The sequence below is a fragment of the Pseudotamlana agarivorans genome (assembly GCF_001642835.1).
In the GTDB taxonomy this organism is placed as follows: Bacteria; Bacteroidota; Bacteroidia; order Flavobacteriales; family Flavobacteriaceae; genus Pseudotamlana; species Pseudotamlana agarivorans.
Genome location: NZ_LXEI01000006.1, coordinates 173,015 through 230,685, shown reverse-complemented (window position 1 = coordinate 230,685; position 57,671 = coordinate 173,015). Strand labels below are relative to the sequence as shown.

Here is a 57,671-nt window from a genome sequence, read left to right as displayed (position 1 = left end):
ACAATGGTTTTCGGTCTTAAAATCTCAGGAAAATGTTGGAAATACATTTTATTAACTGCGCTAGCTAAGCTACTAGGATGATTAAGCACTAGAACATCGTTACGCATGGCAATCTCACCAAAAATATAAGCTGCATTTTGAGCCCAATCGCGCTTATTAATTTCATCTGCAGGATTGTTTCTTAAAAACAGCACATCCAAATCTTCCGAACTTACTTTAGTAAAGTCTTGTTTTTGAACAGCTTTAAAATACGTTTCTTGGGTATTAAAATTTGAATCTTTAATGGTTTTACAACGAATAGACAAATGCCCTTGTGAAGCATATGACAATTCTCCTACAGCAATAAAATAGACTTCATGTCCGCGTTTATAGGCTGCATATCCCAAACCAGGGGTTGTAAAATTTTCCTTTTCCGTTTGGTGATCGTTTATTATAAATGCAATTTTCATATGTTTTAGCTTAATCGTTGATACCAATAAAGGTAAAACTCCTAAACAAGACGAGTTAACTGTAAAACTTAATTTATTAACTCGGTAATCTCTACATTTTTCCTCAACCGATTAAGTCTAACCCTAACAGCCTCTCGCTCTAAAAACCTGGGCAACACAGGTGCTTTAAGCACTTTTCTACTCAAAAGTTCTTCAATAATTTTAATATGATGCACATTAAATTTTCCGGTATACAGGGTTTCAAGCGCTCCGCCTTGTTTCAAATATTTTAATACATCAAGAACTCCCGCAAGGTATACCGCATCTTTTGTTAATCCACCACCACGATACACACGCATGGCCGTATTAAAGGCAACGTATTCCGAAAATCCATAATTACGATTTAAAAGTTGGAAGGTTTCAATAAATGTAGCACCAGAAATCATAGCATTTACAGCCATCACACGACCTGCCAACAATCGCAATCTATTTACAGTTAAACCACCTACAAGGTATTCGGTAACTACTGCAATACCTTCTTGAAATTGATCGTATCCCTCGAACCCCTCGTACATTTGTTGTAAAGGTTGCTGTTTACCATTACAATAGGTTAAAATATGCGTGCTTATTTCATGCTGAATTAAAGCATCGCATCGCCTAGTATCTAAAGTCATTTGATCATTCATTAATAACTTTGATTTTGAAACCATAATACCAGCAATATCATCTCTAATTTCAATTTTTAATTCCATGTCTGGGAACTTTTCACTGTAATAATCCAATTCTTCTTGAGCATATTGAGCAAATTGGTAGCTGTTGTAACGCTTTCCTTGCAAGGCGCTTGAAGCTTTTGGGTAGGTCGTTAATATTTTTTCAGCTGCTTCCAAAACATCGGGTTGAATAGAACCATACAAGCTTTTGCTTAAGTGCAGAAAGTTTTCTGTACCACGCTCCTCCAACATGATAAGTTGCTTTTCTATTTCCAAGCGTTTACCTCTTAAAATAAAGGCAATGGTCGGGTCTTCAATTTTATCGATAGGGATTTCGTAAAGTTTCCGTTTTTTTAATTCAGGATCTAAAGCAATCAATCGGTATTTAAAACTGGGTTCCTTTTTAAAATCGTTTTTTACAAATTTCTCCCATTCTTCATTGCTATTTACCGGTGTTGTTCGTAATAGAAAATACATATCCGAACTTATTGAAGCCAAATCTTCATCTGCTTGTCTTGTAATCGCATCGACATGGGTTTTCCCAAGCATAAGATAATTTTTGAAGTCATCGGCATTTTGAATTCGTATAAACTCATAAGCAGCTCGCTTTACAGTTTCAGAAAATACCGTGTAAAATTCCCTAAAAAACAAGGAATACAATTCGTTAGTTTTGGAGTTTTTGTAAATCACTGGCACCATAATTCCTAAAATCAAGGTTCCTGTTTTCTTGGAAGCTCGATCATTTAATAAAGGTTCCAAATGTTTCGGGTGACGCATTTTTTCAACCTCCATACGACACGAAATATTAGGATAAGCACTATTTAAGGACTCGAAACCTTTTTGAAGCGCATTAAGTGTTCCTGGATCTTTTACTTTCGGACAAAATATCTTGAATTCAGTGGCATCTGGATTGTTGTCTGGCCAAAATTCTAGGATTAAGAATGCCTCAAATTTCTTTTCCATAATGAGGCGAATCGCTTCTATTAAATGTGATAGATTAAGCGTTTCGTCGGCAATGATATATGAAGCCTGCGTTTTTATTAACCTTGAAAAATAAACATCAATTTTATCAAATCTATAAATACAAATAAAAGGTAAAAGCTTATCGATATGAAGAATGCCATTTTTAGGTAAAACCTCATTAATTGGTCTATCTGAGTCTAAATCGGCGCAAATACCTTCTAAAATATTGGAATCTATATAATTTTCTCTAATCATGAATTTGAATAGTTTTTATAGTTTTCTAGCGCATTTTTAGGCAAAGCGACTTTAAGTTGTTCTTCTACGGTATTAACAATTTCGGGAAACGTGATGTATTTTTTCTCATCTACATAAATCTTCGAAATTTCGGTTGCAAGAACTAAAGTATTCTTAAAATGTGTTGTAATGTATTTAAGGAAATAGCCATTCCCTTGAAAAGTATCATTCACTTTAGCTGTGGATTTAATTTTATAAGGAAATTTGATATTAGAAAGCATCCTACGCCAATTTTTAATAGCATTTTTAAATCGTGAAGTATCAATATTGGCGGTACCTATGTTCCAAGTGGGTACATCTCTTTCCCAACGTTTCCAGTTGTAGCTATGAATATCATACACTGTACAAAATCCGAATTTAGCCTCTAAAGCCTCGATTAATTGATGTACTACCTTATAAAAGTTCGCGTGTTTGCGTAAGCTTTTAGCTTTCATCCGTTTAGACAAAGGCTTAAACCAAAGTTTTTTTCCCCAAGCTGTTTCAAAAACAGCTTCTTCTGGTGCCCGATTTAAGTCGTATTCAAACCTAGAATCACAGCCTGCAATTACAATGGGATGGGAATGAATCATGCTTTTCGTTTCTGGGTCCTCTTCATACCAGCGCTCATACTCGGTATGCATACAATTATCCCATAGTTCCTTTCTAAACTGATGGCCATCGTGTATCGCGGCACATACATAAGGTACATATTTATCGATTTTAATGGTAAAAGCGTAATCTGAAGAAACTGCTTCAAAGGTTTTCCCTTGACCAATTTTACTAATAATGTCTTTTATTGTTAAGCGTTCCATTGTTCATCTGTATGTCCACTAAACCGTTTGAAAATTCACTTTTATTAATGAACTCAACAAGTGCTACATGAGTAACAAACAGGTTTTAGTGCGTTAAGTATGCAACTAAAATTACAATAGTGGCCAACAAAACATAAATGGTATTCGAAAAAATATGAACTGCATAAAACAGTAAAACAGCTGTTTAAAGAGTTTAAACAACCTAACTAATTAAGAAAAAATATTTTAATAATAATGAAGTAGTACGCTGCAAAAGTGACTTATATCAACGCCTTGGACCAACATGAAAAATGGTCTGAGTCAAGCATATCACCCCAGAAATAAAATTAGAATACAAAGGTTTAGCCATCAACCAAACTCCCCCATTCCGTCCAAGAGCCATCATAAACCGATATGTTTTTATAATCGGACATCGTAGCTCCCAAAGCTAAAACGCAAGCGGTAATCCCGGAACCACAAGAAAAGATAATCGGATCGTCTTTTTTTGCTAATTTTTGAAAAGCCTCTTTGATTTCGGATGTAGACTTTAATTTTCCATCGGATAATAAATCCGTAAAAGGTAAATTCACAGAATTAGGAATCGTGCCCATACGCAAACCTTCACGAGGTTCTGGTGTCTCACATTGGTACCTTGCTGCTGAACGCGCATCTATAATGGTGTGTGATTTATTTTCGGAAGCCGCTTTAACATCGTTAAAAAACTGCATAAAACCTGGCTGTAATTCTGCTGAAAAATTACCCTTTTCACCCTGATATGCTGAAGCGGGCTCTATGGTATAGTTCATTTTTTTCCATTCCGGAAAACCACCATCTAAAATTGCCACATTATTATAACCAAAAGCTTTAAACAACCACCAAACACGGGCACTGGAATAAATACCTTTATCATCGTAAACCACAATGGCACTATCGGAATTAACACCTAAAAGCCGAGCTTCTTCTTGAAATTGAGCTTCAGAAGGAAAGGCGCTAGGAAATTCATTTTGAGTATCACTAAATTTTTGTTTGATATCGAAAAAACGCGCCTTCGGGATTTGTTTTGAATCCGCCGTAAACACTTTAGCAATGGTGCCATCTAAAATTACCAAGTTTGATGCATCCAAATGACTATTAAGCCAAGATACAGAAACAACAGGATCGGTTAATGTTATTTTATCGGACATGAGCGTTGAAATTGATTATTTATTATTGCCTATTTATTATTGAAGGGGTGTTGGATTTTGGTTACTGGTTATTTGTTGTTGTTTATTAGTTGATAACATATTGCCTTCTGCATAAAGCATAGAAATATTTATAATTTATTATTGAATGAGTGTTGGGTATTAGTTTTCGGCTTATCGCTTACTCCTAACTTTCCACTTTTAACTTTTAATTTCTAACTTTTAAAATCACCTAACCGCCTCATAATTATCATCCCATTCTTCAGGTTTAGGATCATGTAGCTTTCCTAAAGATTTTGCTACTAACATGGAAACTGTAGCATCACCAGTTACGTTTACTACGGTTCTAAGCATGTCTAAAGGGCGATCTACCGCAAAAATTAAAGCGATTCCAATGGGTAATAATTCCGCAGGAAAGCCAATTGATTCTAACACAATAACCAACATCACTAGACCTGCGCTTGGTACGGCAGCACTTCCTATTGAAGCTAACAAAGCTGTAGCGATAATAACCAATTGATTTGAAAATGTTAGGCCTTCTGGCCAAATAACCTGCATGATAAAAACCGCCGCAATACCTTGATACAAGCTGGTTCCATCCATATTTACAGTAGCTCCAACAGGCAGTACAAAACCAGACACTTCTTTATCAACTCCCAAATGCTCTTCAACACGCTCCATGGTTACAGGAAGTGTTGCAGCACTACTACTGGTAGAAAAGGCTAATAATTGCGCCGGACTAATTTGTTTTAAGAACCACATGGGTGATTTTTTTACGTACACCCCTATTAAAAGTAGGTAGAAACAAATCATTAATAAAAGGCCGCCTATCACACAGAAAGCATAAAAAAGCAGTTTTATTAAAATCTCTACATCGTCGAAAGCAATAATAACATTTGCTAATAATGCGAAAACCGCATAAGGTGCAAAAAGCATGATAAGATCTACCATTTTCATGACCACATCGTTGAGGGAATCGAAAAAATCCACCAAAGGCTTGGCTTTCTTTTCGCCTATTAATAACAAACAAACACCAACAAATAGGGCGAAAAATATGATTTGAAGCATAGAAGCTTCGGCAAAGGATTGAAAAATGTTACTCGGAAATATATCGACCAAAGCTTGTAAAGGCCCGGCATCTTTTTGAGCGCTTGCTTTCATGAGTTTATCGGTAACTCCAGCATCGTTCTCGTATTTTTGTTTAATTTTTTCGATAGTATCCTGAGGCATACCTTCTCCAGGTTTCACGACATTAACTATACTTAAACCGATAACAATAGCCACTAAAGTAGTGGCTATGTAAATCCCAATGGTACGTAGTCCCATGGATTTAATTTTAGAAATATCTTTTAAATCTGAAATTCCTTTAATTAAAGAAGCTAAAATTAAAGGCACGGCAATAAGCTTTAGAAGATTAATAAATATGGTTCCGAAAGGAGCTATCCAGTCTGATACAAACCCCTTTCCACCATTTATAGAATTCATTATAAAGCCAAATATGACTCCTAAAACCATTCCGATAATAATCTTCCAATGTAATGCTAGTTTCTTCATTTGCTATGTTCTTTCTAAGTAGTGAGCAAGATAAGTATTTTTAATTTTTTTGGAATTCGAATTATTGGAAATCTAAATACCTAATCGATCATGTGTTATAAACAGTCAGAAATAAACGTGAGATTTCACATTGAAATACAACATATCATACTAAAACACAACCCATTAACAGACTTACCTAGGTAAACCCATACAGACCTTGATAATTAGGTATAATGACACAAAATAGCCTAGCCCCGATTGAAACGGCATCCTTTTTAAAAACTAAAAGCAACCGAAAATTGAAGGTATACTAAAACCTATATAGATTTATACTATGCCCCGTTAAGCTACAACTTGTTTTTAAAAAGATATAGTGTAAAGCGGGAAATAGCTACTAATGATACATTTTATTAATAAGAAAGAAATCTGTTAAAACCAAAGCAGCCATAGCTTCTACAATAGGTACGGCACGAGGTACAACACATGGATCGTGACGTCCTTTTCCTTGCATTTCTACGGTATTACCGGCTTTATCTATAGTTTCATATTTCTGAATAAGCGTAGCCACGGGCTTGAAAGCCACGTTGAAATAAATATCCATACCGTTACTTATGCCGCCTTGAATACCTCCAGAATAATTGGTTTTTGTTGAACCATCGTTGTTAAACTTATCGTTATGATCGCTACCATACATGGTGCTTCCGTGGAATCCGCTACCATATTCAAAACCTTTAACGGCGTTTATAGAAAGCATCGCTTTACCTAGCTCGGCATGTAGCTTATCGAAAACAGGTTCGCCTAAACCTACAGGCACATTTTTTATCACGCAGCTAACAATACCTCCAACGGTATCTCCTTTTCCGCGAACTTCTTTAATGTAAGTTTCCATTTTCGCTGCCATTTCTTGATCTGGACAACGTACAATGTTAGATTCTATTTTTGTTAAATCTAGTTCGTTATAAGGCTTATTAAGTTGCATGGTTCCAACGCCAGACACATAAGCGGTAATTTCAACATCTTTTAGTACTTGCTTGGCAATAGCTCCTGCTACCACACGACATGCGGTTTCACGTGCTGAACTACGTCCGCCACCACGATAATCGCGAATACCATATTTTTTATCGTAGGTATAATCGGCGTGACTCGGACGGTAACTGTCTTTAATATGTGAATAATCGTGAGATTTTTGGTTGGTATTTTCTATTACAAAACCTATCGAGGTTCCTGTTGTAACGCCTTCGAAAATCCCTGAATGAAACTTCACTGTATCTGGTTCTTTACGTTGTGTTACAATAGCCGATTGCCCTGGTTTACGTCTATCCAATTCGTTTTGTATAGCCTCTAAATCTAATTCGATTCCAGCAGGACAGCCATCAATAACACCCCCTAAAGCAGGTCCGTGTGATTCACCATAAGTCGTTAAGTTAAATAGTTTTCCAAAGGAATTACCAGCCATAATACATATTTTTTGCTAATGTAAATCTATTCTTAGAAATACGAAAACTAAAAAACATAATGCGAATTAATAATTATAAGGAAGGCTTAACAGAGAATTAACAATATTCTGATAATTAGATAATTATGAGTTAATACCCAAATAACACTAAAATATGTTATTTAGATAAACATTTTAAAGCCGTTGATTATTAAAAGAAAAATAGAAATTGCCGTTATTTCCGATGTACATCTAGGCACATACGGATGCCATGCCAAACACTTACTAACTTACCTAAATAGTATTGCCCCGAAAAAGCTCATCCTTAATGGTGATATTATTGATATTTGGCAGTTTAGTAAGCGTTACTTCCCAAAACCACACTTAAAAGTTATAAAAAAAATCATGTCTATGGCAGCGAATGGCGTAGAAGTGATTTATGTAACGGGAAACCACGACGAAATGCTACGAAAATTTAGCAATACTACCATTGGAAATATTTCTATAGTTGATAAAGCTGTTTTAGAATTAGACGGTAAAAAAGCTTGGTTTTTTCACGGTGATGTATTCGATATTTCTATCCAAAATGCTAAATGGCTTGCGAAACTTGGCGGATATGGTTACGACCTGTTGACGCTTCTTAACAAAATGGTAAACTGGTATTTGGAAAAACGAGGAAAGGAACGCTTTTCGCTCTCTAAAAAAGTAAAAAACGGTGTAAAAGGTGCTGTTAAATATATAAACGATTACGAAAAAGTCATTGCTGAAATTGCTATCGAAAACGGTTATGATTATGTCGTTTGTGGGCATATCCATCAGCCGAAAATGTCTTACATAGAAACCAAACAAGGTAGTACAACATACCTTAACTCTGGGGATTGGGTTGAAAATTTCACTGCTTTAGAGTATCAATTTAAACGCTGGAAAATCTATAATTTTAACAACGATAAATTAGCGCCATTCATTGTTCACGACGATTTCGCCGAAATGGAGGTTAAAGATTTAATTGCCGCTATAACGATTGTTGGGCAGGGATAAAAAAACCCTCAAAAAACTACAATACAGCTTCGCTTAAAATTGTTATAGGATGCTTGGCTTCGCGTTGTGCCCCATCTTTAATTTGATGTCTACAACTGGTCCCATTAGCTGCAATTATGATGTTAACCGGAGACTTACGAACTGCTGGAAGCAAGGTTTGTTCGGCAATTTGCATACTTACTTCGTAATGCTCTTTTTCAAAGCCGAAACTACCCGCCATACCACAGCAACCACTTGGAATAATGGTCGCCTTATAATTTCTAGGAAGATTAAGGAGTTTGAAAGTTGACATTTGATTACTCAGCGCCTTTTGATGACAATGGGCATGTATTTTAATCGTTCTAGATTCTGAATTAAATTGTTCTGCTGAAATATGCCCTTTTTCAAGTTCCAGCAATAAAAAATCTTCAATAATATAAGTATGTTGCGCTATTTTTTTAGCTGAAGTTTTATCAGGAGCCAGCATCAAATACTCATCTTTAAACGTATAAATAGCTGAAGGTTCAATACCTAACAAAGGGATTTCTTCTGAAATTAAATCTTTAAAAATAGCCACATTTTGAACAGCACATTCTTTTGCCTGGTCTAGAAAACCCTTCGAAATAAAAGCCCTCCCAGATTCTACGTGGTTTACAAATTCAACCTTATAATTTAAAGCCTGTAATAAGTTTATGGCATCTATACCAATAGATGATTCCAAGAAATTGGTAAACTCGTCAACAAACAAATAAACTGTTTTAATATATTTCTTTTGACTAGTGGGTTGAGCTGGTAAAGCTTTAATGTGCTTCTGTAAACTTTTAGAAGATAACAAAGGCATACTCCTTTCGGGAGCAATACCCAATATGTTTTTAATGACTTTTGAAGTAGCTTCATTTTCGAAGAAAAAATTAGTCAGCTTAGAAACTCCTGAAGTCCATTCATTCACTTTATTGTTGTAAGCAAACAGTTTTGTTCGTAAATCTGTACCATGCTCCTTTTGGTACTGATACAGAAATTCGGCTTTCATCACCGAAATATCCACAGTACTTGGACATTCATTTAAACAAGCTTTACAACTTAAACACAAGTCTAGCACCTCTTTCAATTCCTTATGATCAAAAGGATTTTCGCCAGCTTTGGTATTGGTTAAAAACTCACGTAAAGCGTTGGCACGTGCACGGGTACTGTCTTTTTCATTTCTTGTGGCTCGGTAACTTGGACACATGGTCCCTCCCATTTCTGGAGATTTTCTGCAATCGCCACTACCATTACACTTTTCCGCCTGACGTAAAATACCTTCTGAATGTGAAAAATCTAAAAGCGTTTCTATCTCAGGTTCCACACGATCGGCCTCGTAACGTAGCGATTCATCCATCGGGAAAGCATCCACTACTTTGCCTTGATTGAATATATTTTCGGGATCAAAAACCGTTTTTATTCGTTTTACAATCTCATAATTATCTTGACCTATAATTAACGGAATAAACTCGGCGCGCACAATACCATCGCCGTGCTCACCAGACATAGATCCACCGTATTTTTTTACCAAATGCGCTACATCGGTGGTTATTTGCCTAAAAAGCTTAACGTCTTTGCTAAGTTTTAAATTTAAAACTGGGCGCAAATGTAATTCTCCGGCTCCAGCATGTGCATAGTAAATAGCTTTTTGCTTGTAGCCATCCATTATGGCTGTAAATTCGTTGATATAATTGGCGAAATCTGGTAAGGTCACCGCTGTATCTTCTATACAGGCGGCCGATTTGTTATCACCAATAATATTCCCCAATAATCCTAACCCTGCTTTACGAAGCTCGATGGCTTTATCAATATCGTCATCAAAAAGCACCACGTTGGCGTAGCTCAATCCTTCAAGTGTTAGGGAATTTACCAATTGGTTGGCAGCTTCCATAACCGCTTCTCGGGAATCTGCTTTTAGCTCACACATTAAAATAGCCTCAGGATCCTCAACAATAAACTGTCTGTTTCCCAGCTGCTTCAAATTGTTTTTCGTGCAATCTAAAATCGTTTTATCCATCATTTCACACATGTATAAATGATGTTTCATACAAGTGGTTACTGCGGTTAACGAATCTTCAATCGTTCTAAAATGCGCCGCCACCATAATACGTTCACTTGGTGGTAATTCATCTAATTTTAATGTGATTTCGGTCGTAAAAGCTAAAGTGCCTTCACTCCCTGAAAGTAGTTTACAAAAGTTAAAAGGTTTACTTGAATCATTAAACACCTCCGAATCGATTAACATATCTAAAGCATAGCCTGTGTTTCTACGATGTATTTCTGGCTTTGGAAAATTATCATGAATTTGCTTTTGAACCACTTCAGGTTCTAATTCGTCGAAAATAGACTTGTAAATCTGCCCTTCTAAAGTGTTTAAACGGCATTTTTCACGAAATTGCTCTGGGGTTAAGTTTCCAAAAACCGCCTCATCGCCATTACTTAATATAGTTTTTAATTGTAAAACTTTATCTCTAGTCACTCCAAATTGTATGGATGTGGTTCCCGAGGAGTTATTACCTACCATACCACCAATCATACAACGATTAGATGTTGAGGTGTCTGGTGCGAAGAACAAACCATAAGGTTTAAGATATAAATTAAGCTCATCTCGTACAACGCCTGGTTGGACCGTTACAGTTTTGGCAACTTCATCGATTTTTAAAATACCTGTAAAGTGTTTTGAAACATCGACAACAATACCATCCCCAACACATTGTCCTGCTAATGAAGTGCCCGCTGTTCGCGGGATTAATGTACTTCCCGTTTGTTTAGCATACTGAATAAGTTTTTTAATATCATTGGTATTTTTAGGGTACGCTACGGCTTGTGGTAACTTTCTATAAACCGAGGCATCGGTGGCATAAATTGCTTTTATTAAATCGTCGTACAAAAGCTCTCCAGACAATTCCTTCTTTAAAATACTTAGCGTCATGTTATTAAAAACTTAGTTGATTCTATTAATTTTTATACCAGCTATAAAGATATTAGCAAGTAAGAAATATAGTAAAATTAATGTATATTTATATGATAACTTAAAAACTTAAGACATATGAAAAAATTTAAATTTTTATTTGCTTTTGCTCTTATATTCAGTGTTTCTAGTGTATTTGGACAAGCAAGGAAAGAGTTAAACTTCGGACTGATTGGTGTCAATTACGAAATCCCTGTACATAAAGATGTTACAATAGCTCCTGCTGTAGCAACAAATTTTGATTTAGATTGGATGACTCTTGGGGTGAAAGCCAATTATTATTTCGATCATATTTTTGGTATCACTGATGAGGATTGGGATGTTTATGGAGGTGCAAACGCTGGTTATGCGATTTATATGGGAGACAACGATCATGACACTAGTGAATTTGACATTGGTTTACAAGTAGGCGGACGTTGGTTTTGGAATGAAAAATGGGGTGTTTTTGCCGAAATTGCTGGTGGTACCGTTAATTTTATTCCCTCTGTTGGTGTTACAATGAAATTATAAAACAAAATTTAAAAAAAGACAGATTAAAAAGTTATAAGCATCAATTATATTGCATGTATTCAATGCTTTCAAAAATATAGATTACAGATTCCATTAATTAATGAAAACCTATAACTTTTTAGTCAGTTCATTTTAAATAAAACTTAATTAAATTATTATTTAGTCACTAATTATTAAAATTATGAAAACAAACAAATTTTTAATTCTACTTTTAACTGTACTTGCCTTTACAAGCTGTAAAGACAATAAAGCACAAAATCAGGCTACTGAAGAAACCCATGAAGTAGCAGAAACAGAAACTACAGCATCAACGAGCTCTGCCGATGTTTCTGGAAGCTATATTACCGAAGACTATACAAAACGTGGCGAGGGTTACGATTGGGTAGCTGTACTTGTAAACCAAACAAGTGATAATGATATTAATGTAAAAGTTAGATCTCGAGCTGATAAGAAAAAACCAACTTGTACTTTTGACACTAAAGCCTATAAAAAATCTGATGGTGTTTATTATGCCAATGTTAGTGGAAAAACGGTATTATTTACTTTTAAAGATAACAAATTAAACATTACTACTGAAAATAAGGCTGATGAAGCTGCACTTTACTTCTATTGTTCTGGAGGTGCTACGTTTGCCGGTGATTACTCTAAACTTGACGGTGATCTTGATACTTCACAAATAGATAAGACCGCATATGCTAAAATACTGATGCTACAAGATATCGGATTTAACATTTCTGCAGTTAAAAAAGGTGGTGAAACAGAATTAACCGTTAACGCTTTTGGTTTAAACGAAAACCATGGAAATCCTCAAGTCACTACATTTAAAGGAGATGTTGTTGATGCTCAAGTAGAAGATTTGGATTCTGATGGATCACCAGAACTTGTTGTTTTTACAGATCATAATGGAAAAGGCAATGTTGTGGCTTTCTCAACATTGAAAAAAAATTCTATGATCCCTGTTTATTTCCCTCCTGTTAGCGAAAATTCTAAGATAAGTGAAGGGTATAATGGTGGTGATGAATTTTCATTAATAGAAACTACTTTAGGACAAAAATTCCCAGTTGGCGGAAAAACAAGACAAGTAAGTTACAAGCTTAAAAACGGAGAAGCTGGAAAGGCTTTTGAAGTTACCAATATTTCAGAATATTAGAACTATCGCAACCCATTTGTGGTTAAACTAGTTTAAAAGCTGTTTAAAAATGAAATCTATACTTTTTTAGATTTACTGTTTTTAAACAGCTTTTTTCTTTTATCAATCAATAATTAATATTTGTAACTTTATAGAAAACTATAAATCAACACTATATGAAACTTGGAGCATTTTCTATAAGTTTAAACGTAAAAGACCTTAAAACATCACAAAGTTTCTACGAAAATCTTGGTTTTTCCGTTTTTGCGGGAAGTTTAGAAATGAATTATCTCATCATGAAAAATGGCAATGCGTTAATAGGCTTGTTTCAAGGCATGTTTGAAAACAACATTTTAACATTTAATCCAGGTTGGGATGAAAGTGCAAACGCATTGAAAGATTATGATGATGTTAGAAGCATTCAACAAACCCTTAAAGGTAAAAAGGTCACTTTAAATAGTGAAGCCGATGAGAGCACAACTGGACCCGCTAGCATCGTTTTAACAGACCCCGATGGTAATACCATTTTAATAGATCAGCATGTATAAGTATACTATTTATACATATCGGAATTTGGCTATCAATTTAACTTATTAATTGGAACGCTTCTTTTTTACACTAAAGCGCAAAGCATTTAGATAAAGTATCAGCATAGATCGCTTCGTATTTAGGCACTATGGTGTGTAAATCGAATTTCAAGGCTTCCTTTCTTGCGTTTTCTTTGAATGTTTTTAAAACTTTATCGTCACGCAAAACTTCCAAAGCATTTTTAGTCATATCGGCCACATCACCTACATCACTTAAATAACCGGATTTTCCATGAATATTAACTTCTGGAATACCTCCTGAATTACTTGAAATAACAGGAACTCCAGATGCCATAGCTTCTAAAGCTGCCAAACCAAAACTTTCGGTTTGCGATGGAAGCAAGAACAAATCACTGAAACATAAAATTTTATCAATTTCATTACTTTTTCCGAAGAAAACAACCTTATTGGCTATTCCCAAATCACGACATTGCTGCTCAATTTTTTCTTTTTCAGGCCCCTCACCTATAAACATTAATCTTGCTGGCAATTCCTTTTGAATGTTATAAAACACACTAATAACATCCTGAACCCTTTTTACTGGCCTTAAGTTACTAATGTGTGTGATTATTTTTTCGTTTTCTTTGGCCATCATACCACGCTGGCAGTCGGGCATACCATGCGTTTTATATTTCTCTAAGTCTATAAAATTAGGCACAACATGAATATCCTTTTTAATATCAAACAAGCGTAAGGTATCGTCCTTTAAGCTTTCAGACACAGCGGTTACGGCATCAGATTTATTAATACTAAAAGTTACCGCTGGTTTGTAAAACGGATGACTCCCCACTAAAGTGATGTCTGTACCGTGAAGTGTCGTAACAATAGGTACATAAATACCTTCTTCCTGAAGCATTTTCTTCGCCATATAAGCGGCATAAGCATGAGGAATGGCGTAATGCACATGTAATATTTCAATTTGATGAAGTTTCACCATATCAACCAATTTGCTTGATAAAGCGAGCTCATAAGGTTGGTAATGGAATAACGGATATTCTGGTACCGTAACCTCGTGGTAATGCACATTATGACTTAATAAATCTAAACGAACAGGTTGATTATAGGTTATAAAATGAATTTCATGACCTCTTTTAGACAATTCTAATCCTAATTCTGTAGCTACAACGCCACTTCCACCAAAAGTTGGGTAACAAACTATACCTATTTTCATGTTTTCAATTATGAGTCTTTACGCTAGCGTAAAATCTTAAATTTTAAATATTAATTTTCAATAGCCTCGTAAATCAATTTTTGAATATCTGTTCTAATATTCGCTCGGAGTAACAGGTTTGATTCTGAACTCGGATAAGTTCTATTAGCTAAAAACACATAAACAAGCTCATTTTCCGGATCTGCCCAAGCGTATGTACCGGTAAATCCTGAGTGTCCGAAGCTACTCATAGGTACACATCCGCAGGTTGGACCACTACCCGATAATTGCGGTTTATCAAAACCAATTGCTCGTCTATTTTCTTTATTTAAGTAATAACGCGTGTTAAATTTATCGAAGGTTTCTTCTTTAAAAAAACGCTTATTACCGTAATATCCTTTTTGCAAATACATTTGCATAATTTTAGCTACATCGTTAGCATTACTAAACAGTCCTGCATGACCACCAATACCATTTTGCATAGCTGCACCCATATCATGCACATAGCCATGAACGGTTTGATACCTATAATAATCATCCACTTCTGTAGGTACAATTTTTTTACTACTTATTGTATGATAAGGGTTATAAGTCGTATAATTAGCCCCTAGTGGTTCATAAAAATGAGAATTCGCTAATTGATCTAATGTTCTGTCGTAATGTTGCTCAATAAATTTCTTTAAAATATAATAAGGGAAGTCACTGTATCGGTAAGTCAGTCTGTTTAACAACTCAGAATCGCGTATAATATCTGGAATAGAATCCTGATAATCAGTGCGCATAAATAGGTTTTTAGCTACTTCAACATTAAAAGAATCACTTTTCGTTTTTCTATAATATTTTTCACTTGGATGTTTAGTTTTATCTAAAGTGTGATAATAAAACGGCTCCCAGGGTTTTAAACGTGCGTAATGTGACAACATACTTTTGAAAGTCACATCCTTTTTGTTGGAGTTTTTATAATCTTGTAAAACTTCAGATAGTTTGGTGTCTAAAGTAATAAGTCCTTTCTCTTCAAGCTCCATCACTAAAGGGAGGGTAGCTAATATCTTTGTAAGCGATGCGACATCATATATATCATCAAAACTCACTTCTTCATTTCCGGAATAAGTATGCTTTCCAAAGTTTTTACTGTAGATGACTTTACCTTTTCTAGCGACGAGAAGTTGTATTCCCGGGGTCATTTTTTTTTTTACGGCATACTCGGCTATCTCGTCAATTTTCGCAAGCTTTTTTGAATTTACACCAACACGTTCCGGGATCGTATATCCTAGTCGTTTAATATTTGGTGTTTGAAAACCAAAATCAACTGGGAAATAATTACCAATACTAACAGGTAGCTTCCCTTTAGAACCAAAAGCTCCAAAAATAAGTTGCGCCGATTTTTGCTGAGCAATAACACTATTTTGATAGCTCACTACAATACTTTCAATATTGGTGATGCTTTTTAAATCTGCTAAAGCATAAGGCTTTACAAAAGCATCTAATATCACTGTATGTCTTTTCGCAATTTCTTCAATCCAGATGCTTTCTACTTCACTGAATTCATAAGATTTCCAAGGACTATCATTCGAACGATGAAAACCAATAATAACCGTATTATACGCTTGTAATTTCCCTAGTAGATCACCTATATTATCGGCTGAAATCGCATGAACTTTCATGTATTTCTTTAGTTCATCATAAAAAGCCGTTCCTGAGTCATCTCCTAACTTCACATAGGCTACAGACTTGGTTTCTAATTCCTGTAATGGAAGTAAATTGTTATCATTTTTTACGATGGTGAAGGCATTCTCCATAAGCTCTTCATAAAGCATGTCATCCTCCAAACGGTTTAAATCTTGAGCTAGATTAGTCAATGAAATTGGTGCATAATTATTCAAACCAACCTTATACTTTGCTTGAAGAATCTTTTTCACTGAAAGCTCTAAACGCGCATCGCTAATTTCGCCACTATTATAGGCTTCCATAATTTTACCAACACCAATTCCAACATCCTCAGACATGAGCATCACATCATTACCTGCTTGAAAGGCTGCCAAATCGATATCACCGGTTTCACTAAAATCGGCTGCCCCTTTCATAGTTAATGCATCGGTAAAAATTAAGCCTTTAAAACCTAACTCTTCTTTAAGAATACCTGTAACTATATTTTTAGATAAAGACGATGGGTAATTTTCACGTGGCTCTAAACTTGGCACATTTAAGTGTGCCACCATAACACTGGAAAGATTTTCGTTAATTAATTGCTTATAAGGAAACAACTCGACAGCTTCGATACGTTCTTTATCAAAATTTATTGTAGGTAGTGTTTTATGTGAATCTTGAGAGGTATCACCATGTCCTGGAAAATGTTTGGCATTAGCTAAAACCCCAGCACCTTGCATACCTTTCATAAATGCAGAGGCCTTATCGGTAACGTTATAGCGGTCTTCACCAAAAGAGCGATTTCCTATAATAGGGTTCTTAGGGTTTGTATTGATATCGACATCTGGAGCAAAATTAAAATGAACGCCTAATCGTTTGCAATGCTCTCCTATATGCTTTCCTACCTGCTCGACAAGTTTGTTGTCTTTAATAGCTCCAAGAGTCATATTCCAAGGAAATGCATAGGTTGAATCTAATCGCATACTTAAACCCCACTCAGCATCCATGCCTATGAGCATAGGTACTTTAGAAATGGCTTGTAATTCGTTATTTAATTTAGCTTGTCGGTATGGACCTCCTTTTGAATAAATAATACCACCTATATGATGCTTTTTAATATCATCGATAACCTTTTTATGTGAGGCATCACTTTGATTAGACATCACTTGAACCATATAAAGCTGCCCCACTTTTTCGGCTAAAGTCATGGAATTATAAATACTATCTACCCATTTTTTTTGAGATTCTATGTCTTTAGATAGTAATGGATTTTTTGTGTTTTGTGCGAAACCTAAAACTGTTACTAAACAAAAAAAACTTAATTTAAATAGCTGACGCATAAAAGTGAATTTATAAGGGATTTGTAGTTGTTAAAAACCATGCCAAAATACCACTTTTAATAGGAAGATGAAAAGACTTTATGATAGATTTATAACATCTTTATAAACAACAAAGCTTGAAATCGTATATCCGTAAATTAAATAGTTTGTTCAAACAAAGATTTACTTAAACTTAATCGCCATCATTGTCTGTTGGTAAAACAGTAACAGATAAAACGCTTGCAGCATCTACTGAAAAATATTTAACCAAATCAAATAACGAATTATAAAGCAATTCTACATTAGGATTATCATTTGAAATAGCCTCGTACAAACTCGTATCTATAGCATCAATATGCGTATAAACGGCTTCAAAGGTTTTATCAATCTCGTTTGATATTTGATTAGAATCTGCAATATCATTAACAACATTGGAAAAATTAGCAGGACTTAAAGAATAGGCATATTCTACCTCCTCTATAGTGCTTCGTATAAGCGCTAACGAACTCCCACTTCTATAAGCTTCCAATGATTCTAAAGTGGCACTACTAGAGTCTTCTAAACCAGATGGTTTTCCAACTTTAGTCACTCTTGTTACATCAAGAATATTAATAAGTTGATTAAAAGCCAAACAACGTGCATTTTCTATACATGACACGCTTCGAGCATTTATAAAAGTATCTTTATAGCCTGCTTCCCAGAAATCAATTAACAAATTGGCCTGTCTTAAAACTTCTTGAGTAACCCCAATCATATAATCTATTCTAAAAGCATCATTTTGAAGTAGATTCCATGCAGAATCAGAATCTTGATTGTTGAACAAAAGATACTCAATAGCCCCCAAACCTTTAGTTACCGTACTTTTTGAAGCGACATAATCGGTATCATAAACTGCTTTTTCATTGATATTTACTTCAATTTGATCTGGGTTTGTCACTAAATTATAAATAAGAATATCAAAAAACTTAGATTTAACAGCTACCAAATTATACGCACGGGTTTTAGAAAAAGTCTTAGCTGTATTTAACCATTGCGCTTGCAAATTTTTAAAATTATCTTCGGTAGGCTCGGCTTTAAAGGTTTCTGAAAGCTTAAATTGTACTTCTATTTCAGTTTTAAAATTGTTTAATGCTGGTAGAATATTTTCAGCATAGTAATCTTCATGAAATGTATCTATGGGTTGTTGTTTTGTTGAATCATCATCCTTTTGACAAGAATTAAATACAAAAACAACTGCTATTAAACAAAAAATAAACTTTTTCATATTATAAAGAATTTAAAAAACTAAGAAGGTGTTCACGTTCAACTTTAGACAAATTCATAAAATCTGTTTTAGACTTTTCAGCTTCGCCACCATGCCATAAAATAGCTTCTTCAATATTTCGTGCACGCCCATCATGTAATAAAAATGTATGGCCGTTTACCATTTCAATCAAACCAAGCCCCCATAAAGGTTGGGTACGCCATTCGTTTCCATTGGCTAAAAAGTCACCTCTGTTATCTGCTAATGCATCGCCCATATCATGCAGTAAAAAATCTGAATAAGGACGAATTTTTACTCCACTAATCTGTGGTAATAAGTCATATGAACTGGTGGTAAAATCATTAACATGACAAGAAACACAAGCCAAATCATTAAACAGTTTTTTTCCTTTTAAAACATCGACATTTTTGAAGTCTCTACGTATAGGAACCGAAATTGCTGCTTGGTACAACATTAATCGGCTAAATTGTGTATCTGGAATCTCTACAGAATCACCTTCATTTACACCATTATAAAGGGTAGAACAATCTACTCCATCAGGACAGTTTTCATCTGGAAATATACTTGTAGTTAATCCCATATCGCCATTTAAAGCTCCTGCTACTTGCTGCTCCAGGGTTGGCTGATTGGCTTTCCAACCAAATTTGCCTATGGTATTTTTATTTGCTTTTACATTCCAAACCCAATTTGCTTTTCCTGAAATACCATCGCCATCAGCATCATTAATATCTTCATTGACTAAAATACTAGCTTCACTTAGGGCATCAATAAATCCTAAACCGATAACCTGTTGCCCTACTCTGGGTGATTGTTCGGCTGCTCCAAGACTGCCATAGTTTTCGTTTGCAATGGTATATGTTGGATTTCGCAATTCGAAAGCTGTACCATCTGGGTATTCGCCAGAAATCAATTCAAAAGCGACTTGTATTTGACCTTCGTTCTTTATGCCTAGATTGGAATTATCTTGTAATTGGCCGCCATAATTAAACAAAGCAATGGGACCTGTCATTTCATTATTACCATGACTTAAGCGGATTAAAAACCCTTCAGAATTCGCGCCACTTTCTAAAAGCGGTTTTCCTCTACCATCTCTTAAATGGCACCCACTACACGCTCGCGCGTTAAAAAGCGGCCCTAATCCATCTCTAGAGGTTGTTGTGGCTGGCGCCGACACCCAACTTTGGTCAAACATGGCATTACCTATACCAAAAAAAGAAGACTCTAAGTTTGTTAATTCTGGAATTCCTCTGCCAAAAGCTTTATCTGCCGTGAAGGCTTCAATAGATAGATGAGAGACTAAGTTTTCTTCTCCTATTTCATAATTTATATCGATATAATCTTGTTCTGTAAATGTATCGGAATCACATGAAAGTATTGAGATAAATAAAATACAACAGAAAACGTATTTCATAAGAAAAAATTTTGGCAAATGTAAAAAAGTAAAACTGAAGCCCAAATAAAGGACTTCAGTTTTGTTTACGATATCAGTTTTTATACTAACCTTAAATATTTATTTTAAGCTTATTCTATAGTAATAGAAACACCTAAAGTTGATGCTGCTTCAGCAATTTCTTTACTTTGAGCTTTTAAAGCTTCTGATAATTGTTCGGCAGGGCCATTAGAACCTAATGATTCTTCGCTAATAATTTCATCAAAATTTTTCCCTAAATTTAATAACGCATTTAATTTAGAAATGGTTTCTGAAGCTTTCGTTTCTAGTTTATCGGCAACTTCAGAGTTTTCATCAGCTACAAGATCGATTAAAGACAAACCTTCAATTTTAGCACCACTTTCGGTGGTATAGCTTCCAATAATGATGTTATTAATACCATGAACATTAGCCCACATATCTTGGTTTGTATTATCTGAAAAACAAGAATGTTCGTTTTCTTGACCTTCGTCGATAGCAGGAATGATACGCTCTGCTGCTATTTCACCATTAGAAATAAATCCGATACCATTTAATATGTTAGTTAAAGCTTCATCAACTGGTAAAGCTTCAAATGTTTTGCGGTAATCGCCTCCTGATGCCCAAGCATCATTTAAGTCTTTTAAATCATTAACTAATAAATTAGTTACAATTTGCAAGTATGTTTTTCTTCTTTCAGCAAAATCTGCTGTTGTATAATCTGTAAAAGGTCTTTCACCAGAAACAGCATAATTATCGTAAGTGTCTTTAACAGGATCGTAGTTTAAATCTTGTCCCCAAAGTAAAAACTCGATAGCGTGCCATCCTGTAGAAATGTTATCATCTTTACCAAATTCGTTTTTATTGATAATATTTTCCTCTGTAAGATCAAAACTAGTATCGCCAATTAACCCATTTTGAACTACACCTCCTGCTCCATTGGCAACATAATCAATATAACCTTCGTCTAATGGCCAAGCGTTAATTTGACCTTCAGTCCCTAATAAGTCTTCATTATCAATAGGCCCGTTAGCTTCACGATAAGCTTCTGTTTGTCCGTAAAAATCTCTGGCGTATAACCAAGCGTTTCTTGCGTCTGTTAAAGTTGATTCGCTTGGTGCTGCAATGAATGCGTCAATTTTAGACTTCATAGCAACTGCAGTATCATAAGTATCTTTATAGTTTTCCGATGCTATTTTTGCATAGGTTTCTATAAACTCTGATTTTTCAGTGTCATTTGATGGGCTTGTAGCATCATCATCACTAGAACATGATACCATAAATAATCCTAGGGTTAATAGGTAAAATAGTTTGGTTAAATTAAATTTCATTTGTTAGTTTTTATTTAGACTTCTTATAAATAGAGGTGCAAATATATTTTCTTTTATGACACAAAAAAACTTTATTAAGAATAATTCTTAATAAATAAGAAAAAACTAAAAAATGTAGAGAATATTAAAAAAAGCTTAGTAGAACTCGTAAACTATTTAACAAAACGACTGTGCCAGCTCTCGCTTGCTGGAACTTCCCAACTTTCGTTAAATTCGGCCACGGTAGTGACTAAATTATTGAAAACAATAGTATTTTTTGAAACCGCTTTATCTTTAGCCATTTTTCTAAAATCGGTAAGTGTTTTATGCGCTACATACTCCCCTTGCTTATAGGAAACATTCATTTTGTCCATTAAATCGACGTTATAGTCTTTTTCTAACTGTTGAATAAAATGCACAGAGCTATCGACTGAACAACCTGTAGCCTTCGCTTGTGATTGATCTAAACCAATAACTATAAAGCGTTTGTATTTTAGAATATATCCTGCATGTAAGTCACTACCATGAGCCGTCCAATTTTCAATAAAGGTGTTTAATTTGGCTTGAATTTCTTCTAATTCTTCTTCTGAAAAAGAACGATTGGCTTGGTAAATCCAAACTCGAGATTCTTCTGGCAAGCTATTAAAATCGACTAACATGATATATGGAAATTTACGTTTATTATTATTTTATTGGTCTCAAAAGTTGATTAAAACTTTCTTTATTGAAGCGTAATACTATCATTTAAACAACGATGGTAAGGCGTTATTTTATTCTTACAACTATTTTTAATGACAGATTAAAGGTTTAATGTATTGGCAATAAGTTCTGCAATATCTAGAACTTTAACCTCGGCTTCTTTTTCTTTAGCCTTTACCCCATCGGTCATCATGGTATTGCAATACGGACAACCCGTAGCAATAATATCTGGACGTGTTTCTAACGCATCTTCTGTTCTAAGCACATTTACATCCTTATCACCTTTTTCGGGTTCTTTAAACATTTGAGCGCCTCCTGCCCCACAACATAAAGCGGTGCGTTTATGTCGTTTCATTTCGACAAGCTGGGCATTGGTTTGTTTTAAAACATCGCGAGGTGCTTCGTATTCATTATTTGCTCTACCTAAATAACAAGGATCGTGAAACGTAATTTTCTTGCCTTTGTATAAATCGCCTTCAACTTTTAAACGACCAGAAGCTATAAGTTCATTGATATATTGTGTATGATGAATGACTTCATAAACACCACCCAAACCAGGGTATTCATTTTTTAAACAATTAAAGGAATGCGGATCGCAAGTTACAATTTTTTTAATGTCGTAAGCATTAAGCACTTCGATATTGGTAACGGCCTGCATTTGAAATAAAAACTCATTTCCAGCTCGTTTAGCGATATCTCCTGTATTGCTTTCTTCGGTTCCTAATACGGCGAAATCTACATTGGCTTTGTTTAATATCTTAACAAATGCTCGTGTAATTTTTTTAGCTCTATCGTCAAAACTACCTGCAGAACCTACCCAAAATAATATTTCTGGTTGTTTTCCTTGCGCCATAAATTCTTCCATGGTTGGCACTTTGAGTAAATCGCTCATCTTTTTGAGTTTAAAAGTTTAAAAGCCTACTATTTTTAAAACTTTGTAGGGGTTTTGTTTTATGTTGTGTGTGCGTTAGGGATTGAGCAATTGTTGGAGCTCCTCTTTTCGAGAGCGACTTGCGAAAGCCCGACCCTTGTGGTAACGCCCTAATTATATTACTATTCGTCTTTCCAGTTTAAGCGATCCATTTGGTTATAAGCCCAAGGCGCTCCGTTATTTTCGATATTGGTCATCATAGTATTAAGCTCTGTAGGGGCTGCAGACTGCTCCATAACCAAATAACGTCGCATTTCTAGGATAATAGACAATGGGTCGATGCTTACAGGGCACTCTTCTACACAAGCGTTACAAGTGGTACAAGCCCAAAGTTCTTCATGTGTAATATAATCGCCTAATAATTGTTTACCATCGTCTTTAAATTCGCCGTTATTAGCGTCTATATTTTTACCGACTTCCTCTAAACGATCACGGGTATCCATCATTATTTTTCGAGGCGATAACTTTTTACCTGTTAAGTTTGCTGGACATGCCGATGTGCATCGTCCGCATTCGGTACAAGTATAAGCGCTTAATAGTTGCACCCAGTTTAAATCTTGTACATCACTAGCTCCAAACTTAGCAGGTTCTACATCTTCGGCACCTTCTTCGGGTGCAGCAAACGGATCGACATTAGGATCCATCATTAATTTTACTTCCTTAGTCACCGCTTCTAAATTATTGAACTGCCCTTTAGGCTTTAATTTACCAAAATAAGTATTTGGAAAAGCTAATAAAATATGAAGGTGTTTAGAGAAATAGAGGTAATTTAAGAACACTAAAATGCCCAAAATGTGTAACCACCATGCACCTCTTTCGATAATATGTAATGTCGTTTCTGGTAAACCGCTAAATAAAGGTGCTATATATTGACTAATAACGTTTCCTGAATTCATAGCTTGAAAATGCACATCGGTAGCATTCATAATAAGAAACAAGGACATTAATACCATTTCGAAATACAGAATGAAATTTCCGTCGTTTTTTGGCCAGCCTTTCATCTCACTTTTCCAGAAACGCTTTAATTTGATGATGTTTCTTCGTACCCAGAAAACGGTTACTGAAATTAAAACAAGTAGCGCTAAGACTTCGAAAGTTCCGATTAGAAAACCATAAGCAGTTCCTAAAGAAGAGAATATTCGGTGCGTACCGAAAAGTCCGTCAATTATAATTTCTAATAGCTCTATATTAATAATGATAAACCCCACATAAACGATAACGTGTAAAACACCTGAAACTGGACGACGTACCATTTTACTTTGTCCTAACGCAATACGGGCCATGTTTTTGAAACGTTCGGATTTGTTATCACTAACATCTACATCCTGACCTAATTTAATATTTCGGATGAGTTTTTTTACGTTTTTAGCAAAATACCCAAAGCCCAAAATAAGTGCTACAGCGAATATTATATTTGGCAAATACTGCATATACGATTAGTTAGTTTCTTCTTCGTTTGGTTCGTAAGGAATTTCTCTTTTAGATAAAATTCGAGTGTATCTGTTAGGATGTAATTTGATATCTCTTATAAGTTCTTCTAGTTCGCTTGAAGCTTCTTCTAGATTTTTATACAATTGATCATCTTTTAAAAGTTTACCGATACTGCCTTTTCCGTTTTGAAGATTTGCCATTAAACCGTCGAAACTTTTTAGAGCTGAATTTAAGCTAGCTAAAGTTTGATCTAAATTTGCATCGGCTAGTTTTTGACTCACATCGGCAAAATTGGTTGTAATTTTATCGGCATTAGCCAAAACATGATCCAAATGTTCTTGGTTTCCTGCTACAATTTGATTTAAAGAATGTGAGGTTTTCTTCAAATCGTTCATCGTTGTACTTAAATCGGCAAGACTTTTTTTAAGATTTTCTTTACCTTCTTTATCTAGTACTTCGTTTAAACCACCAATTAAAACATTAGCATTGGTAATCATATTTTTTGCTTGTTCTTGAATAGGTGCTAATTTTTCACCTACCAAATCCACTAAGCCTTCTTTCACTCGGCTTTTTAGAACATCGCCACTTTTTGCATTTTCTCCACCATCTGGAGCTGGTATAATAGCTATCGCTTTTCCTCCTAGTAAGCCTGTATCGTAAAGTTCGGCAACACTATTTTTAGAGAATTTAAAATCATTATCAATTACCAATTCTACAACCAGATTTGCAGAGCCATCATCTTTGAAAGTGATATTGGCAACTTTACCAACACTTAAACCGCTTATGGTAACAGGTGTTGACGGCACCAGCCCTTCAACATTACTAAATTCTGTGTAATAGGATTTTGACCCGTCGAGCAAGTTGTGCCCTTTTAAAAAATTGAATCCAAAAACAAAAAGGATAATTCCTATGATTACGAGTATGGCTGTTTTTACTTCTCTAGATATTTGCAAAATGTATAGATTTAGAGGAACAAATTTAATACATATTTATGAAGAACCGCTCTAATTAGCAACTGATTTTATGGCTTCACTTAACGGTGTTTTAATTCCGTCTTTAAATGCCACAATAAAACTAGAAGGATAACCTTTAGATTTAGCTTCTTCAGCTAAGCGCTTAACTTCTTCATAACTAGTTGTATTCCCGTAGTAATATTTATATAAACTTCCTGTTTTTACACCTGAAACACCATGTAATCCATTAAAATTATATGGTTGACTTCCTAAAAGTTTGGAACTGGCAGCAATTTGAACCTTAAAAATTATATTTGAAGTATTAGTAACTATAGTCTGAGGTTTCTCTACTTGCAGAGTTTCTGTAGTTTCCTTTACAATTACAGCTTCTTCTACCGGCATGTACCCTGGAACAGTCTTATCTAAAGTTTTCTTATACTCTAAAATGGCTTCATAAATGGCTTCTGAGATTTGCTGTTGGCCTTTTGAAGAATTCAAATAAGCACCTTCCTTTTTATAACTTAAAAATCCCGTTTCTACCAAAACACTAGGCATAACCGTTTGATGTAATACGATAAACCCAGCTTGCTTCACCCCTCTATCTTTACGTTTTAAATTATTGGTGAATGCGTTTTGAATAAGACTCGCCAACATGATGCTTTGGTCGAGATATTCTTCCTGACTTAATAAGATACTCATTACTGATTCTGGTGAATTTGGATCGAAGCCCGCATAATTTTTTTGATAATCTTCCTCCATGAAAATCACCGAGTTTTCTCGTTTAGCCACTTCAAAATTGGTATTGTTTCTGTGGGTCCCTAAAACAAAAGTTTCTGTACCGTGGGCCGATGAACCGTGGGCGTTACAATGAACAGAGACAAACAAATCGGCATTGGCTTCATTGGCAATTTTACCACGTACAAATAAATCGATAAACTTATCGCTCTTTCTAGTGTAAATCACCTCTATGCCCGGATTTTTTTCGAGCATCTTACCTACTTTTAAAACTACATTTAGGGCAATTTCTTTTTCCTTATAGCCATTACCCATATTTCCAGGATCATGACCACCATGTCCGGCATCTAAAACAACCACAAATTTCTTCTTAGGTTGATCGTTAAATGCATTAACATCTAGGGCGTATGTTAATACTATTATAATTAATACGAAATGTAATATTTTATGCGTTTTCATCTGATAAATTCTATATTTACTATTAACAAGAATAAAACATGAATTAAAATTTATACGTAATAAACTTAGGCACCATGATATTCTGTCTAGCTTAAACCATTAAAAATCACTATTTATTGCACCATTAAATAATCATGCATTTATAATTTTTAATTTTTAATTGATAATTAAATCAATCCCAAAAAAATATATGTAATTTTGGCTTTTCAAAAACTGAGCCATTCGTTACAAAAATACATTTAAAAGCGTTGCGTACAAACAACTTTAAAATACTTTTTACACTAAGTTTTACAGTGTTTATCAACACGTTTAGCTTCGCTCAAGACATTCCTAGACAGGAAAGAAAAATAGACCGAAAAGTCATCGAACCTGTTAGTCGTGACACGCTTGTTGTTTCAAATGATAGTCTCAACACTAAAGAAATTTCTGAAAAAACTCAAGATTCTACTTTAACAGATTCAATTAAACCTAAAAAGGATTTTTTAGAGCATACAGTTAATTATCACGCCGAAGATTACTCTAAATTCAATCAAAAAGAGCATAAACTATATCTATACAATCAGGCTAAAATTGTTTATGGTGATATGAATATCACGGCTGGTGATATTACGATCGATTATGTAAAAAATACCGTATATGCCAAAGGAATAACAGATTCTATAGGAGGTTACACCCAAAAACCTGTGTTTACACAAGGAAGTAACGTGGTAGAACCTGATTCAATTCTCTTTAACACAAAATCGAAAAAGGCTCTTATATACAACTCAAAAACAGAGCAAGGCGAAGGGACGGTCATTTCAGAAATCACAAAAAAAGAAAACGATTCGGTGTATTTTGTAAAAGGTGCTAAATACACGACTGCCGAAGATTTAGAAGACCCAGACTATTACATTAAATTACGAAAAGCTAAAATTGTTCCTGGTAAAAAAATTGTAACCGGTTTTGCTAACATTTTCATATATGATGTTCCTACACCTGTAGGTTTGCCCTTTGGATTTTTTCCTCAAAGTGAAAAACAAACTTCTGGTGTTATTATTCCAACTTTTGGTGAGCAAGATGACCGCGGTTATTTTTTACAAAATGGTGGCTACTATTTTGCTGTAAGTGATTATATCGATTTAACTTTACTGGGAGATTACTATACCAATGGAAGTTATGCGCTTAGGTTAGAAAGCAATTATGCCAAACGGTACCGTTACAGAGGTAATTTTGGATTCCGTTACGAAAACCTCATAACTAGTGAGCGAGGTTTTCCCGATTATGCCAATAGTACCATTTACAACTTACGATGGTCTCACAGTCAAGACGCTAAAGCGAATCCGAGTTCTCGATTTTCTGCATCTGTAAACTTAGGTAGTAGTCAGTACTACCAAATTTCGAACAATCAAGTTAATGTGAGTAACCGTTTAAACAACACCTTGTCGTCTTCGGTTTCATACTCTAAAACCTTTCAAGGCGAACCACAAGTTAACTACAGCGTAACGGCTACCCACACACAAAATTCACAAACAGAAGAGATTAATATGACCTTACCTACACTTCAAGGTAGTGTAGGAAGAATGTATCCCTTTGCGTCAAAATCGGGTTCTAAAAAAGGAATCATTCAAAACATTAATTTACAATATAATTTAAGAGCTGAAAACAGGATTGTAACCACTGACTCATTATTCTTTAAAAAGGAAATGTTTGATGACGCTAAAGCAGGGTTTCAACACACCATTCCTTTAACGACAAACTTTAAGCTATTCAAATATTTTAGTGTAAGTGCAGGAACAAGTTATAACGAATACTGGACCTTTAAAACTGTAAATAAATATTATGATCCTGTTACAGAAGAAGAAGTTGATGAAACGGTAAATGGCTTCGACTCTTATAGAACATACAACTTTAACACCAGTATGGGAACAACGGTTTATGGTATGTTTAACTTTGAAAAAGAAGGTCAAGATCGAAAAATAAAGGCCATTAGGCATGTTATGAGACCTTCGGTAAGTTATAATATCAATCCTGCTTTCGACCAATATTATGACACTTATGAAGTTATTGATGCCGATGGTAATACTACTGCCGATGTGGAATACAGCCGTTTTGATAACACCATTTTTGGTGCGCCAAACAAAACGTTCTCAAGTGCTGTAGGGCTTTCGCTTTCTAATAATTTTGAAGCTAAAGTACGTGATAAGGACAGCACGGCTACTGAAGCTAAAAAAGTAGTTTTATTAAATAACTTAAACTTTTCTACCTCTTATAACGTGGCTGGCGATTCCCTTAAATGGAGTCCTGTACGTATGAGTGGTGGCACACAACTTTTTAAAGACCAGTTAAGCATTAACTTTGGAGCGACCTTAGATCCTTATGCTCTAGATAATAACAATAAACGAGTTGATAAGTTTAATATTGATAATGGCGGAAGTTTATTTAGGCTTACCTCTGGAAACTTAACTGCTAGCTGGGCGCTATCCAACAAAGGAAGAAGTGCTGCTGAAGAAGGTTTAACCGATAAAAACCTTGAAGAAAACTTACGAGGTGGTGGTCGTGACGATGATTTATTTGGTGTTTCTGAAGATTTTGCCACACATACCATGCAAGATCCTGATGACGAAAGTAAAGATGAAGAACCCGAGCAATTTTATCATCATAAAATACCATGGAGTTTAAGGCTGGCTTATGCCATAAATTATTCGAATAGCCAAAGGCAAAATGAAATTTCATCACATTCTTTAATGTTTTCTGGAGATATTCAATTAACAGATAAATGGACTATTGGAGCGTCTTCTGGTTATGACTTTAAAAATCTTGGTTTCACACCAACCCAGCTTCGCTTTGAACGTGACTTACTAAGTTGGCGTATGAACTTTAGTTGGACGCCTTTTGGCGATTACAAATCCTGGAATTTCTTTATCGGTATAAAATCTAGTATACTAAAAGATTTAAAATACGAAAAACGAAGACAACAAGATCTTAGGTTATAAACCGGTTTCTGAAACTTATTTTGTTTCTGGTGAAATTCTTCGTTATTTTTAATTTTGCAATTTAAACACAACCTTAAATAGTTCCATATGAAAACCATTATCACTACACCACACGCTCCGGCTCCTATTGGTCCTTATAACCAAGCTGTTTTAACAGGAAACACCTTATATACATCTGGTCAAATTGCGATTCATCCCACTTCTGGCGACCTTGTTTTAGGAGATATTGAATCGGAAACCAAACAGGTTATGAGTAATATCAAAGCGATTTTAACTCAAGCTAACATGGGCTTTGAAAATGTTATAAAGGCTACTATTTTTATAAGCAATATGGATGATTTTCAAAAAATAAACACCGTTTACGGCAGTTATTTTGATGATGCTACTGCTCCTGCGCGAGAAACCGTTCAAGTAGCGCGTTTACCAAAAGATGTTAATGTTGAGATTAGCGTGATTGCTGTAAAATAAAAAGCTCAATTATTAAGTAAATCAAGCATTACGATTTAGAATAACGTATTAATACTTCTTTCAGTTTAGCGACTTCTATGGGCTTTGCTAGGAAATCATCTATACCGGCTTGTTTGGCTTTCTGGATATCTTCTTCAAAAGCACTTGCAGATACAGCTATTATTGGAGTTAAATTTTTGCTATACTTATCAGTAGATTTAATCAGCCTTGTTGCTTCATATCCGTCCATATCAGGCATATAAATATCCATAAAAATTAAATCAAAATCTAGAATTTTATAAAGTTCCACAGCTTCTAAACCATTTTTAACAAAAGTACAATCGGCACCCTGGCGTTCTAAAAGCGCTTTTATAACCTTTTGATTGGTTCTATTGTCTTCTGCAATTAAAACATTCAACCTATTGATAATTTCAGGCGTTTTTTCAACTGTATCGTTTTCGATATTTAAGGTCTTAGTAAGTTGTAAACTGAAATAAAAGGTAGACCCTTCATTCTCTTTACTTTCTATTTTTAATTCGCCGCCCATTAATTCTACCAGATGATGCGATGCTGCAAGACCTATACCTCCTCCTCTATAGTCTCTTAATAAATTTGACTGCGATAAATCATTTTTATTATTAAACAGGTATTTAACTTCTTCATGACTCATACCTACGCCAGTATCTTTAATGTAAAAAGTTAAAAATAAACTATCGTCTATACCTTCAGTTTGATCTACAGTAACCGTGATGGTTCCAGAATTGGTAAACTTAATAGCGTTATTAATTAGGTTGGTTAGCACTTGCTGAATTTTAGCCGAATCTGCTAAAACAAGGAACTTACTGTCATTTTCGGCTAAAAATTTATATTTAAAACCTAAACTTTTCTCGAAAGCCTGAAATTCAAAAACTTTAAAAAGTCTTATCAAATCGGCCTTTAAGTCGACGGCCTCCATACTCAATTTAATATTACCACGCTCCGCAACGGCATTATCGGCAATCATATTAACCAATTGTAGAATGTGCAACGATGAATATTCCGCAATTTCTACTTGGGCGGTTTGATCGGACTCTAAATGCGTTTGTTTAAGCATGTTTAACATGCCTAAAACCGTATTTAAAGGGGTCCGAATTTCGTAACTCATGTTTGCCAAATAAATGGATTTTTGATCGGCAACTGTTTCTGCGGTGTCTAAATTTCGTTTTAACTCACTGACACGCAACTTTAGATTTGATTTAACTACATCATTTTTAAGCTGGTTTTTAAAGAAGTATTGAAGTCCGAATACCTGAATAACAGCAAGAACAAACAAAATACTAGCAGCACTTTCGATGTAAATCTTTTTCTCTAAGAAAAGAAAACCAATAAGTAAAATTGTAATAATGCTTAAGGAAATCAGAAAAGATAATTTATATCTCTTTTTAATCGATTTCATAAATTTGGGGGTTAACCTCATATAATAGGTTTTTTAACAAACATATCTATAAATTTACGAATTATCAAAATGATTATTCGTTATTAAGTCAACTTTTATTTTAAAAATGACTAATTTTAGATACATATAAAAACTACCATAAAACTATTAGATGAGAATAGAATACGATATCAAATTAGGCTTTAAAGATGTCATGATAAGACCTAAAAGATCTACCTTAAAGAGCCGATCTGAAGTGAGTTTGGAACGTGAATTCAAATTTTTACATAGTCCAATAACTTGGTCAGGAATTCCTATCATATCGGCCAATATGGACACCGTAGGTACTTTTGAAATGGCCAAGGCTTTATCAGAAAAAAAAGTATTTACAGCCATACATAAACACTACACTATAGAAGAGTGGAATACCTTTTTGGAAAGCGCCCCTAAATCCATCGAGGATTATATTGCTGTTAGTACAGGAACAAGTGATAAAGACACCGAGAAGCTTACGCGTATTTTCGAATTGCATCCTCATTTAAAGTTTATTTGCATTGATGTGGCGAATGGCTATTCGGAGCACTTTACAGCCTTTGTTCGCAAAACAAGAAGTCAATTTCCTGATAAAGTTATCATAGCAGGAAATGTAGTTACAGGCGAAATGGTAGAAGAACTTTTAATTTCTGGAGCCGACATTGTTAAAGTAGGTATTGGACCTGGTTCTGTGTGTACCACAAGAGTTAAAACAGGTGTTGGCTATCCTCAACTTTCTGCGATTATAGAATGTGCTGATGCGGCTCATGGTTTAGGCGGACAAATAATTAGTGATGGAGGTTGTACAACGCCAGGTGATATTGCTAAAGCTTTTGGTGCTGGTGCCGATTTTGTTATGCTTGGAGGCATGTTAGCAGGACATGATGAAAGTGGTGGTAAAATCGTTGAAAAAAACGGCAAAGTATTTAAACAATTTTACGGTATGAGTTCGGCTACTGCCATGGAAAAACATGTGGGCGGGGTTGCCGAATATAGAGCGAGCGAAGGCAAAACGGTGGAAGTACCATACAAAGGAGCGGTTGACAGTACGCTTCAAGACATTTTAGGAGGTTTACGAAGTACCTGTACTTATGTTGGAGCTTCCAGGTTAAAAGAACTCACCAAACGCACCACTTTTATTCGAGTTAATGAACAGGAAAATCGTGTTTACAACAGTTAAACCTGTAGCACTTTTCCTTGAGATCCCGATGCGCTTGGGGTTAATTCATAAATAAAATCTGGACGCAGTAGTGATGCTTCCTTTTGATGGGAAACATATAATATGGCTGTTTTACTTTCTGATGCTATTTTATTAACGAGTTCTGAGAATATTACAGCATCTGCATCATCTAATCCATTGGTTGGCTCGTCTAAAATTAATAGTGGAGGATGTTTAACCATGGCTCGTGCTATTAAAATCAAGCGCTGATGACCTACAGACAGAGACAAAAAATCTTTATTTCTAAGCTCAATTAAGCCTAACATTTTAAGCCAATCATGCACTATAAACTTTTGCCTATCTGTTGGGAATTTATAAAGCCCAATAGAATCATAAAACCCTGAGAGCATCATTTTCTCAACGGAGTCTAATCTTCGGAATCCGCGTAAGATTTCTGCAGAATAATGACCAATATTATTTTTAATATCCCAGACGCTTTCTCCACTACCCTTTTGCCTACCGAACAAAACTAGATCTTGGCCATAGGCTTTAGGATTGTCTCCTGTTATTAAAGTTATTAGAGTGCTTTTTCCTGCGCCATTAGGACCTATAAGTTGCCAAAACTCCCCAGGTTTTATTTCCCAAGTAATGTTACGAACAATAGGGCGTTCACCGTACTGGATGTTCACCTTGTTAAATTTAACAAGACTTTTAAAATCAGTACCAAATTCATGTTCTGGCTGAGGCAGTTTATCTATTAAGAACTTATAAGAAACAGGAGTTTCTAAGCGCTCAACTTTTTTAAATGTATTGTTATGAAACTGATACAGATTTGAAATAAACGGTAATAGCTGATGTCTACGCGTTAATACCTGAATGATTGTCGTGTTATCACTTAAAGTCTCTAATTGTAAGGTTATTGCTTTTTGTGAAGCGCTATCTAAACTATCAAATACATTATCTACAATAAGGCGTTCTGGATTTTGTGAAATGAGGTACTTTAGAAGCGCTTTTTTTCTTTCTCCTCCAGATGCCTGAGATAATTTATTTTTATGAATGGTTTCTACATCAAATTGATCATGTTGCAATTCCTCTTGAATAAACTTATCAAGCGTCAACTCAGAAAAAAGCACCGTTTTTAATCCTGCTAAGTTTTCAAATAACTCACCAGTCTGTATACTTTCAACAATACGCTTTTTATCTTCATTGTTAGAGATATAAAGCGCCACATGATTTTTCAACATAAAAAAAATTCCCGTTTGTAGAAACTATCGACTAAAGGTCTTTAGTATGGTACGGTATTAAGCCTTCGATAGGTCTACGTTGGAAATTCCCAACCTTAAAGCCCATTTCTTCAGCTACTTCTTTAATTTCTTTTTGTGCAAAAAAGGCTATAGATCCAGCAAAATGTACAGGAACATATTTAAGCTCTTCCTTAAACTGCATGATCATATTTTTAGCAAAGAGGCGAATACCATCTTTTATTAAATTAACAATGTATTCTGAATCTTTATTTAAAAACATAAATTCAGCAAAATTTGCTAAATAAGCATTAGCATTCGGTTGCTTGTAAACGTTGTATTTAATGTAATCGGATTCCAAATTAAATTTGGTATCAAAAGCATGCTTCACTGTAACAGGCATATGATTAAAGTAATAATCTCTAATCAATTGCTTACCGTAGTAATTTCCTGAAGCGTCATCCATTAAAATATACCCTAAAGAATTCACTCGTTGGTGCAGTTTTTCTCCGTCGTAATAACTACAATTAGAACCTGTACCCATGATACAAACTACAGCAGCTTCGGTTGGGGTATTTATTGTAGAATATACCGCAGCTAGAGTGTCTTCATTTACATCAATTTGGGCATTCACAAAAATTTCTTGTAACACACCTTCTAATAAACGTTTCGGGTTTTCAGTACCGCAACCAGCTCCATAGAAAAATATGTGCGTTACTCGTTCTCTATTCTTTTTTAGCTCTTTACTGCTTTTAATAATTTTAAACAGCTTCTTTTCGGGTAGTATGGCAGGATTGAGTCCTTTAGTACGAATTTTTTCAAACAATTGGTTTCCATTACTATCTACGGCAATCCAATCAGATTTTGTAGAACCACTATCAACAATTAAAATCATAAGTTTAGAGATAAAAAAACTCCACAGAATACTGTGCTTTATACACAATAACTCTGTGGAGTTATTATTAATATTTTAAATAAATTATTTTACAGATGCGATATGTTGAGCTAAGTCAACTAATTTAGTTGAATAACCAAACTCATTATCGTACCAAGATACTAATTTAAAGAAATTATCATTTAAAGCAATACTTGCTTCTGCATCAAAAACTGAAGTTAAAGTTTCAGAAACGAAGTCTTGAGAAACTACAGCTTCTTCAGTATAACCTAATACACCGTTTAACTCATTTTCAGAAGCTTTTTTGATTACCGCTTTAACTTCATCCCAAGTAGCACCTTTTTCAGTTCTTACTGTTAAATCTACTACAGAAACATCAGGAGTTGGTACTCTAAAAGCCATACCAGTTAATTTTCCGTTTAATTCAGGAATTACTTTACCTACAGCTTTTGCAGCTCCAGTTGAAGAAGGAATGATATTAGCAAGTGCAGATCTACCACCTCTCCAGTCTTTTCTAGAAGGACCATCAACAGTCATTTGAGTAGCAGTAGTTGCGTGAACAGTAGTCATTAAACCTTCAATAATTCCGAAGTTATCATTAATAACTTTAGCGATTGGTGCTAAACAGTTTGTAGTACATGAAGCATTAGAAACGATAGTATGCTCTGAAGTAATTTTATCGTGGTTAACACCCATTACGAACATTGGAGCATCTGCAGATGGTGCAGAAATCGCAACTTTTTTAGCACCAGCAGTAATGTGAGCTTGAGCTTTATCTAAAGTTGTGAAGATACCAGTACAATCTAATACAACCTCTGCGCCTACAGCATCCCATTTTAAATCTTCTGGGTTACGTTCTGCTGTAATTCTAATTTCATTTCCGTTTACTACTAAGTTTCCGTTGTTAATATCAACAGTCCCATTGAATCTTCCGTGTACAGAATCATATTTTAATAAGTAAGCTAAATGCTCAACATCTAATAAGTCATTAATACCTACTATTTGAATATCAGGTCTTGAAGCTGCAACTCTAAAAGCAATTCTACCTATTCTACCAAATCCGTTAATTCCAATTTTTAATTTTGACATAATCTTGTTTATAAATGTTAAGTGCTCATGATATCTGAGACACGCAATAATTCTAAATTTATTTTTGTTTTACCTTTAATAGCGCTATCTAATGGTGTTAACTCCATTTTATTGTTTTTAAGCCCTACCATAAAGTTACTTTGGCCATCTAACATAGCTTCTACCGCTTTTACACCCATTCTACTAGCTAGAACACGATCGAAACAAGAAGGTGTTCCCCCACGTTGCATATGACCAAGAACAGATACTCTTACGTCGTATCCCTCCATATTTTCATCAACGTAGTCTTTAAGTTCAAAAATATTTTTTCCTATTTTATCACCTTCAGCCACAATCACGATACTAGAAGTTTTTCCAGACTTTTTACTTTTGTTAAGCGATTCGACCAAACGTTCTAATCCTAAATCTTCTTCAGGAATTAAAATTTCTTCAGCACCACCGGCAATACCACAATTTAATGCAATATGACCAACGTCGCGTCCCATAACTTCAATAAAAAATAATCGGTTATGTGAACTGGCTGTATCTCTAATTTTATCGATGGCATCAACAACGGTATTAAGTGCTGTATCAAAGCCTAAAGTATGTGATGTTCCAAAAATATCATTATCGATAGTTCCTGGAATACCCATAACTGGGAAATTAAATTCTTGATTGAATACAAGGGCTCCTGTAAACGATCCGTCACCTCCAATGACTACGAGACCATCAACGCCTTTCTCTTTCAATTTTTCGTAGGCTTGTTGACGTCCTTCTACAGTTCTAAATCCTTTTGAGCGTGCAGATTTTAACATGGTACCGCCCTTGTTAATAATCCCCTTCACACTTCGGGCATCCAATTCTACAAAATCGCCTTCAATAAGACCTTCATATCCACGATAAACACCAAGGCATTCTACATTATGGTATGCACATGTTCTAACGACAGAACGAATAGCTGCGTTCATTCCAGGAGAATCACCTCCTGAAGTTAAAACCGCTACTTTTTTAATTGTTTTAGGCATTCATTTTCTTATTTATTACGGTAAAATTAATAAACAAAAACCATATTTCTATAACATAAGTCATATTTTACCCTACAATTAAAACTACAACGTTTTAGTTGATAAGAAATTAAAAGAAATTGAAATTATTCATAAAAAACCTACCCTAATCACTTGATTCTCCTTTAATTGAAATGTAATTTGGCAACGCTTCCTCTTTTTTATTTTCGACCTGCTCATCCTTTATTTCGATAATTTCAAGAGGAGCTGATTTTCGTACAATCGCATTAATGAGTTCTTTAAAGGTATCAAAATCTAAACTATAGGCTATCCCCACCCCTTGCGTATACCCTATTTTCTCACCAAAATTTCGAATACTATTTTCGCGATTAAAAACATTAGCGGTTAGATTGCCATCTTCGTTTAACAAAAATGCAATCTCAACATCTCCTGCTACAACCGACTGCGTGGCACCACTTCCGCCAACAGGCACCCCTACTTTACCATTAATAATCACACGATCACTAATTTGAGTTTGTAGAGTTACACCAAAACGATCATCAGATTGATAATCGGGTCGGTTTTGTCCGGATTCATAATTTAAACCAATATTGAGTTTACTATCACTTCCTGTAAACAATCCGTTGATAATGCCGTTTAGTCTTTCGGCAATAGTTCCAGAAAAATTAAGATCACTTAATCCGCTAGAGAATGACGCCGTAGACAATAGATATAAGGCTTGATTTTGTTTATCTTCATTAGACTGAAGTCTATAATTCAACTCCGATTTCACCGTAGAGCTTACATTAGGGAACTCGAAACTAAATTCGGGTTCCGGTTGTTCCAAATCACCGACAAGCGCAATATTGAGCTCTACAGGAATACTTCTATTTATAGGAGTGTCTAATAAAGGAGAAGGATTGGCACGTGTTCGATAGGTTGCTTTCATATCGATTTGAGCTTTTAAAGGATCGCCTTCCCAAGCAATGGTACCCCCAGGTTGTACTATAAATTCCTTTTGAACCAAGCCACCATAGGCAAAATTATAAACCCCTTGAAACACTGAAAAGTCCCCCCACATTTTAAATTTTCCGTTGGTATTTATTTCTACTAATAAACCACCTCGTCCACGACCTTTTAAAGAGTGCCCAGTGCTTTTATCTATTATGAGTTGTACTTCGGCATCTTCGGTGACATCCAAATCGAAATCGAGTTCTAAACCTTTAATTTCTTTAAATACAATTTCGACTCCTTGCTCTTTAGCCATTTTTTCTTCCTTCGTAATGAAGTGCATATAAGAGTTATCACCAAAAGATTCTGAATCGTTTAGAGGAATATTAAAAACGGTCCCTTTTTTTGTTTCACCTTCAACCGAGATTACCAATTGTTCTGTAGGCCCTTTTATACTTGCTCGACCTCCTAAAAAACCTGTTCCGTAGTAAAGCGACTCTTCATCTTCTTTAGTGTCTAAAACCAATAAATTATCCGTTGTAATATCTAAGCCTAGATTCCATTTTGAGAAGTTGGTATGGCTTATAGTTCCCCTTAGTTTTCCTTTAGATTGGTATTTTGTGTCTGTAATATCGATATTGTTAAACTTAAACGTTTGCTCGTTTAAACTCATTGAGGAGTTTTCCGCGAAAGCGTAATCCACATTTAAATAAGGTACACCTAAACCTGCTTCATTTAGAAGTAAATCACCGTTAATTTCGGGCTTGTTAAGGTTTCCAACGACATGAATTATACCGGTGGCTTCACCACGAATATCAGACAAAACGCCCTGTAATAACGCATTTAAAGGATGCAAACGAAATTTATCAAAATCTAAATCGACATCGATATATGTCTGTTTTTTCTCGACATTTATAGCACCTTGAGCGTGAAAAGATTTGGCTAGATCGTTTTTAATGGATGCATCTACAAGATAGCTTGTTAAGGATTGATTTCCTTTTATATTAGCTTCGAAAGATCCCAATTCAAACTCATTAATTTTTAAATTGTTCACTATAATTTCTGAGGAGGGCACATAGTTGCCATTATTTTGAATGATTTCCAGTTTACCATTAACCCGACCTTCAAACTTTAAGCTGTCCAATTCTGGCAAGACTTTATCGAGATCGATATGAGCAAAATCTAACTTGATATCTTTTTGAGTTGAATCTTGAATAAATCCAGAAAGGTTAATAATCTCGTTGTCGTGATTCACCTTAAATTGGTCCAACTGTAAATGCGCCAGTTTTTTATCGAAGATAAGTTTATGGAATTTATCGTTTACCTCATTGATATGCCATTTGTGATTTTTAATGGTAAAATCAGACTTTTTAAAACCGACAACTGACTCGTTAAGGTCGTTGATGGTATGGTAGAAATTCAGATTATAGGTGTCATCGTTACGTTTACCGCCAACAATTTCGGCACGCATAAACAACGTATCATTCAAGGTCACATTTATCAAATTAAGCTTAGATAAATTGTAATATTTGGTATTTAAGCTATCGGCTTCGATATAGGTGTCAAATAACGGATTACCATTATCAATTTGCAACTCGACATTATTAACAAAATAATCGTCGTAGTTAATTTTTGGTGACTTAAACATGAGTTTAAACTTGCTTTCATCACTCTCTACATGTCCGCGAATAAACGTGTTTTTAGCCAACTTTACCTCAGGATAAAGTACTTCTACAATTTTATTATAAATCTTAAAATTAAAGTCAATATGCTGATTATTTTGAACCTTATCGCGCGTATAGTTTGAATACGCCGAACCAATGGCATTTTTAAATAATTTTTGAAGATCCCTTAAGACAAAATGGCCATTTAAATTCCCTTGAATAATGTCTGGGGAACTAAAAGACAAGTAACGCTCATTCCCTTCAAACCTCGAGGTTAAATCAAACTTATCGAAAGCGTAAGTATCGTTTTCATTTTGATAAACGGTATTTCTAAAAGTGATTTTACCGTAAGCATCATCGACACTTCCGGCATTCATATTCATATTAACCTTACTTTTTAGAATAGAAATAGAATCGCGCTTAATAAAGTTTAAGGTGTTTAAATTGGCATAATCTACAACAGCTTCAAAATCATATTTTTTCACATGATCGGAAAAATCGATAAGCCCTAAAAAGTTCATTTGTAGATTAGGATCGTTAACCATAAGATTACCATCGAAAATATTGTTCATCACATTTCCGGCAACTTTAATGGCTTTATAATTATAGTTATTGTATTCCAACTGGAAAACATCTCCTTTTACTTGGGTGTCTACCTTTTCGGCAGTAAAACCTTTACCGTTTACATCAAAATTTAGAGAACCTTTACCCACCTTCGGGCTATTTAAAAAGGAACCGAAATCGAATTCATTTAAAATAATATTCCCTTGATATGAGCCATTATCTATATCATTGATTTTATCAATCACCAAGTTAGAGTCTACAAAACCAATATCGGTATTAATTTTAACATCGGCAACCACCTTTTTTGTTGTAATTTGTGTGTTACCTATAATATTGAATTTCCCCACACGACTTAAAGATGACGGTATAGAACGCCCTAAAATATTAGGAAGTAAGCGTCTTAAATCGGAGTACGTCGAAGACAGGCTTCTAAATGTTCCATCCATATAAAAACTTTCCTTATCTGGGGTAAACAAATTTTGAAAGCGGATATCGCCATTTACATGAGTTCTATCGCTAGTAGACAACCTTAAATCAGTCATTTGTAAATCATTCAAAGTACCTGATAACTTCACATCAAAAACCGCGTTAATATCACGTCCGAATTCATTATAAAACGTATTCAGCTCATCAATAAGCACGTTTGAATCTTTAAAATTAGCCTCGATATTAACTTTATCGGTAAAAAACTGTAAATCTTCACGTTTATATATGAATTTCAAATCCCCATTTAAAACCGAATTCTCTGTTTTTACTTGAAGATTCGCGAAAGTCATATCGTTAAGTGTATAGGCAAAATTGGTCATTAAATTTTTAACCACTACGCCTCTACTGTCCTTAAAAGACAAGGTGTTTACCCGCATACTCACATCACTTCCATTAATTAGCAAGTTGGTGGCATTGATATTTAAATCACTAAAATGAAGCATTTTAGATGTTTCTCGATTTTCATCGGTAAGGCTAAAAACCGAATTATAGATGGACACATCGCTGGAGGACATTAAGAAATCACTTTTAACGCGTTCGGGATTATCACTTTCAAATTTATGTACAAAAACATCGAGATTTGTTTCGGTTTCTCCTTTGTAAGTTTTCACATTAAAGTCTAAATCCTCAATATCGACATCTCCAAATACCAAATTTCCGTTTAATAAATTTCTAAAACTTAATACAGAGGTATTCAATTCGGCTACACTAATTAAAGTGTCTTTTTTATAATCTTGAATATAAATCTTTTTAAGCTCAATATCACCATTAAGTTGCATGCTCACACGGTTGATAAACACGTTGGTTTTATACTCTTCATTTAAGCGGTTCGTAGCATAATTACCCAAGCGCGTTTGAACAAACGGAATGGATAAAATAAGCAACAAGATGATAAATAGCATTAATAAAATGCCAGCAACTTTAGATAATATTTTTAGAAATTTCTTAATCTTAAACCGAATTATAACCTAATGAAAAAACAAACTACTTTTATCTTTTAATATACCTAATACCTAGCAAATATTAAGCTATAGATATAAACTTATTAACGTTTTTAATAAAAAAATAATTGAGTAGTTTTGTGCATGTGAATAAAACGCTTATTCGCTGTAAAATTAGTAATTATTATGCCTAATATAAATTAATGTCTTCAGAAAATATATATATACTAGGAATTGAGTCGTCTTGTGATGATACGGCGGCTTCTGTATTGGTTAACGGTAAAATTTTAAGTAATGTTGTTTCTAGCCAAAAAATACATGAAGAGTACGGTGGCGTGGTGCCAGAATTGGCCTCTCGTGCCCATCAGCAAAACATAGTTCCCGTTATACATCAAGCACTTAAAAAAGCTAACATTACTAAAGAACAGTTACATGCCATTGCTTTCACAAAAGGCCCTGGACTGATGGGTAGTTTATTGGTAGGCACTTCTTTTGCTAAATCTTTGGCTTATGGTTTAAACATTCCGCTTATTGATGTGAACCACATGCAAGGTCATATTTTAGCGCATTTTATTGATGAAGAAGGATTTAACAAACCACCATTTCCGTTTTTAGCGATGACCATTTCTGGAGGGCACACTCAAATTGTTAAAGTTGAAAATTATTTTGACATGACCGTTATTGGTGAAACTATTGATGATGCGGTTGGTGAAGCTTTTGATAAAAGTGGTAAGATTCTAGGGCTAGGCTATCCGGCGGGTCCAGAAATTGACAAGCGTGCAAAATTAGGAGATCCTAAAGCTTTTAAATTCTCGAAACCAAAAGTAGACGGATTAAACTTTAGTTTTTCTGGATTAAAAACAGCCATTCTATATTTTATTCAACGAGAAGTTAAGGAAAACCCGAATTTTATTGAAGAAAACCTTAATGATATTTGTGCTTCCATCCAATACACCATTATTGGAATTTTAATAGACAAGTTGAAATTAGCCTCTAAAGAAACAGGCATTAAGCACATTGCCATTGGAGGTGGTGTTTCGGCGAATTCTGGTATTCGACAAGCCTTAAAAGACGGCGAGCAAAAATTTGGTTGGACCACCTACGTCCCTAAATTTGAATTCACTACCGATAATGGTGCTATGATTGCTATTGTTGGTTATTTAAAATATCTAGAGGGCAATTTTGCTAAACAAGATGTTGTGGCTTCAGCGCGATTAAAAATTTAAAATACATATACAAAACGAAATACTAACCTTGCCCCAAAACCCATTTACATGATTAAAAAACTACTTACCACACTAATTTTTGTTAGTGTAGCTACCTTACATGCACAGCCCTCTGTTGAAAAGGAATTGAAAGACATTGAAAATCCAGAACAAGCCGATGCCTTTATAAAATCGAATAAATCAACTAAAAATAAATTAATTACTTTTAACGAAGAGAAACACCAAACGGTATTAGCCAAATCCCTTTTTAAGAAAAATGTAGGCAGCACTGAAGTTGTAGATCGTGAGTTTGAGAAAACCTATTACAAAGTCGTTAATAAAACTACGAACACCTACAACCGTGTATCCTATATTTATTTAGATGGCAATAAATATAATATGACAGATTTGAATGCGCTTAGAGCTCAAATCATGGCTAATTATAAAGATGGCGCACCCTTTGATTTTCTGGCTAAACGCTACTCGATGGATGCAGGTGCCGAAAAAGGTGGTGACACAGGTTGGTTTACAAAAGGAAAACTAGATACGGCTTTAGAAAATAGCTTAACGAATAACAGCTATGCTTTAAATGACTTGTTTACCATAGATTTACCTGAAACCAATCGCTATTATGTGGTTTTAAAAACCCATGAACCTAAGGAAATTTCAGAAATACAAGTATTAAAAATTACTGAAAAAAAGTAAGATGCAACTTTTCTATAATCCAGAAATAAACGACCAAACCGCCCAAATATCCTTTGATAAAACGGAAAGCAAGCACATTGTAAAAGTGTTGCGTAAAACCACTGGCGACACTTTGCACATCACTAATGGTAAAGGTTGCCTGTTTATTGCTGAGATTATTATACCTAACATTAATAAATGTACAGCCAATATTATTTCTAAAACCCAACAAAAAAAGCGAGATTTTAATTTGCATTTGGCTGTAGCGCCTACGAAAATGAACGATCGCTACGAATGGTTTTTAGAAAAGGCCACCGAAATCGGTATAGAAAGCATCACCCCAATTATTTGCGATCATAGTGAACGTAAAGTGGTTAAAAACGACCGCTTTGAACGCATTTTACAATCGGCTATGAAGCAGTCTTTAAGCTGTTTTATGCCTACATTAAACGCCCCTATTCACTTTAAAGATTTTATAAATGGCTCGTTTTCGGGAGATCTTTTTATTGCACACTGCGAGGAAAGCGATAAAAAATCCTTAAAACAAAAACTAATACCCAATAAGGATGTTACTATTTTAATTGGTCCTGAAGGTGATTTTTCGCCTAAAGAAATTGACTTGGCCCTTAAAAACAAATTTATTCCAGTAACTTTGGGAGAAACACGATTACGTACAGAAACAGCAGCTATAGTAGCTTGTCATTCTGTGGCTTTTATAAACGAATAAGTATACATGAGGATTCTTTTTATTATTAGTTTTTCATTGTTTTCACTCGGACTTTTAGCTCAGGATATAGCTGTTTTAAAATACAAAGGTGGTGGCGATTGGTATGGCAACCCCACAGCATTACCAAACCTTATTGCGTATTGCAACCAACACATTCACACTAAAATAAACCCGAACCCCCAAACTGTAGAAACTGGAAGTTTAGATATTTTTCAATACCCGTTTTTGCACATGACTGGGCACGGTAATGTGTTTTTTGATGGGGCTGACGCCGAAAACTTAAGAAACTATCTGCTTTCAGGTGGTTTTTTACACATTGATGATAATTATGGTATGCAACCATACATTACCAAAGAATTGAAAAAAGTGTTCCCCGATAAAGATTTGATTGAAATACCATTAAATCACGAGATTTTTCAAGCCCCTTATAAATTCCCAAACGGCTTACCTAAAATTCATGAACACGATGGGCAGCGTCCGCAAGCCTTTGGTCTATTTCAAGACAACAGACTAATTTTACTGTTTACTTATGAAAGTGATTTAGGTGATGGTTGGGAAGATGAAGAAGTGCATAACGACCCTTTAGAAGTACATGAAAAGGCTCTTAAAATGGGCGCGAACATCATCAAGTATGTTTTTGATCACTAAACCCATATCATGCAGTTAAATCATTATAATACCCATTTTAAAAAACGTCAATTCCCTATTACTTTGGTTTGCGATCATGTAACGAATGCGCCTAATATTGGAAGCTTATTTCGTATCGCTGATGCCTTTGGTGTTGAAAAAATAATTTTATGCGGACAAAATATAACTTTAGGAAGGAAAATGGCCAAAACCTCTAGAGCAACAGAAAAAGTGGTGCCTTATGAAATTTTGGAAGACACTTCAGAGGTAATTGAAAGATTAAAAAAAGACAACTATCAAATAATTTCTATTGAAATCACAAAGGATAGCAAGCCCATTCACCAATTTAAATTTTCAGCAGAAAAGCCTATGGCATTTGTCATTGGTGATGAAAATTTTGGCGTATCTGAAGCCGTTTTAAAAGCTTCAAACGATGTTATTCATATCGATATGTTCGGACAAAATAGTAGCATGAATGTGGTTCAGGCTACTAATATTGCCCTATATGAAGCGACTAAACAATTCATTTAAACCTGAGTTCGATTCGATTATATAACAGCATCCCAAGTAACAGAGTACAGGAATAAAGGTATTTTTTATTCTTATTTTAATTGATTAGTTTTACTTACTTATTTCAAACTATTTAATTTGAATCCAAAAATCATTTCTAGCGGCATTGTAAGAGCAGTTCTCACCATTTCTAGCATTGCTTTAATCTTATTTTTTCTTTATCAAGTTCGTTCGGTTATAGCCTATATTACTATTGCCGCTGTAACCTCTTTAATTTGCAGACCTCTTGTACAATTTTTAGAAAAAAACCTTAAAGTTGAAAAAAACATAGCCGTTATAATTACGATTTTTCTGCTATTGGGTGTTATGATTGGACTTGGAGGCCTATTTGTCCCTCTGGTTTTAGAACAAGGGCATAACCTTTCTCTTTTAGACATTCATAAACTTGAATCCAATATTAAATATAGTTATGATGCTTTTATATTAAATTTTAATTTAAGTGAAAACGACTTAAGCGAACCTTTCGATGGCATAAAGTTTCTAGATAAACTGGACTTTTCTTTCATTCCAGAAGTTTTAAATTCCATAGTAAGTGGCTTAGGAAGCTTTAGTATTGGCGTATTTTCAGTACTATTTATCGCCTTTTTCTTCTTAAAAGACCGCACTTTATTAGAAAATACCTTGCTTATTTTTGTGCCAGAACATAGCGAAAATCAGTTTAGAAATTCTTTCTTAAAAATTAAAAACTTATTGTCTCGATACTTTGTCGGACTTATTTGTCAGATTTCCATTCTGTTTATCATTTACATGACAGGTCTTTTGGTAATTGGGATTCAGAACCCTATTGTCATTGCCTTTTTATGTGCTTTACTCAATTTAATACCTTATGTTGGACCATTTATTAGTGTTATTTTAATGATGACACTAACGATGACAAGCAATATTGGTCAAGAATTTATAGCTTACATTTTACCTAAAACCTTTTGGGTATTTATTGTATTCATGATTGGTCAGCTTATCGATAATTTTGTGAGTCAGCCTATTATATTTTCAAAAAGTGTTAAATCGCATCCACTTGAAATTTTCTTAATCATTTTAGTGACTGGAATTTTATTTGGTGTTATTGGTTTAATTATCGCCATTCCAGCTTATACCTCTATTAAAGTTATTTTAAAAGAGTATTTATCTGAAAACCGAATCGTTAAAAAATTCACCGAAAACATTTAATTTTCACATTGAATAGCAAGATTTTAAATACTGAAATTCAGAATTTCATTGCTGAAAATTTAAACACCAATATCACTTCGCTTTTACTTAAAGGCCTGCCTTTTGGTCATATACCGCCTCAGGACGTTATAGAGCAAATTGAAGCCAAAAACCGTTGTAAAAACAAACTTCCAACTTGGTTTAATACTGAAAACATTTACTATCCGAACAAGTTAAACATCGAGCAAACCTCTTCGGAGATCACTGCGAAGTATAAATCGGAACTCATTTCTGGAGCACGTATTATTGATTTAACCGGTGGTTTTGGGGTAGATTGCTACTATTTCTCTAAACGCTTTGAAGAAGTTATACACTGTGACATCAACCCAAAACTCTCTGACATTGTCGATCATAATTTTAAAGCCCTAGGTGTAAAAAACTGCCAGACTTTTGCTGGTGATGGCTTGGAATATTTAAAAAGTACTGATAAAACATTTGATTGGATTTACATCGATCCGTCTCGGCGCCACGACAGCAAGGGTAAAGTCTTTTTTTTAAACGATTGTTTACCAAATGTTCCAGAACATTTAAACCTGCTTTTTAAGCACAGTAAAAACATTCTCATAAAAACCTCGCCTCTATTAGACTTTTCGGTTGGGATAGGCGAATTAAAACATGTTAAAAAAATTATTGTTGTATCTATTAACAACGAGGTCAAAGAGCTGTTATGGATATTAGAAGCAGATTTTAAAGAGGATATCGCCATTAAAACGGTTAATATTAAAAAGCATGAAACCGAAAGCTTTTCCTTTTATTTAAATGAAGAAAAAACAGCTCAAGCGACGTATAGTGACCCACAAACCTATCTTTACGAACCTAATAGTTCTATTTTAAAATCAGGCGCTTTTCAAAGTGTTTCTGAAAAATTGCAATTAGACAAACTTCATCCTAATGCCCATTTATATACCAATGAAGCTTTAATCGATTTTCCAGGAAGACGTTTTAAAATTGAAAGTTGTATCCCTTACAACAAAAAAGCACTAAAAAACTTGGCCAACACTAAAGCCAATATTACAACACGAAACTTTCCTGAAAGTGTTCAGCAAATTCGTAAAAAGTTTAAAATTAAAGATGGTGGTGATAGGTACTTGTTTTTCACTTCCAATTTTGATAATGAAAAGTTGGTTGTGGTTTGTTCTAAGGTCTGAAATTATGAAAATTAACGTGTTTGTATATGGTTTGTTGCGTGGTTTAAAAACCTAATTTAGCAAATAAAAATCGAATAGAAAATCCGCGAGGATTTTTGTAAGTAGACTAAAACAAGCCATGAATTATACAGGGTGTTGGCAACTGGCTTTAATCGGTTAAAACAACAATATATTTATAATGAACAAATCCAATAGAATTGGTTGATTTTACTCTAACTTTCACCCAAACACCTGTCATAGCAAGAAAAACTAGCTCTTGGTTTTTTATTAGTCTTTCTATAATATCATAGGAAGTTCCTGGTCCTTTTCTTAAGTTTAGAGTTGTTGTATTTACCATAAGCGTTTTTAAATAATATTCAGAATAAATATCATTTGGTAAATCATAAATTTTGGACGAATGAAAACTATTCGTTGTACTGGAAGAATAGGTTTTTATTTTGTTAGTTCCATTGGAACTTGTGGTAGTTCTTAATGAAGAACTTGGATAGTAATAATTTTTACTTCGAGTTATTGAAGTCCGAGTGTTTGTTCTTCTGCTACCACCAGAGCAAACACCACAAGAACCTCCACTGTTACAATATTTACATCTACTACAATTAGTGCAAGCTGTACAATAAGATGATCCTGTACATCTTCCCATTTCTCCTTCGCAACAAGATGCAATTGCTGTTTTATCTTGTCCAAATGAAACATTTATCCCTAAAGTCAGAATGATTAGAGTACAAATTAAAAGTTGATTTTGTTTTATAAATTCCGTCATTCTGTTTTTTCAGCTTGTTGCCAACGATCTCGGCTATGAGTGGTTGCGTGGGTTAGCGCTTAACTTTGCAAGCACACACCAAAACTAAAAATCCGATAGGATTTTCAGGAGTAGGCGAGAACAAGCGATTACTTATAGCCATTGTTGTAAACTGGCTTTTTAGAAATTAAAAATAACGTCTTCTTGTAACATGTTTTTGACATCAATGGTCGGTAAGAGATACTCGTTAAATGGTGTACCCTCGGTTTTAGCATGTAATATTCCTCTGGCAGAACCTATAGTCAGTACAGCAAAATGTACTGCTAGACCTTTTGCTACTAAATAAGTTTTATCATCTTGTCTCATTTTTTTCAAGAAGTCATTTTTTTCTATTTCGAATAGTCCTTGAACTTCCAGAATTAAAAATGGCTGATCCTTTTTTTTCTCAAAAGAAAAACGAGTGTTACAAGTTACAACATGGTCGTCAATATCTAAACCAAATCCTAATCCAGTCATTAAGTTTGTTTCGCCAGTTTTTTTGTAAGCTTTATCAATTATTGCGAACGATACAGTTCGTAAACCTGTAAAAGCAAAACCTAATTTATTGTACGTCATCGCTTTTTAAATTTGATTAGCTGTGTAAGTATATGAGTCCAAGTTTTCCATATTAGTCTGTAAAACAGGATTTCTTTGTATAATTCTTTCAGACGTCAATTCTTCCTCTATAGTTTTGTACATGCGTTTATGTACAACTTGCATCGAGTGATGAATGATAGCTGAATTAATACTTTTATTTGACTTTATTTTTGGGGATGTAATATCAACTCCCAAAGCTTCGGAAATTTTGTCTATTGTTTCGAATGTTAAATTCGCTTTAGCACGTAATATTTTATTTACTTGTTGAGCACTTACCCCCATTTTATTTGCTAAATCTATTTGCTTGATTTCATGTAAATCCATATAATCCAACAACTCTAGTGCAAATGCTTGAGATCTAGTTATATTCCTCCTGTTAGAACGGTCTCTTTTAGCTCGTTCTTTCCATTTAGTTGCTGTTCTTGTAACTACTTTGTTTAGGTTTTTTTCCATGTTATAATTCAGTAGAATCTGTGATGTTTTTTTGTTTTAGCCATGACTTTAAATAAGTCATTTTATCTAGTTCTAATTTCAAAGGTTCTGTATCCATTCTATCGACTAATTTAATTCCGGCTCCTGTTATTACAATTGCATCGTTACCGACACGCACTCCATATAGCCTCAATAAAGAACCGTAATCATAGGTGTACATTTTTCTTCTTCCAGGATCATGATATCTTTCAGATTTTGACAACTCAACAAATTCATCAAATAAAGTTTCAAAACAATCGCCATTTTGAGACTCATCGCTTATTTCATCTAATTTATCAAACAAATCACCAGCTTCTTGAAGAGTTTCAGTTGTTAAAAATAATAGGCTACGATTTTTGTATGCTCCTTGTTTCCAACCCGATTTCGAGGATTTAATGAAATTTCGTACAAACAATGGGTCTTGAAGTTGATCCTGTATTTTATCCAGTTCTGTTTCATACTCTGTGGGTGTTTGGTAAAATGGACAATTATCAAAGTTCGCTAAATAAACTCCTTGATATTGTTCGTCAAATGTACTAAAAATTTTCATGGAATCAACCTGTAGGTTTATTTTTTGTGTAAAATTAACAAATAAGCATTTTTAAATACAATTCAATAATTAAAACTTATTAACAATAAAGTGAATTTATTTTACGGATAATCATGGCGTTTCAAGGTTTTGCACAACTTTTAAAAATCAAACATATAACACTTTTACCACTTAACCTGTAACGTATTTAAGCAATTTCATTTTTAAAACTAAAATAGACCACACTTTTAAGTAAAATAGCGATTCAAGCTCTTTAAAACCTCTACCCCTTCTCCTTAGGATTATACATCACAATAACCTGAACAATAATGGCCAGAACAACCAATATGTAAATTTCAATATCCGTAAATAATTCAACAGTATCAATGGCTTTTTTACTTATAGCCTTTTGTCGGCGCCCTTCTCGTAGTTGGATTTTTGATAAATCATCAAGGTTTGCTTTCACCTTTGCAAATTTGGGAGCAATTTTCGATTCATAATTCAGGGTCGATTGTAAAGTCTTTACGTCGTAATTATAAAGTACTTCAAGATTAGTTTTTAAATCTTCAAACACTCTAGCCTCTTCTGGAGTTAACTTTGTCTGTTCAAACCTAGAAATTAAAGCCTGTAAATCGGCGTTATATTTAGGACTTTCAGTATGTAAAAACACCGAATCTGATAAGGTAACCGCTAATTCCTTTTCATAAACCAGCTTCTGCATATCAAATATTAAATCATTTGCAATGATTCTGTCTTCATAAATCGTAGATACAGCATCTCTTACTCTAACAAAATTATTCCTATCAATTAGGTTTGTGGTAATAATAAGTACAAATACCATTAAGATGCCTAGTACCCATTTAAGTTTATTAAATAATGTCATTAGTTTCTAGTTTTTAAGGTGGAATCGCTAAAAACATAATATATCACCTTTAATACCTAGTCTTTAGCAAATGCTAACATACAAAATTCTACAATGATTTTCTATTTCCATCATGCTTGTTAGATGGGATACTACTTTAAAAACAGAAATTAAGAAAATATATAAATATAAAAGCAGCGTTTACATTGACTATAAACGCTGCTTTCAATATATTTTAAAAATATTTACTCGACTATTTTAATATCTACAGAGGTTCTTGCTTGCCATCCTGTTTGATCGGTAACAGAGTAAGCACAATGGTAATTTCCTGTATCGGCATCTGCAGGAATCGTAATAGGAATATTTATTTCATACTCGGTTTTAGCCCCTTCAATTGAAAAATTTTCCATATAAATTAAAGGGTTTACAGGATCCTTTTTAGGTTCTAGCTCGCAGGTTCCCTCTTGATCGTCGTGCGTATGGTGATCAAAATTATGATGAATATCAATACTGTAGGAGGCCAACTCTTGGTTATCCGTAACTAGAGCTCTAAAATTATAAGTTTCCCCGCGTTTAAGTTCGTCGCAAACTTGTGGAAATCCATTGCTATAATTTATCGAAATGGTTGGTTTTTGTTCGTCTTTTTGCGTGTCGTCATCGCTAGAACACGCGACTAAACTTATTATTAAAGCAAACAGACTGATACTTTTAAATACTAATTTCATAGTTTATATTATTTTATTAATGAGTTTTAAAAATTTTGAGTCAATGAAATGGACACATTTCTACCAGCTTCAGGTACATCTATAAGCCTATAGAAACTGGTATGGTTATAATATTTGGTGTTAAAAATGTTATTTAATTTGAAACGAATTTCCAAAGGTTTTTCTGAAGAAATTGTTGCTATTTGCAACAAAAATGACAGGTTAAACACCTGATAACCTTCAGTGGTTTTTTCTGGTGGAACAATTTCATTTTGATCTGCAGTAATAATATAACTTACTACAACTTTAGGCGCTTGAAAAATCGAAGCATCTTGAAACTGATACCCTACCGAAACTAAACCTGAAAGCGGCGGCGAAAATGGAATGGTAAAATCCTTTTTAGGTCCGCTTGTTTGTCTCGAATAAACATATTGTGTCGAGACATCAAGTTCTAATTTATGAAATAATGTGGTTCCTGCGCTAATTTCACCACCGAATCGAAACACTTTACTTTGGGTGTATTCGTAAACCTGTTGCGTTTCATAGTAGTCAGGCGTCGGGTTTAAGTAAATAAAATTATCAAAAAAGTTAACAAACGGACTAAACGTCACATACCCATGATCGGTGGTGTGATTAATGTCTAGATCGATTTGATACGATTCTTCAGGATCTAAATCTATGTTCCCTTTTTCATAACGATACATGTGATAATTCACCCCATCGGAAGCCAATTCGTTAGCCAATGGCATTCTAAAACTCTTACCTATATTAAATTTATAAGTTGTCTTATCAGCAATATAACTCAGCCCTACCGAGCCACTAACATTCCCAAAGTGCAAGTTAGCAGCTTTCGAGCGTTGTAAATACTCATCGGTGGTCCCTCCATTACCATCGTCGACCTTTGAAGGATACCAGTCGTAATAATCGAAAGTATTATAAACACCATAGTCAAATCGTAATCCGGCTTGTAAAAACAACTTTTTATTGATTTCATACTTATCGAAAATAAAAGCGCCTACCGCAAAACGGTTGTACTCCGGAATTAAAAACCCCGAACCACCAATATTATTATCTTGATATTCTACATTTAATCCTGCAATAAATTCATGATGATTAAACGGATAAAACATATCTGTAACATTTAAAGAATAGGTGTTTTTGTTAAATGACCGTTCTTTAGAATCGGCAGGTTTAGGCATATAGCCATGTGGTACAGGTTCTGAACGTTCTTCACGATAGTTATTCTGAAAACCTAAATCGATATTAATATGATGATCCTCTATTAGAAAACAAGTGGTATTGGTTATTTTGAAATGATTCACCGAATGATATGGCAGATCAATATCACGATTAGATTTGTCGTAATCGATATCGGAAACTCGTACTTCTAAGCCATGAGCATTGGCAAAAAATCCGTTTTTTCCATTCACATTACTAATGAAGGTTTCCGATTGGAAATCGCCATCCACATAGCCTATACTTGCCGACGCGTTTGCCTCTTTACCTGCGGTATTTCGCAAATAATTTTTATGCAAATCAAATACATAATTATCGTAAACCACCTTATCGGTTGGCACTTTATAATCGCCATAGTCTCTATAAGTTAGGCGTCCGCGATAAAACCATTTATCTTTTCTGTATGCTATTCCAGACGATACACCAATTAAATCGTTATTGCTTTCACCTAACAAATTAACCGAGCCCGAAAACGTATGGTTTAATGGTACAGGTGGTGCTTTTATATTCACCACACCAGCAATAGCATCAGAGCCATATAATAATGAAATTGGTCCTTTTATAATTTGTACATTTTCGATACCATATTGGTCGATTTCTAAACCATGATCGGCACCCCATTGTTGTGCTTCATGCTTGATACCATTTTGCACCACAGCCACTCGGTTAAAGCCCAAACCACGAATGACGGGTTTAGATTGTCCCGATCCAATATTAATGGTGCTCACTCCAGGAATCTTTTCCAAAGTTTGCATCAAGCTGTTTTCACGGTTTTCGTGTAAAAAAGTTTTATCTACAGAAACGGAAGAAACCGAACTTTCTTTTTCACGGCGGTGTTTAGAATGCCCAACAATTTCAACTTCTTCTAAAATAGTGGTCGATTCTTTTAAATGTATATCTAACATTTTAAAAGGTGGAGAAATCGTAATGGTTTGGGTTTCATAACCTACAAAGGAAATTTTTAACTGATAGGATTTATTTAAAAGGTTCTTAATATTAAATTCCCCTTTTTCTGTAGAAATGGCATAGCCATTTTCAACAATAATATTGACGCCTTCTATAGGCTGTAAAGTTTTTTCATCGACTACAAAACCTTTGATGTGCGATGAATTTTGAGCAAATGCTAAAGTGCATAGACTAAAACCTAGCCAAGCACTTAGTATTTTATAAAACATGATAATTTGATAAAGACATAAACAAAATACCCATCAAACTTTAATTTTTGTATGGATAAATAATGGCAAAAACATTAAAGACTATATGTTTATTTTAAACAAATTGCTTTAACCGTTTTTATGGGAATACAAGTAAAACCTAAATAAAACCAGGAGGAGGTCTCGACACTAACTGACTCGTTAACAAGGTTATTACAACCGTATTCACATACGTTATTTGAATTGAATTACAACTAGAAGGAATTTCTAATTCTATAGCATGATACAATAAACTGGGAGCTAATGCTGGCGTTAAATTGGTAGTAATAGCATATTCGCATACATGACAATTATCCATATCCCCGTTATCATCAGTATGAAAGAAGGCATGTACTCCTGTTAATTTTATACTAACATAAAAGACAAGTATGATAAAAGACATTCTTTTTTTAATACGTCCTTGATTAAAAAGGCATGAAATCATAAAATGGTAAAACAATTTTTGTTATAAAACTTCAAAAAGGACTAAAGCGAACAAGTAAAAAGTCGGTCTCTAGTTAAAAATATTATCACAACTTTGTTGCGTTTAACAAAAATACAATTACTTTTGCAATATAGTTGCATTAATATTTAAAAATGAAATTAGAAATAAATAAACCCGATTCTTTAGGTGCTTTATCAAGCACCTTATGCCTAATACATTGCGTAGCAACACCCTTTATCTTTATTGTTCAATCTTGTACAGTAACCTGTTGTGAGTCAACACCATTATGGTGGCGCTTTATAGATTATTTTTTCTTGGTAATTTCCTTTTTTGCTATTTACAAAACCTCACAAGCTTCATCAAATAACTTAATAAAAAAAGCTTTATGGTTGAGTTGGGGTGTTTTAGCGTTCGTTATATTTAATGAAAGCATCCAACTTTTTCCTTTACCAGAATACATGATATATATACCAGCGCTTTTCTTAATTGGTCTCCATTTCTACAATTTAAAGTATTGCCAGTGCAAAACAAATAATTGCTGTATAAACCATGAATAAGGAACATATTAACATTTTAGGAGACAACCATATTTCAACGAATGTTGAAACACCTTTACGCGAAGACGCCTTTGATAAAAGTGACGAAGAAAAAATAGAAAACATTCAGCATCATTTTGGTAAAATCATGGAAGAACTAGGCCTTGATTTAACCGATGATAGTTTATCTGGTACGCCATATCGCTTTGCTAAAATGTATGTTAAAGAATTGTTTTATGGTTTAAACCCGAAAAACAAACCAAAATTATCGGTTTTTGATAATAAATACGGCTACAAAAAAATGCTAGTAGAACAAAATATTACCATTGATTCTGCTTGCGAACATCATTTTCTTCCTATTACAGGCCATGCACATATCGCCTATTTACCCAAAAAAAAGGTAGTAGGCTTGTCTAAAATAAACCGTTTAGTCGATTATTATGCACATAGGCCTCAAGTTCAGGAGCGATTATCCATGCAAATTCTAAAAGACTTACAGGAAACTTTAGAAACTGAAGATGTTATTGTAATGATTAGTGCCAAACATTTATGTGTCTCTTCTCGTGGAATAAAAGACAAAAGTAGTTATACAACAACATTAGAGTATGGCGGTTGTTTTGAAAAGGAACAATTTAGAAATGAATTTTTAAAAATTGTAGATGCGACTTCGTTATAACATAAAGGGACTTTGGTGCTTACTTTTCTTGTCACGCCCCCTCTAATTTTGTTCTCACAATTAAATAAAGTCAAATCCATTTTTACCAAAGTAAGTAACTTCATTATTTAATTTAAAAACATATATGGAAGCCATCATTACAGTTGTAGGTTTTTTAGGTGCAGGAAAAACGACTCTTTTAAAACAATTAACCAACAGGTTTTTAAGCAATGATTGGCAACCATACATCATTTTAAACGATTATGAAAATGCTTATATAGATGCCCAAGATTTTATTATTAAAAACAATCCCAAATGGGTAAAAGCTTTAAGCGGAAGTTGTATTTGTTGTAGTGGTATAGACCAGCTAAGGCAATATATTAATGGCATTCCAGAACGCAAAAAAGGCGTTGTACTCATTGAGGCAAATGGCACATCTGATGCCTGTACCCTAATGGAATTTCTTGGTGTCGGGTTAAAAGATCGTTTTTTACCGCCCATTCAAATTTCTGTAGTTGATGTAAAAAACTGGCAAAAACGTGGGGAACACAACACCCTGGAGGCCAATCAAATTCAGACATCGTCTTTAATCGTACTTACGCATCTAGAAAATATAAGTAAACATCGTAAAACTGCTGTCATTTCAAGTTTAAAAAACATTAACCCTTTAGCTGAAATAACCACGCTAGAGCTCTTAGATGAAACCCTTATTCCGCAACTGAAACCTATAAAAAATCAAATAAAAAAACTCGATCATTTACAATCACATTGGTCTTCATGTTCGATAGATTTGCCAAAATTAAGCCATCTAAATGCTATTAAAACGATCTGCAACAACATCCCACAACATATTCTAAGAGTAAAAGGATGTACTCATATAGCTGCAGATAATCATTATACTTATTTCGAACGCACACCAGATGGCACAGTGTCTATTAGAAAATTTAATGGCGTTCCAATAACGGGCTCAAAACTTTTATGCATAGGCCCAAGAAGTTCTATCGTAATTTTAGAAAAAGCCATTGAAGCTGGTTTACAAACAAAAAATTAAGATGATACAAGTCCATAATCTTTCATTTCGTTATAGAAAAGGAACTCAAGATTTTCGTTTTCCAAACATTTCCCTAGAACAACATGAACATATGCTTGTATTAGGACCTTCAGGCATAGGAAAAACAACGCTTTTACATCTATTAGCAGGCTTGCTACGTCCCCAAAATGGTGACATTATCGTTAATAATACCAACTTTACAAAGTTATCGGAAAACGCATTAGATCGGTTTAGAGGTAAAAATATCGGGTTAGTTTTTCAAAAAAACCATGCCATTTCATCTCTAACCCTCCTAGAAAACTTGCAGACTCGTTTATTATTTAGTCGGCAACAGGTCAAGACTCCAGAAATAGATGCTTTACTAAACGAACTCCAATTAACAGATTGTAAAAACAGCAAAATCAATACCCTAAGTGAGGGACAGTTACAACGCTTAGGTATTGCTATGGCAGTTATCCACAAACCGAAACTTATTTTAGCCGACGAACCTACCTCTAGTCTCGATGATGAAAACTGTAAACGGGTGATGGCACTGCTTTTAGAACAAGCCAAGCGAACAAAAGCCAATCTTATAGTCATCACACACGACAATAGAATCAAGTCTCATTTTACAAAAACCATACAACTATGAATCTTTGGAAATTGAGTTTTAAAAATATGCAATCAAAGGCTCTATTTACACTTTTGAGTGTATTAGCCTTTGCGCTAAGCATAGCTTTACTTTTAGGTGTACAGCAAATAGAGCACGGG

At 34.5% G+C, this 57,671-nt stretch carries 50 protein-coding genes (2 of these 50 running past the window's edge); 19 read left to right on the top strand and 31 right to left on the bottom strand.

Annotated features, from left to right (window positions below; translation table 11 throughout):
* The 6 genes from A6I66_RS09010 to aroC all read right to left on the bottom strand — a co-directional run.
* Window positions 1–449: the start of a glutathione synthetase gene (locus A6I66_RS09010; protein ID WP_067148028.1), read on the bottom strand. Its footprint begins 592 nt before the window's first position; the window shows 449 of its 1,041 coding nt (coding positions 1–449); the start codon lies at window positions 447–449; the stop codon falls past the left edge of the window.
* A gap of 68 nt (window positions 450–517) precedes the next feature.
* The gene (locus tag A6I66_RS09005; protein ID WP_067148025.1) at window positions 518–2,356 is read right to left on the bottom strand and encodes a flavohemoglobin expression-modulating QEGLA motif protein; all 1,839 of its coding nucleotides are present in this window, start codon (window positions 2,354–2,356) and stop codon (window positions 518–520) included.
* Complete coding sequence (locus tag A6I66_RS09000) at window positions 2,353–3,186, bottom strand: N-formylglutamate amidohydrolase (RefSeq protein WP_067148022.1); 834 nt, start codon at window positions 3,184–3,186, stop codon at window positions 2,353–2,355. Before A6I66_RS09000 ends, A6I66_RS09005 begins: the two co-directional genes overlap by 4 nt.
* A gap of 341 nt (window positions 3,187–3,527) precedes the next feature.
* Entirely contained in the window at window positions 3,528–4,349 is an 822-nt protein-coding gene (locus A6I66_RS08995) for a sulfurtransferase (RefSeq protein ID WP_067148019.1), read from the bottom strand.
* Window positions 4,350–4,574: 225 nt separating this feature from the next.
* Window positions 4,575–5,900 (bottom strand): dicarboxylate/amino acid:cation symporter, encoded by a 1,326-nt coding sequence (locus A6I66_RS08990; RefSeq protein WP_067148017.1) that lies wholly within the window; start codon window positions 5,898–5,900, stop codon window positions 4,575–4,577.
* Window positions 5,901–6,276: 376 nt separating this feature from the next.
* Window positions 6,277–7,338 carry a chorismate synthase gene (gene aroC, locus A6I66_RS08985; RefSeq protein WP_067148013.1) on the bottom strand — a complete coding sequence of 354 codons (1,062 nt, stop codon included), beginning with the start codon at window positions 7,336–7,338 and terminating at the stop codon, window positions 6,277–6,279.
* A 186-nt stretch (window positions 7,339–7,524) separates the two neighbouring features.
* Here aroC and A6I66_RS08980 point away from each other — a divergent pair, with 186 nt between their 5' ends.
* Window positions 7,525–8,355, top strand: a complete 831-nt coding sequence (locus A6I66_RS08980; RefSeq protein WP_067148116.1) for a UDP-2,3-diacylglucosamine diphosphatase — start codon at window positions 7,525–7,527, stop codon at window positions 8,353–8,355.
* Window positions 8,356–8,371: 16 nt separating this feature from the next.
* On the opposite strand, the gene A6I66_RS08975 is transcribed toward A6I66_RS08980, so the two are convergent.
* A complete protein-coding gene (locus A6I66_RS08975) occupies window positions 8,372–11,287 on the bottom strand; it encodes an FAD-binding and (Fe-S)-binding domain-containing protein (protein ID WP_067148010.1) in 2,916 nt (971 codons plus the stop codon).
* Between the two features lie 117 nt (window positions 11,288–11,404).
* On the opposite strand from A6I66_RS08975, the gene A6I66_RS08970 reads away from it, so the two are divergent.
* The 3 genes from A6I66_RS08970 to A6I66_RS08960 all read left to right on the top strand — a co-directional run bounded on the left by A6I66_RS08970 (window position 11,405) and on the right by A6I66_RS08960 (window position 13,513).
* Window positions 11,405–11,836 carry an outer membrane beta-barrel protein gene (locus A6I66_RS08970; protein ID WP_067148007.1) on the top strand — a complete coding sequence of 144 codons (432 nt, stop codon included), beginning with the start codon at window positions 11,405–11,407 and terminating at the stop codon, window positions 11,834–11,836.
* Between the two features lie 181 nt (window positions 11,837–12,017).
* Window positions 12,018–12,986, top strand: a complete 969-nt coding sequence (locus A6I66_RS08965; protein WP_067148005.1) for a hypothetical protein — start codon at window positions 12,018–12,020, stop codon at window positions 12,984–12,986.
* Window positions 12,987–13,141: 155 nt separating this feature from the next.
* Entirely contained in the window at window positions 13,142–13,513 is a 372-nt protein-coding gene (locus A6I66_RS08960; RefSeq protein WP_067148002.1) for a VOC family protein, read from the top strand.
* Between the two features lie 70 nt (window positions 13,514–13,583).
* On the opposite strand, the gene bshA is transcribed toward A6I66_RS08960, so the two are convergent.
* The 10 genes from bshA to A6I66_RS08910 form a co-directional block, all read right to left on the bottom strand.
* Complete coding sequence (gene bshA / locus A6I66_RS08955) at window positions 13,584–14,723, bottom strand: N-acetyl-alpha-D-glucosaminyl L-malate synthase BshA (protein WP_067147999.1); 1,140 nt, start codon at window positions 14,721–14,723, stop codon at window positions 13,584–13,586.
* 50 nt (window positions 14,724–14,773) lie between these two features.
* On the bottom strand, window positions 14,774–17,689 hold the full coding sequence (locus A6I66_RS08950; RefSeq protein WP_067147996.1) for a glycoside hydrolase family 3 N-terminal domain-containing protein: 2,916 nt from the start codon (window positions 17,687–17,689) through the stop codon (window positions 14,774–14,776).
* A 172-nt stretch (window positions 17,690–17,861) separates the two neighbouring features.
* A complete protein-coding gene (locus A6I66_RS08945; RefSeq protein ID WP_067147993.1) occupies window positions 17,862–18,932 on the bottom strand; it encodes an imelysin family protein in 1,071 nt (356 codons plus the stop codon).
* A 1-nt stretch (window position 18,933) separates the two neighbouring features.
* Window positions 18,934–20,343, bottom strand: a complete 1,410-nt coding sequence (locus A6I66_RS08940) for a di-heme oxidoreductase family protein (RefSeq protein ID WP_067147991.1) — start codon at window positions 20,341–20,343, stop codon at window positions 18,934–18,936.
* 110 nt (window positions 20,344–20,453) lie between these two features.
* Window positions 20,454–21,671, bottom strand: a complete 1,218-nt coding sequence (locus A6I66_RS08935; protein ID WP_067147988.1) for an imelysin family protein — start codon at window positions 21,669–21,671, stop codon at window positions 20,454–20,456.
* A 152-nt stretch (window positions 21,672–21,823) separates the two neighbouring features.
* Window positions 21,824–22,309, bottom strand: a complete 486-nt coding sequence (locus A6I66_RS08930; RefSeq protein ID WP_067147985.1) for an ABC transporter ATPase — start codon at window positions 22,307–22,309, stop codon at window positions 21,824–21,826.
* A gap of 140 nt (window positions 22,310–22,449) precedes the next feature.
* Window positions 22,450–23,241 carry a (Fe-S)-binding protein gene (locus A6I66_RS08925; RefSeq protein WP_067147982.1) on the bottom strand — a complete coding sequence of 264 codons (792 nt, stop codon included), beginning with the start codon at window positions 23,239–23,241 and terminating at the stop codon, window positions 22,450–22,452.
* Between the two features lie 161 nt (window positions 23,242–23,402).
* Window positions 23,403–24,710, bottom strand: a complete 1,308-nt coding sequence (locus A6I66_RS08920; protein WP_067147979.1) for a (Fe-S)-binding protein — start codon at window positions 24,708–24,710, stop codon at window positions 23,403–23,405.
* Window positions 24,711–24,716: 6 nt separating this feature from the next.
* Entirely contained in the window at window positions 24,717–25,664 is a 948-nt protein-coding gene (locus tag A6I66_RS08915) for an MlaD family protein (RefSeq protein ID WP_067147976.1), read from the bottom strand.
* 51 nt (window positions 25,665–25,715) lie between these two features.
* Window positions 25,716–26,858 carry an N-acetylmuramoyl-L-alanine amidase gene (locus A6I66_RS08910; RefSeq protein ID WP_067147973.1) on the bottom strand — a complete coding sequence of 381 codons (1,143 nt, stop codon included), beginning with the start codon at window positions 26,856–26,858 and terminating at the stop codon, window positions 25,716–25,718.
* 248 nt (window positions 26,859–27,106) lie between these two features.
* Between A6I66_RS08910 and A6I66_RS08905 the strand changes: the two genes are divergently transcribed.
* Complete coding sequence (locus tag A6I66_RS08905; RefSeq protein WP_067147970.1) at window positions 27,107–29,830, top strand: putative LPS assembly protein LptD; 2,724 nt, start codon at window positions 27,107–27,109, stop codon at window positions 29,828–29,830.
* A gap of 87 nt (window positions 29,831–29,917) precedes the next feature.
* Window positions 29,918–30,298, top strand: coding sequence for a RidA family protein (locus tag A6I66_RS08900; protein ID WP_067147967.1), 381 nt, complete (start codon window positions 29,918–29,920; stop codon window positions 30,296–30,298).
* A gap of 28 nt (window positions 30,299–30,326) precedes the next feature.
* Here A6I66_RS08900 and A6I66_RS08895 read toward each other — a convergent pair whose 3' ends face one another.
* Window positions 30,327–31,712 carry a response regulator gene (locus tag A6I66_RS08895; RefSeq protein ID WP_169815720.1) on the bottom strand — a complete coding sequence of 462 codons (1,386 nt, stop codon included), beginning with the start codon at window positions 31,710–31,712 and terminating at the stop codon, window positions 30,327–30,329.
* Window positions 31,713–31,863: 151 nt separating this feature from the next.
* On the opposite strand from A6I66_RS08895, the gene A6I66_RS08890 reads away from it, so the two are divergent.
* Window positions 31,864–32,904 carry a GMP reductase gene (locus tag A6I66_RS08890; protein ID WP_067147961.1) on the top strand — a complete coding sequence of 347 codons (1,041 nt, stop codon included), beginning with the start codon at window positions 31,864–31,866 and terminating at the stop codon, window positions 32,902–32,904.
* Here A6I66_RS08890 and A6I66_RS08885 read toward each other — a convergent pair.
* The 5 genes from A6I66_RS08885 to A6I66_RS08865 form a co-directional block, all read right to left on the bottom strand.
* Window positions 32,901–34,127 (bottom strand): ATP-binding cassette domain-containing protein, encoded by a 1,227-nt coding sequence (locus tag A6I66_RS08885; RefSeq protein ID WP_067147958.1) that lies wholly within the window; start codon window positions 34,125–34,127, stop codon window positions 32,901–32,903. The two genes, A6I66_RS08890 and A6I66_RS08885, sit on opposite strands and share 4 nt — an antisense overlap.
* 31 nt (window positions 34,128–34,158) lie before the next feature.
* Window positions 34,159–35,019: a BadF/BadG/BcrA/BcrD ATPase family protein gene (locus A6I66_RS08880; protein ID WP_067147955.1), complete on the bottom strand. Its 861-nt coding sequence runs from the start codon at window positions 35,017–35,019 to the stop codon at window positions 34,159–34,161.
* Window positions 35,020–35,103: 84 nt separating this feature from the next.
* Window positions 35,104–36,108 carry a type I glyceraldehyde-3-phosphate dehydrogenase gene (gene gap, locus A6I66_RS08875; protein WP_067147951.1) on the bottom strand — a complete coding sequence of 335 codons (1,005 nt, stop codon included), beginning with the start codon at window positions 36,106–36,108 and terminating at the stop codon, window positions 35,104–35,106.
* A gap of 17 nt (window positions 36,109–36,125) precedes the next feature.
* Window positions 36,126–37,112 carry a 6-phosphofructokinase gene (gene pfkA, locus A6I66_RS08870; protein ID WP_067147948.1) on the bottom strand — a complete coding sequence of 329 codons (987 nt, stop codon included), beginning with the start codon at window positions 37,110–37,112 and terminating at the stop codon, window positions 36,126–36,128.
* Between the two features lie 145 nt (window positions 37,113–37,257).
* Window positions 37,258–41,658, bottom strand: a complete 4,401-nt coding sequence (locus tag A6I66_RS08865) for a translocation/assembly module TamB domain-containing protein (protein WP_067147945.1) — start codon at window positions 41,656–41,658, stop codon at window positions 37,258–37,260.
* A gap of 242 nt (window positions 41,659–41,900) precedes the next feature.
* Between A6I66_RS08865 and tsaD the strand changes: the two genes are divergently transcribed.
* The 7 genes from tsaD to A6I66_RS08830 all read left to right on the top strand — a co-directional run bounded on the left by tsaD (window position 41,901) and on the right by A6I66_RS08830 (window position 47,864).
* Window positions 41,901–42,923 carry a tRNA (adenosine(37)-N6)-threonylcarbamoyltransferase complex transferase subunit TsaD gene (gene tsaD / locus A6I66_RS08860; RefSeq protein WP_067147942.1) on the top strand — a complete coding sequence of 341 codons (1,023 nt, stop codon included), beginning with the start codon at window positions 41,901–41,903 and terminating at the stop codon, window positions 42,921–42,923.
* A 48-nt stretch (window positions 42,924–42,971) separates the two neighbouring features.
* Window positions 42,972–43,607 (top strand): foldase protein PrsA, encoded by a 636-nt coding sequence (locus A6I66_RS08855; protein WP_067147939.1) that lies wholly within the window; start codon window positions 42,972–42,974, stop codon window positions 43,605–43,607.
* Window position 43,608: 1 nt separating this feature from the next.
* A complete protein-coding gene (locus tag A6I66_RS08850; RefSeq protein WP_067147936.1) occupies window positions 43,609–44,313 on the top strand; it encodes a 16S rRNA (uracil(1498)-N(3))-methyltransferase in 705 nt (234 codons plus the stop codon).
* A gap of 6 nt (window positions 44,314–44,319) precedes the next feature.
* Window positions 44,320–44,961 carry a DUF4159 domain-containing protein gene (locus A6I66_RS08845; protein WP_067147933.1) on the top strand — a complete coding sequence of 214 codons (642 nt, stop codon included), beginning with the start codon at window positions 44,320–44,322 and terminating at the stop codon, window positions 44,959–44,961.
* Between the two features lie 9 nt (window positions 44,962–44,970).
* Window positions 44,971–45,471, top strand: a complete 501-nt coding sequence (locus A6I66_RS08840; RefSeq protein WP_067147930.1) for a TrmH family RNA methyltransferase — start codon at window positions 44,971–44,973, stop codon at window positions 45,469–45,471.
* Window positions 45,472–45,588: 117 nt separating this feature from the next.
* Window positions 45,589–46,677: an AI-2E family transporter gene (locus A6I66_RS08835; RefSeq protein ID WP_067147927.1), complete on the top strand. Its 1,089-nt coding sequence runs from the start codon at window positions 45,589–45,591 to the stop codon at window positions 46,675–46,677.
* A gap of 8 nt (window positions 46,678–46,685) precedes the next feature.
* Window positions 46,686–47,864, top strand: a complete 1,179-nt coding sequence (locus A6I66_RS08830) for a class I SAM-dependent methyltransferase (protein WP_067147924.1) — start codon at window positions 46,686–46,688, stop codon at window positions 47,862–47,864.
* Between the two features lie 148 nt (window positions 47,865–48,012).
* On the opposite strand, the gene A6I66_RS16490 is transcribed toward A6I66_RS08830, so the two are convergent.
* The 8 genes from A6I66_RS16490 to A6I66_RS08785 all read right to left on the bottom strand — a co-directional run bounded on the left by A6I66_RS16490 (window position 48,013) and on the right by A6I66_RS08785 (window position 54,679).
* Window positions 48,013–48,624: an SH3 domain-containing protein gene (locus A6I66_RS16490; protein WP_084399588.1), complete on the bottom strand. Its 612-nt coding sequence runs from the start codon at window positions 48,622–48,624 to the stop codon at window positions 48,013–48,015.
* A gap of 159 nt (window positions 48,625–48,783) precedes the next feature.
* Window positions 48,784–49,218, bottom strand: a complete 435-nt coding sequence (locus tag A6I66_RS08815) for a hypothetical protein (RefSeq protein WP_067147915.1) — start codon at window positions 49,216–49,218, stop codon at window positions 48,784–48,786.
* Window positions 49,219–49,224: 6 nt separating this feature from the next.
* Window positions 49,225–49,692, bottom strand: a complete 468-nt coding sequence (locus A6I66_RS08810) for a helix-turn-helix transcriptional regulator (RefSeq protein WP_067147912.1) — start codon at window positions 49,690–49,692, stop codon at window positions 49,225–49,227.
* A 1-nt stretch (window position 49,693) separates the two neighbouring features.
* Entirely contained in the window at window positions 49,694–50,260 is a 567-nt protein-coding gene (locus A6I66_RS08805) for a hypothetical protein (protein WP_067147909.1), read from the bottom strand.
* A gap of 262 nt (window positions 50,261–50,522) precedes the next feature.
* Window positions 50,523–51,122 carry an MCP four helix bundle domain-containing protein gene (locus A6I66_RS08800; protein ID WP_067147906.1) on the bottom strand — a complete coding sequence of 200 codons (600 nt, stop codon included), beginning with the start codon at window positions 51,120–51,122 and terminating at the stop codon, window positions 50,523–50,525.
* Between the two features lie 224 nt (window positions 51,123–51,346).
* Window positions 51,347–51,826 carry a DUF4625 domain-containing protein gene (locus tag A6I66_RS08795; protein WP_067147903.1) on the bottom strand — a complete coding sequence of 160 codons (480 nt, stop codon included), beginning with the start codon at window positions 51,824–51,826 and terminating at the stop codon, window positions 51,347–51,349.
* Window positions 51,827–51,852: 26 nt separating this feature from the next.
* Window positions 51,853–54,216, bottom strand: a complete 2,364-nt coding sequence (locus A6I66_RS08790; protein WP_067147902.1) for a TonB-dependent receptor — start codon at window positions 54,214–54,216, stop codon at window positions 51,853–51,855.
* Between the two features lie 139 nt (window positions 54,217–54,355).
* On the bottom strand, window positions 54,356–54,679 hold the full coding sequence (locus A6I66_RS08785; protein ID WP_067147899.1) for a hypothetical protein: 324 nt from the start codon (window positions 54,677–54,679) through the stop codon (window positions 54,356–54,358).
* Between the two features lie 152 nt (window positions 54,680–54,831).
* Between A6I66_RS08785 and A6I66_RS08780 the strand changes: the two genes are divergently transcribed.
* The 5 genes from A6I66_RS08780 to A6I66_RS08760 form a co-directional block, all read left to right on the top strand.
* On the top strand, window positions 54,832–55,236 hold the full coding sequence (locus A6I66_RS08780) for a MerC domain-containing protein (RefSeq protein WP_067147896.1): 405 nt from the start codon (window positions 54,832–54,834) through the stop codon (window positions 55,234–55,236).
* Window positions 55,229–55,891, top strand: coding sequence for a GTP cyclohydrolase I FolE (gene folE / locus A6I66_RS08775; RefSeq protein ID WP_067147893.1), 663 nt, complete (start codon window positions 55,229–55,231; stop codon window positions 55,889–55,891). The genes A6I66_RS08780 and folE overlap by 8 nt, the downstream gene beginning before the upstream one ends.
* Window positions 55,892–56,015: 124 nt before the next feature.
* Window positions 56,016–56,921, top strand: a complete 906-nt coding sequence (locus A6I66_RS08770) for a GTP-binding protein (RefSeq protein WP_067147890.1) — start codon at window positions 56,016–56,018, stop codon at window positions 56,919–56,921.
* A gap of 1 nt (window position 56,922) precedes the next feature.
* Window positions 56,923–57,552: an ABC transporter ATP-binding protein gene (locus tag A6I66_RS08765; protein WP_067147888.1), complete on the top strand. Its 630-nt coding sequence runs from the start codon at window positions 56,923–56,925 to the stop codon at window positions 57,550–57,552.
* Window positions 57,549–57,671, top strand: partial view of an ABC transporter permease gene (locus A6I66_RS08760; RefSeq protein WP_067147884.1) — the 5' portion only. The gene runs 1,188 nt beyond the window's last position; 123 of the gene's 1,311 nt are visible here — the first part of the coding sequence; its start codon is at window positions 57,549–57,551; its stop codon lies off the right edge, out of view. Before A6I66_RS08765 ends, A6I66_RS08760 begins: the two co-directional genes overlap by 4 nt.

What these genes read in the sequence shown, in the direction of transcription:
- A6I66_RS08890 (WP_067147961.1), top strand. Translation starts at nt 31,864, where the DNA reads ATGAGAATAGAATACGATATCAAATTAGGCTTTAAAGATGTCATGATA.
- A6I66_RS08965 (WP_067148005.1), top strand. Translation starts at nt 12,018, where the DNA reads ATGAAAACAAACAAATTTTTAATTCTACTTTTAACTGTACTTGCCTTT.
- A6I66_RS08815 (WP_067147915.1), bottom strand. Translation starts at nt 49,218, where the DNA reads ATGACGTACAATAAATTAGGTTTTGCTTTTACAGGTTTACGAACTGTA.
- A6I66_RS08795 (WP_067147903.1), bottom strand. Translation starts at nt 51,826, where the DNA reads ATGAAATTAGTATTTAAAAGTATCAGTCTGTTTGCTTTAATAATAAGT.
- A6I66_RS08960 (WP_067148002.1), top strand. Translation starts at nt 13,142, where the DNA reads ATGAAACTTGGAGCATTTTCTATAAGTTTAAACGTAAAAGACCTTAAA.
- A6I66_RS08880 (WP_067147955.1), bottom strand. Translation starts at nt 35,019, where the DNA reads ATGATTTTAATTGTTGATAGTGGTTCTACAAAATCTGATTGGATTGCC.
- A6I66_RS08810 (WP_067147912.1), bottom strand. Translation starts at nt 49,692, where the DNA reads ATGGAAAAAAACCTAAACAAAGTAGTTACAAGAACAGCAACTAAATGG.
- A6I66_RS08970 (WP_067148007.1), top strand. Translation starts at nt 11,405, where the DNA reads ATGAAAAAATTTAAATTTTTATTTGCTTTTGCTCTTATATTCAGTGTT.
- A6I66_RS08770 (WP_067147890.1), top strand. Translation starts at nt 56,016, where the DNA reads ATGGAAGCCATCATTACAGTTGTAGGTTTTTTAGGTGCAGGAAAAACG.
- A6I66_RS08780 (WP_067147896.1), top strand. Translation starts at nt 54,832, where the DNA reads ATGAAATTAGAAATAAATAAACCCGATTCTTTAGGTGCTTTATCAAGC.
- A6I66_RS09000 (WP_067148022.1), bottom strand. Translation starts at nt 3,186, where the DNA reads ATGGAACGCTTAACAATAAAAGACATTATTAGTAAAATTGGTCAAGGG.
- A6I66_RS08885 (WP_067147958.1), bottom strand. Translation starts at nt 34,127, where the DNA reads ATGTTGAAAAATCATGTGGCGCTTTATATCTCTAACAATGAAGATAAA.
- A6I66_RS08865 (WP_067147945.1), bottom strand. Translation starts at nt 41,658, where the DNA reads ATGCTATTTATCATCTTGTTGCTTATTTTATCCATTCCGTTTGTTCAA.
- A6I66_RS08800 (WP_067147906.1), bottom strand. Translation starts at nt 51,122, where the DNA reads ATGACATTATTTAATAAACTTAAATGGGTACTAGGCATCTTAATGGTA.
- A6I66_RS08930 (WP_067147985.1), bottom strand. Translation starts at nt 22,309, where the DNA reads ATGTTAGTCGATTTTAATAGCTTGCCAGAAGAATCTCGAGTTTGGATT.
- A6I66_RS08925 (WP_067147982.1), bottom strand. Translation starts at nt 23,241, where the DNA reads ATGAGCGATTTACTCAAAGTGCCAACCATGGAAGAATTTATGGCGCAA.
- A6I66_RS16490 (WP_084399588.1), bottom strand. Translation starts at nt 48,624, where the DNA reads ATGACGGAATTTATAAAACAAAATCAACTTTTAATTTGTACTCTAATC.
- A6I66_RS08950 (WP_067147996.1), bottom strand. Translation starts at nt 17,689, where the DNA reads ATGCGTCAGCTATTTAAATTAAGTTTTTTTTGTTTAGTAACAGTTTTA.
- A6I66_RS09005 (WP_067148025.1), bottom strand. Translation starts at nt 2,356, where the DNA reads ATGATTAGAGAAAATTATATAGATTCCAATATTTTAGAAGGTATTTGC.
- pfkA (WP_067147948.1), bottom strand. Translation starts at nt 37,112, where the DNA reads ATGCCTAAAACAATTAAAAAAGTAGCGGTTTTAACTTCAGGAGGTGAT.
- gap (WP_067147951.1), bottom strand. Translation starts at nt 36,108, where the DNA reads ATGTCAAAATTAAAAATTGGAATTAACGGATTTGGTAGAATAGGTAGA.
- A6I66_RS08840 (WP_067147930.1), top strand. Translation starts at nt 44,971, where the DNA reads ATGCAGTTAAATCATTATAATACCCATTTTAAAAAACGTCAATTCCCT.
- bshA (WP_067147999.1), bottom strand. Translation starts at nt 14,723, where the DNA reads ATGAAAATAGGTATAGTTTGTTACCCAACTTTTGGTGGAAGTGGCGTT.
- A6I66_RS08935 (WP_067147988.1), bottom strand. Translation starts at nt 21,671, where the DNA reads ATGAAATTTAATTTAACCAAACTATTTTACCTATTAACCCTAGGATTA.
- tsaD (WP_067147942.1), top strand. Translation starts at nt 41,901, where the DNA reads ATGTCTTCAGAAAATATATATATACTAGGAATTGAGTCGTCTTGTGAT.
- folE (WP_067147893.1), top strand. Translation starts at nt 55,229, where the DNA reads ATGAATAAGGAACATATTAACATTTTAGGAGACAACCATATTTCAACG.
- A6I66_RS08910 (WP_067147973.1), bottom strand. Translation starts at nt 26,858, where the DNA reads ATGAAAACGCATAAAATATTACATTTCGTATTAATTATAATAGTATTA.
- A6I66_RS08785 (WP_067147899.1), bottom strand. Translation starts at nt 54,679, where the DNA reads ATGATTTCATGCCTTTTTAATCAAGGACGTATTAAAAAAAGAATGTCT.
- A6I66_RS08790 (WP_067147902.1), bottom strand. Translation starts at nt 54,216, where the DNA reads ATGTTTTATAAAATACTAAGTGCTTGGCTAGGTTTTAGTCTATGCACT.
- A6I66_RS08945 (WP_067147993.1), bottom strand. Translation starts at nt 18,932, where the DNA reads ATGAAAAAGTTTATTTTTTGTTTAATAGCAGTTGTTTTTGTATTTAAT.
- A6I66_RS08855 (WP_067147939.1), top strand. Translation starts at nt 42,972, where the DNA reads ATGATTAAAAAACTACTTACCACACTAATTTTTGTTAGTGTAGCTACC.
- aroC (WP_067148013.1), bottom strand. Translation starts at nt 7,338, where the DNA reads ATGGCTGGTAATTCCTTTGGAAAACTATTTAACTTAACGACTTATGGT.
- A6I66_RS08850 (WP_067147936.1), top strand. Translation starts at nt 43,609, where the DNA reads ATGCAACTTTTCTATAATCCAGAAATAAACGACCAAACCGCCCAAATA.
- A6I66_RS08975 (WP_067148010.1), bottom strand. Translation starts at nt 11,287, where the DNA reads ATGACGCTAAGTATTTTAAAGAAGGAATTGTCTGGAGAGCTTTTGTAC.
- A6I66_RS08845 (WP_067147933.1), top strand. Translation starts at nt 44,320, where the DNA reads ATGAGGATTCTTTTTATTATTAGTTTTTCATTGTTTTCACTCGGACTT.
- A6I66_RS08920 (WP_067147979.1), bottom strand. Translation starts at nt 24,710, where the DNA reads ATGCAGTATTTGCCAAATATAATATTCGCTGTAGCACTTATTTTGGGC.
- A6I66_RS08990 (WP_067148017.1), bottom strand. Translation starts at nt 5,900, where the DNA reads ATGAAGAAACTAGCATTACATTGGAAGATTATTATCGGAATGGTTTTA.
- A6I66_RS08940 (WP_067147991.1), bottom strand. Translation starts at nt 20,343, where the DNA reads ATGAAATACGTTTTCTGTTGTATTTTATTTATCTCAATACTTTCATGT.
- A6I66_RS08895 (WP_169815720.1), bottom strand. Translation starts at nt 31,712, where the DNA reads ATGAAATCGATTAAAAAGAGATATAAATTATCTTTTCTGATTTCCTTA.
- A6I66_RS08995 (WP_067148019.1), bottom strand. Translation starts at nt 4,349, where the DNA reads ATGTCCGATAAAATAACATTAACCGATCCTGTTGTTTCTGTATCTTGG.
- A6I66_RS08900 (WP_067147967.1), top strand. Translation starts at nt 29,918, where the DNA reads ATGAAAACCATTATCACTACACCACACGCTCCGGCTCCTATTGGTCCT.
- A6I66_RS08805 (WP_067147909.1), bottom strand. Translation starts at nt 50,260, where the DNA reads ATGAAAATTTTTAGTACATTTGACGAACAATATCAAGGAGTTTATTTA.
- A6I66_RS08765 (WP_067147888.1), top strand. Translation starts at nt 56,923, where the DNA reads ATGATACAAGTCCATAATCTTTCATTTCGTTATAGAAAAGGAACTCAA.